The organism is Dactylosporangium siamense, from assembly GCF_016862795.1.
GTDB lineage: Bacteria > Actinomycetota > Actinomycetes > Mycobacteriales > Micromonosporaceae > Dactylosporangium > Dactylosporangium siamense.
This window is the reverse complement of record NZ_BONQ01000024.1, coordinates 172723-220318: the sequence shown is the minus strand read 5'-3', so window position 1 is coordinate 220318 and position 47596 is coordinate 172723. Positions and strand designations below refer to the sequence as shown.

Annotated in this window: 40 protein-coding genes (1 of these 40 cut by a window edge); 15 read left to right on the top strand and 25 right to left on the bottom strand. The window is 70.9% G+C overall.

The genetic code is table 11. The features are described from left to right. Positions 1-335: 335 nt before the first annotated feature. The gene (gene secA / locus Dsi01nite_RS07930; protein WP_203845368.1) at positions 336-3248 is read right to left on the bottom strand and encodes a preprotein translocase subunit SecA; all 2913 of its coding nucleotides are present in this window, start codon (positions 3246-3248) and stop codon (positions 336-338) included. Positions 3249-3419: 171 nt separating this feature from the next. On the opposite strand from secA, the gene Dsi01nite_RS07925 reads away from it, so the two are divergent. From Dsi01nite_RS07925 to Dsi01nite_RS07915, 3 genes are read left to right on the top strand one after another with little or no spacing between them, the layout of a single operon-like run. Then, complete coding sequence (locus Dsi01nite_RS07925) at positions 3420-4568, top strand: GNAT family N-acetyltransferase (RefSeq protein WP_203845367.1); 1149 nt, start codon at positions 3420-3422, stop codon at positions 4566-4568. After that, positions 4565-5614 carry a GNAT family N-acetyltransferase gene (locus Dsi01nite_RS07920; protein ID WP_203845366.1) on the top strand — a complete coding sequence of 350 codons (1050 nt, stop codon included), beginning with the start codon at positions 4565-4567 and terminating at the stop codon, positions 5612-5614. The genes Dsi01nite_RS07925 and Dsi01nite_RS07920 overlap by 4 nt, the downstream gene beginning before the upstream one ends. A 40-nt stretch (positions 5615-5654) precedes the next feature. Further along, entirely contained in the window at positions 5655-6752 is a 1098-nt protein-coding gene (locus tag Dsi01nite_RS07915) for a glycerophosphodiester phosphodiesterase (protein ID WP_203845365.1), read from the top strand. Positions 6753-6808: 56 nt separating this feature from the next. On the opposite strand, the gene hpf is transcribed toward Dsi01nite_RS07915, so the two are convergent. The 5 genes from hpf to mtrA all read right to left on the bottom strand — a co-directional run bounded on the left by hpf (position 6809) and on the right by mtrA (position 12715). Beyond that, positions 6809-7426 carry a ribosome hibernation-promoting factor, HPF/YfiA family gene (hpf, locus tag Dsi01nite_RS07910; protein WP_203845364.1) on the bottom strand — a complete coding sequence of 206 codons (618 nt, stop codon included), beginning with the start codon at positions 7424-7426 and terminating at the stop codon, positions 6809-6811. Between the two features lie 345 nt (positions 7427-7771). Beyond that, positions 7772-8440 (bottom strand): ComF family protein, encoded by a 669-nt coding sequence (locus Dsi01nite_RS07905; RefSeq protein ID WP_239135758.1) that lies wholly within the window; start codon positions 8438-8440, stop codon positions 7772-7774. Between the two features lie 8 nt (positions 8441-8448). Further along, positions 8449-10332, bottom strand: a complete 1884-nt coding sequence (locus Dsi01nite_RS07900; RefSeq protein WP_203845363.1) for an LpqB family beta-propeller domain-containing protein — start codon at positions 10330-10332, stop codon at positions 8449-8451. Continuing rightward, entirely contained in the window at positions 10329-12005 is a 1677-nt protein-coding gene (gene mtrB / locus Dsi01nite_RS07895; protein WP_373318739.1) for an MtrAB system histidine kinase MtrB, read from the bottom strand. The genes Dsi01nite_RS07900 and mtrB overlap by 4 nt, the downstream gene beginning before the upstream one ends. A gap of 20 nt (positions 12006-12025) precedes the next feature. Further along, positions 12026-12715, bottom strand: coding sequence for an MtrAB system response regulator MtrA (gene mtrA / locus Dsi01nite_RS07890; protein WP_203845362.1), 690 nt, complete (start codon positions 12713-12715; stop codon positions 12026-12028). A gap of 119 nt (positions 12716-12834) precedes the next feature. Here mtrA and Dsi01nite_RS07885 point away from each other — a divergent pair, with 119 nt between their 5' ends. From Dsi01nite_RS07885 to Dsi01nite_RS07865, 5 genes are read left to right on the top strand one after another with little or no spacing between them, the layout of a single operon-like run. Continuing rightward, positions 12835-13686: a hypothetical protein gene (locus Dsi01nite_RS07885; RefSeq protein WP_203845361.1), complete on the top strand. Its 852-nt coding sequence runs from the start codon at positions 12835-12837 to the stop codon at positions 13684-13686. Continuing rightward, positions 13683-14234, top strand: a complete 552-nt coding sequence (locus Dsi01nite_RS07880; protein ID WP_203845360.1) for a DUF4129 domain-containing protein — start codon at positions 13683-13685, stop codon at positions 14232-14234. Before Dsi01nite_RS07885 ends, Dsi01nite_RS07880 begins: the two co-directional genes overlap by 4 nt. Then, on the top strand, positions 14231-15571 hold the full coding sequence (locus tag Dsi01nite_RS07875; RefSeq protein WP_203845359.1) for a DUF4350 domain-containing protein: 1341 nt from the start codon (positions 14231-14233) through the stop codon (positions 15569-15571). The genes Dsi01nite_RS07880 and Dsi01nite_RS07875 overlap by 4 nt, the downstream gene beginning before the upstream one ends. Positions 15572-15588: 17 nt before the next feature. Then, the gene (locus tag Dsi01nite_RS07870; RefSeq protein ID WP_203845389.1) at positions 15589-16572 is read left to right on the top strand and encodes an AAA family ATPase; all 984 of its coding nucleotides are present in this window, start codon (positions 15589-15591) and stop codon (positions 16570-16572) included. Positions 16573-16597: 25 nt separating this feature from the next. After that, entirely contained in the window at positions 16598-17944 is a 1347-nt protein-coding gene (locus Dsi01nite_RS07865; protein ID WP_308442023.1) for a DUF58 domain-containing protein, read from the top strand. 13 nt (positions 17945-17957) lie between these two features. Here Dsi01nite_RS07865 and Dsi01nite_RS07860 read toward each other — a convergent pair whose 3' ends face one another. Further along, entirely contained in the window at positions 17958-18953 is a 996-nt protein-coding gene (locus Dsi01nite_RS07860) for a stage II sporulation protein M (protein ID WP_203845358.1), read from the bottom strand. 61 nt (positions 18954-19014) lie between these two features. On the opposite strand from Dsi01nite_RS07860, the gene Dsi01nite_RS07855 reads away from it, so the two are divergent. After that, on the top strand, positions 19015-19947 hold the full coding sequence (locus Dsi01nite_RS07855; protein WP_203845357.1) for an RDD family protein: 933 nt from the start codon (positions 19015-19017) through the stop codon (positions 19945-19947). A gap of 96 nt (positions 19948-20043) precedes the next feature. Here Dsi01nite_RS07855 and Dsi01nite_RS07850 read toward each other — a convergent pair whose 3' ends face one another. The 14 genes from Dsi01nite_RS07850 to Dsi01nite_RS07785 form a co-directional block, all read right to left on the bottom strand. Next, positions 20044-21084, bottom strand: coding sequence for an ABC transporter ATP-binding protein (locus tag Dsi01nite_RS07850; RefSeq protein WP_203845356.1), 1041 nt, complete (start codon positions 21082-21084; stop codon positions 20044-20046). Beyond that, positions 21081-22271 (bottom strand): ABC transporter ATP-binding protein, encoded by a 1191-nt coding sequence (locus tag Dsi01nite_RS07845; RefSeq protein ID WP_203845355.1) that lies wholly within the window; start codon positions 22269-22271, stop codon positions 21081-21083. Before Dsi01nite_RS07845 ends, Dsi01nite_RS07850 begins: the two co-directional genes overlap by 4 nt. Beyond that, positions 22268-23179: an ABC transporter permease gene (locus Dsi01nite_RS07840; RefSeq protein ID WP_203845354.1), complete on the bottom strand. Its 912-nt coding sequence runs from the start codon at positions 23177-23179 to the stop codon at positions 22268-22270. Before Dsi01nite_RS07840 ends, Dsi01nite_RS07845 begins: the two co-directional genes overlap by 4 nt. Then, positions 23172-24158 (bottom strand): ABC transporter permease, encoded by a 987-nt coding sequence (locus Dsi01nite_RS07835; protein ID WP_203845353.1) that lies wholly within the window; start codon positions 24156-24158, stop codon positions 23172-23174. The genes Dsi01nite_RS07840 and Dsi01nite_RS07835 overlap by 8 nt, the downstream gene beginning before the upstream one ends. Before the next feature lie 78 nt (positions 24159-24236). Next, entirely contained in the window at positions 24237-25994 is a 1758-nt protein-coding gene (locus Dsi01nite_RS07830) for an ABC transporter family substrate-binding protein (protein WP_203845352.1), read from the bottom strand. 285 nt (positions 25995-26279) lie between these two features. Beyond that, positions 26280-27539, bottom strand: coding sequence for an iron uptake transporter deferrochelatase/peroxidase subunit (gene efeB / locus Dsi01nite_RS07825; RefSeq protein WP_203845351.1), 1260 nt, complete (start codon positions 27537-27539; stop codon positions 26280-26282). Positions 27540-27596: 57 nt separating this feature from the next. Further along, positions 27597-28739 carry an iron uptake system protein EfeO gene (gene efeO / locus Dsi01nite_RS07820; RefSeq protein ID WP_203845350.1) on the bottom strand — a complete coding sequence of 381 codons (1143 nt, stop codon included), beginning with the start codon at positions 28737-28739 and terminating at the stop codon, positions 27597-27599. A gap of 32 nt (positions 28740-28771) precedes the next feature. Beyond that, complete coding sequence (gene efeU, locus Dsi01nite_RS07815) at positions 28772-29620, bottom strand: iron uptake transporter permease EfeU (RefSeq protein WP_203845349.1); 849 nt, start codon at positions 29618-29620, stop codon at positions 28772-28774. A gap of 136 nt (positions 29621-29756) precedes the next feature. Beyond that, entirely contained in the window at positions 29757-31247 is a 1491-nt protein-coding gene (gene ahcY, locus Dsi01nite_RS07810; RefSeq protein WP_203845348.1) for an adenosylhomocysteinase, read from the bottom strand. A gap of 310 nt (positions 31248-31557) precedes the next feature. Further along, positions 31558-32682, bottom strand: coding sequence for a mannose-6-phosphate isomerase, class I (gene manA / locus Dsi01nite_RS07805; protein WP_203845347.1), 1125 nt, complete (start codon positions 32680-32682; stop codon positions 31558-31560). A gap of 1 nt (position 32683) precedes the next feature. Further along, positions 32684-33676 (bottom strand): cation diffusion facilitator family transporter, encoded by a 993-nt coding sequence (locus tag Dsi01nite_RS07800; protein ID WP_203845346.1) that lies wholly within the window; start codon positions 33674-33676, stop codon positions 32684-32686. After that, positions 33673-34881: an SIS domain-containing protein gene (locus tag Dsi01nite_RS07795; protein ID WP_203845345.1), complete on the bottom strand. Its 1209-nt coding sequence runs from the start codon at positions 34879-34881 to the stop codon at positions 33673-33675. Before Dsi01nite_RS07795 ends, Dsi01nite_RS07800 begins: the two co-directional genes overlap by 4 nt. After that, positions 34878-35063: a Trm112 family protein gene (locus tag Dsi01nite_RS07790; protein ID WP_203845344.1), complete on the bottom strand. Its 186-nt coding sequence runs from the start codon at positions 35061-35063 to the stop codon at positions 34878-34880. The genes Dsi01nite_RS07795 and Dsi01nite_RS07790 overlap by 4 nt, the downstream gene beginning before the upstream one ends. 28 nt (positions 35064-35091) lie before the next feature. Then, positions 35092-36462 (bottom strand): phosphomannomutase/phosphoglucomutase, encoded by a 1371-nt coding sequence (locus Dsi01nite_RS07785; protein ID WP_203845343.1) that lies wholly within the window; start codon positions 36460-36462, stop codon positions 35092-35094. Between the two features lie 122 nt (positions 36463-36584). Between Dsi01nite_RS07785 and Dsi01nite_RS07780 the strand changes: the two genes are divergently transcribed. Beyond that, on the top strand, positions 36585-37547 hold the full coding sequence (locus Dsi01nite_RS07780; protein ID WP_203845342.1) for a cation diffusion facilitator family transporter: 963 nt from the start codon (positions 36585-36587) through the stop codon (positions 37545-37547). On the opposite strand, the gene Dsi01nite_RS07775 is transcribed toward Dsi01nite_RS07780, so the two are convergent. Then, positions 37544-38974, bottom strand: coding sequence for an aldehyde dehydrogenase family protein (locus Dsi01nite_RS07775; RefSeq protein ID WP_203845341.1), 1431 nt, complete (start codon positions 38972-38974; stop codon positions 37544-37546). The two genes, Dsi01nite_RS07780 and Dsi01nite_RS07775, sit on opposite strands and share 4 nt — an antisense overlap. A 100-nt stretch (positions 38975-39074) precedes the next feature. On the opposite strand from Dsi01nite_RS07775, the gene Dsi01nite_RS07770 reads away from it, so the two are divergent. From Dsi01nite_RS07770 to Dsi01nite_RS07750, 5 genes are all read left to right on the top strand, one after another. Beyond that, a complete protein-coding gene (locus tag Dsi01nite_RS07770; protein WP_203845340.1) occupies positions 39075-40505 on the top strand; it encodes a gamma-aminobutyraldehyde dehydrogenase in 1431 nt (476 codons plus the stop codon). A 10-nt stretch (positions 40506-40515) separates the two neighbouring features. Then, on the top strand, positions 40516-41796 hold the full coding sequence (gene gabT / locus Dsi01nite_RS07765) for a 4-aminobutyrate--2-oxoglutarate transaminase (RefSeq protein ID WP_203845339.1): 1281 nt from the start codon (positions 40516-40518) through the stop codon (positions 41794-41796). Positions 41797-41975: 179 nt separating this feature from the next. Next, complete coding sequence (locus Dsi01nite_RS07760; RefSeq protein WP_203845338.1) at positions 41976-43247, top strand: GAF domain-containing protein; 1272 nt, start codon at positions 41976-41978, stop codon at positions 43245-43247. A 9-nt stretch (positions 43248-43256) separates the two neighbouring features. Then, the gene (gene adh, locus Dsi01nite_RS07755; protein WP_203845337.1) at positions 43257-44780 is read left to right on the top strand and encodes an aldehyde dehydrogenase; all 1524 of its coding nucleotides are present in this window, start codon (positions 43257-43259) and stop codon (positions 44778-44780) included. 2 nt (positions 44781-44782) lie between these two features. Then, positions 44783-45151, top strand: a complete 369-nt coding sequence (locus Dsi01nite_RS07750) for a DUF779 domain-containing protein (protein WP_203845336.1) — start codon at positions 44783-44785, stop codon at positions 45149-45151. Here Dsi01nite_RS07750 and speB read toward each other — a convergent pair. The 3 genes in view from speB to Dsi01nite_RS07735 are tightly spaced (at most 1 nt apart) and all read right to left on the bottom strand, a layout consistent with a single transcriptional unit that may run on beyond the window. After that, complete coding sequence (speB, locus tag Dsi01nite_RS07745; protein WP_203845335.1) at positions 45134-46126, bottom strand: agmatinase; 993 nt, start codon at positions 46124-46126, stop codon at positions 45134-45136. The two genes, Dsi01nite_RS07750 and speB, sit on opposite strands and share 18 nt — an antisense overlap. Next, positions 46123-47319, bottom strand: coding sequence for a saccharopine dehydrogenase family protein (locus tag Dsi01nite_RS07740; RefSeq protein ID WP_203845334.1), 1197 nt, complete (start codon positions 47317-47319; stop codon positions 46123-46125). The genes speB and Dsi01nite_RS07740 overlap by 4 nt, the downstream gene beginning before the upstream one ends. A gap of 1 nt (position 47320) precedes the next feature. Further along, a protein-coding gene (locus Dsi01nite_RS07735; RefSeq protein WP_373318742.1) for an ABC transporter permease crosses the window boundary here: on the bottom strand, positions 47321-47596 show its final stretch. It continues 528 nt past the right edge of the window; only the last 276 of its 804 coding nucleotides appear in the window; the start codon falls outside the window, past its right edge; its stop codon occupies positions 47321-47323.

Genomic DNA, 47596 nt, shown 5'->3' with positions numbered 1-47596 from the left:
CTGATCAGGCCAGCACGGTGCACGGGTCGACGCCGGCCGCGCGGATGGACAGGTCAAGAGAACGACACACGTCACCGCGGTCAGATCGAAGTGGAGTCACACCCACACGACCGACATCGAACCTGACGGATCTCGAACCCCGGGCCCGATCACCACCCCCATAGAAGCGTCACGGTGGGCGCAGTGCCTGCCGCGCGTCGAGAGCGCGCACCGGGGTGGGCCTGAAGCTTGGTCGAAAGGTCGCCTGGGGGCGAGCCGGCCGGCAGGGCGGGGAAAGCCGGACGCCCAGCCGCTCGGCGGAGAGCCGAGATGCTGGGCGTCCAGAGTGGAACGGGTCACGCGCCGCCGGGGGCGCCGTGGCAGCGCTTGTACTTCTTGCCGGAGCCGCACGGGCACGGGGCGTTGCGGGACGGGCCGTTGCTCGCGACCGCCTGGCCCGGGGAGGGCTTGCGGGCGGCCGACGGGGCAGCCGGGCCCGAGCGGCGGACGCCGGTGCCCGGGGACGGCGGGGTGGCACGCGTGCCGGTGCCGGTGCCGGTGCCGAGGCCGAGGGCCGGGGCCTCGTCCTGCTGCTCGATGACGACACCGGCCTCGCCGTCGATCGTCGGAGCGGAGTACTGCAGAGCGCGGGGCATCCGGTTGCCGCCGAGGCCCTTGGCGCGGATCTCGACGTGCGGCTCGGGCAGCGGGACGCTGGCGCCGGTCTCGGCGGCGGAGGCGACGTCCAGCTGCGGCGCGGGGGCCTCCTCGACCTGGACCTCCAGGTTGAAGAGGAAGCCGACGGCCTCTTCCTTGATGCCTTCCTGCATCTGCTGGAACATGTCGAAGCCTTCGCGCTGATACTCGACCACCGGGTCGCGTTGCGCGTAGGCCCGCAGCGTGATGCCTTCCTGCAGGTAGTCCATCTCGTAAAGGTGCTCGCGCCACTTGCGGTCGATGACGTTGAGCAGGACCTGGCGCTCCAGCTCGCGGACGGCCTCGGCGCCGAGCTCCTCCTCGCGGCGGTCGTACGCGGCGTGGGCGTCGTCGATGAGCTGGTTCTTGAGGAACTCGGGGTCCAGGGAGCCGCCGGCCTCCTCTTCCAGGTCCTCGATGGTGACGCCGACCGGGTACAGCTGCTTGAGGTTGGTCCACAGCTGCTCGAGGTCCCAGTCCTCGGCGGTCTCGCCGAGGGAGGTGGCGGCCACGACGTAGTCGCCGACGGTGCCGTCGATCATGTTGCGGACCTGCTCGCTGAGGTCCTCGCCGTCCAGGACGCGCTTGCGCTCGGCGTAGATGACCTTGCGCTGCTTGTTGAGGACCTCGTCGTACTTGAGGACGTTCTTGCGGATCTCGGCGTTCTGGGCCTCGATCTGGGTCTGGGCGCTCTTGATCTGGCGGGTGACCATCTTGGACTCGATGGGCACGTCCTCCGGGATGTTGAAGCGGTCCATGACCGCCTCGACCGCGCTGGCCCGGAAGCGGCGCATCAGCTCGTCCTGCAGGGACAGGTAGAACCGGGACTCGCCCGGGTCGCCCTGACGGCCGGAGCGGCCACGCAGCTGGTTGTCGATGCGGCGGGACTCGTGCCGCTCGGTGCCCAGGACGTAGAGGCCACCGGCGTCGGTGACCTCGTCGGACTCGTCCTCGACGAGCTTCTCCCAGCGGGGCAGGGCGTCGGAGAAGGCGGACTCGTACTCGTCCGGGGTCTCCTCCTCGGTCAGGCCGCGCTGGCGCAGCTCGGCGGCGGCGAGGTATTCGGCGTTGCCGCCGAGGAGGATGTCGGTGCCACGACCGGCCATGTTGGTGGCGACGGTGACGGCGCCCTTGCGGCCGGCCTGCGCGATGATCTCGGCCTCTTTGGCGTGGAACTTCGCGTTGAGGACCGCGTGGGCGACGCCGCGCTTGCGCAGCAGCTGCGACAGCAGCTCGGACTTCTCCACCGACACGGTGCCGACGAGGATCGGCTGGCCGAGGGCGTGCCGCTCGACGATGTCGTCGACGACGGCGTTGTACTTCGCCTTCTCCGACTTGTAGATCACGTCGGGGTGGTCGACCCGGACCATGGAGCGGTGGGTCGGGATGCTGATGACGCCGACGTTGTAGACCTTGTTGAACTCGGCGGCCTCGGTCTGGGCGGTGCCCGTCATGCCCGACAGCTTGGAGTACAGGCGGAAGAAGTTCTGCAGGGTGATCGACGCGAGCGTCTGGTTCTCCTGCTTGATCTCGACGCCCTCTTTGGCCTCGATGGCCTGGTGCATGCCCTCGTTGTAGCGGCGGCCGTGCAGGATGCGGCCGGTGAACTCGTCGACGATGAGGACCTCGCCGTCGTTGACGACGTAGTCCTTGTCGCGCTTGTAGAGCTCCTTGGCCTTGATGGCGTTGTTCAGGTAGCCCACGAGCGGGGTGTTCACCGACTCGTACAGGTTGTCGATGCCCAGCTGGTCCTCGACCTTGCTGACACCGCGCTCGTTGACCGAGATGGTGCGCTTGGACTCGTCGACCTCGTAGTCGCCGTCGCCGTCCTTGCCGCGCTTCATGCGGTTGACGACGCGGGAGAACTCCTGATACCACCGCGCGGACTGCTCGGCGGGGCCGGCGATGATCAGCGGGGTGCGGGCCTCGTCGATGAGGATCGAGTCGACCTCGTCGACGATCGCGAAGTTGTGACCCCGCTGCACGAGCTCGTCGCGCGACCACGCCATGTTGTCGCGCAGGTAGTCGAAGCCGAACTCGTTGTTGGTGCCATACGTGATGTCGCAGTCATACGCGGCGCGGTGCGCCGAGGACGGCTGGTTGGGCAGCACCGTGCCGACCGTGAGGCCGAGGAACCGGTGCACGCGGCCCATCCACTCGGCGTCGCGCTGGGCGAGGTAGTCGTTGGTGGTGATGACGTGCACACCCTTGCCCGAGAGCGCATTGAGATAGGCGGGGAGCACGCAGGTGAGCGTCTTGCCCTCACCGGTCTTCATCTCGGCGATGTTGCCGTAGTGCAGGGCGGCGCCGCCCATGACCTGCACGTCGTAGTGGCGCTGTCCGAGCACCCGCGACGCGGCTTCGCGGGCGACCGCGAACGCCTCGGGCAGGATGTCGTCCAGCGTCTGCCCGTCGGCGAGCCGTTCCTTGAACTGGTTCGTCATGTCGGCCAGCTCTTCGTCGGACAGGTCGGCGTACTCCTCCTCCAGCGAGTTGACGGCTTCAGCGACAGCCTTCAACCGCCGCACCTGGCGACCTTCGCCGGCGCGGAGGATCTTCTCGAAAATCGACACGGGTCAGCGCTCCCTCAAACGTCTGCGACCCATCGTAGGCGGCTTCTCCGCCGAACTGCCGCCCCTGCCCGCCTACTCTACGGACACTGATGGCCAAATGGGTATAAATCGCCCGACGGTACCGAAGAATATCCGCCGACAGCAGACACATTTGGGGCAGGATCGGCGGTCATGGAGCCGATCGAACTGACCACCGGCGACGGGCTCGTCCTGCGCGCCTGGCAGGAGGACGACGCCGAAGACGTCTTCCGCGCCTGCCAGGATCCCCTGATCCAGCGCTGGACCATGGTCCCGGTGCCCTACCTGCGCGAGCACGCTGCCGGCTACGTGCGGGAGATGTCGCGGGCCGCGTGGGCCACCCAGACCTCCGCACCGCTGGGGGTGTTCGACGCCCGCACGGGTGAACTGCTCGCCTCCGCCGGCCTGGTCACCCTCGACCTGCCCAACAAGCAGGCCGAACTGGGCACCTGGGTGGCGCCGTGGGCCCGCGGCCGGCGGGTCGCCGAGCGGGCCGGGCGGGCCGTCGCGCACTGGGCGTTCGAGGTGCTCGGCCTCACGAAGCTGATCTGGCGCGCCGAGGTCGGCAACCACGCCTCGAAGCTCAGCGCCGAGCGGATCGGTTTCACGTTCGACGGCGTGGTGCGCGCGCTGCTGAAGGCCAAGGACGGCGGCTTCGTCGACGGCTGGCACGGGGTACTGCTACCCGGCGAGGTCTGCGACACGCCACCGCCGTGGGTCGGGCCCGGCGGTCCCGGCTCGCTGCGCGCCCACACGTTCGGCAATCCCCCGGTCCGCCTGCCCGCCGGACCCGGCACCCTGCGACTGGCCCGCGACGGCGACCTGGACGACCTGGTGGAGACGTTCCGCGACCCGGAGACCGTCCAGTGGACGTCGGTACCGCTGGACTACGGCCCCGAGCAGGCCCTCGACTTCATCCACAACCGGTATCCGAGCGGCTGGCTGCGCGGCACCGGCGTCGGCTTCGTGCTGGCGGACTCCGACGACCGGTTCGCCGGCACCATCGACCTGCGGTTCAACCCGCTCGACCCGGTGACCGCCGAGCTCGGCTTCTCCTCGGCGCCGTGGATCCGGGGCAAGGGTTTCATGACCGAGGCGGCCCGGGCGATCTGCGGTTTCGGCTTCGACCGGCTCGGGCTGGGCCGGATCGTCTGGCGCGCGCACGTGGGCAACATCGGATCGAGGCGGGTGGCGGAGAAGGTGGGGTTCGTGGTCGAAGGGATCCAGCGCGACAGCTGCGAGCAACGCGGCATACGGCTCGACGGCTGGGTCGCCACATTGCTGCGGCAGGACCTCACATGACCATCGCGCTCAGGCACTGGCGGGACGATGACGCCGACGCGGTGGCGGAGGCGTGCGGCGACCCGGTCATCGCCCATTACCTGCCGTTCCTGCCGCAGCCGTACACCAGGGACGACGCCCTGGCCTTCTTCCGGGCCAAGCCCGGGGACCTCGCGGTCGTCGACCCGCAGACCGACCGCGTCCTGGGCGCCATCGGCTCGACCCCGCGCGGCGACGGCACCGTCGAGGTCGGCTACTGGGTCGCGCCGCACGCCCGCCGCCAGGGGGTCGCCTCGGCCGCGCTGGAGCGGTTCAGCACCGTGCTGTTCGATTCCGGGCTGCGGCGGGTGTACCTGGTGACGGCGCTGACCAACGGCGCCAGCCAGCGGGTCGCGGTGGCCGGCGGGTTCCTCCGTGAGGGCATCGCGCGCGCCTCGAGCCGGACCCGGGACGGCGGCTGGCAGGACATGGTCGTGTGGGCCCGGACCGCGGATGATCCACCCGGCCCGAGCGCCAGGGTGCTGCCGGACCTGCCAGGCGGCCGGCTGACCGACGGCGTCGTCACGCTCCAGCCGATCGTCGAGGAGGACGGGCTCAACACGTACCGGATGCGCAGCCTCCCGGACGTCAGCGGCAGGTCGGTCGCCAGCGCGCCGACGGACCCGGCGATCGTCACGCGCCAGTGCGCCGAGTCGGTGTCGAGGTGGCTCGCCGGGCAGCGCGCCGAGATGACCATCCGCGACGCGACCGGCGCCTACCTCGGCGAGATCGCGCTGTTCTACTCGGAGCCGGCCCTGCGCGAGGCGATGATCGGCTACAGCCTCACCCCACCGGCGCGCGGCAAGGGGTACGCGGCCCGCGCCGCCCGACTGGTCACCGGCTGGGGCTTCGAGATCGGCATGGCGAGGATGATCGCCGGCACCGCGACGGACAACATCGCGTCGATGCGGGTCCTCGAGGCGGCCGGCTACCACCGCGAGGGTCTGCAGCTCGCCCGGCTGCCGGGGCCGGACGGCACCCGGATCGACAACGTCCAGTTCGCCAAGCTGCGCCCGGCGGCAACCTAGCCGTCATGCGGCGTTGCCGCGCGCCCGCGACAGTCGGGGCATGCGTCGACGTGCAGTGATCTCCGGCATGGGAGTGGCCGCCGGGGCCGCAGTCCTCCCACAGACCCTCGTCAGCCCGGCAGCGGCCCACACCACCAAGCCTCCGGCGCCCACGAAGGGCACCGCCCGGCCGCTCGTCATCGGGCACCGCGGCGCGAGCGGGCACCGGCCCGAGCACACCCTGGCCTCGTATCGCCTGGCGATCGCCCTGGGCGCGGACTTCATCGAGCCCGACCTCGTCCCGACGAAGGACGGCCAGCTGGTCGCCCGGCACGAGAACGAGATCTCGGGCACCACCGACGTGGCGTCGAAGCCGCAGTTCGCCGCGCGCCGGACCACGAAGACCATCGACGGGGTCAGCGTCACCGGCTGGTTCACCGAGGACTTCACCCTCGCCGAGCTCAAGACGCTGCGCGCGGTCGAGCGGCTGCCCGCCGTCCGGACGCACAACACGATCTACGACGGGCTGTTCCAGATCCCGACCCTGCAGGAGGTCATCGACCTCGCCCGGTCCGCCGGGGTCGGCATCTACCCGGAGACGAAGCACCCCACGTACTTCACGTCCATCGGGCTCGCGCTGGAGCCGCTGCTCGCCCGGATCCTCAAGCGCAACGGGCTGGCCGGCCGCAATGCGCACGTCTTCCTGCAGTCCTTCGAGCCGACCAGCATCAGGAAGCTGCGCGGCCTGGTGGACACCCCGTCGGTGGTGCTGCTCGACGCGGTCGGCTCGCCGTTCGACTTCCGCAGCAGCGGCGACCCGCGCACCTGGGCGGACCTGGCCAAGCCGGCCGGGCTGGACTGGCTCAAGACGTTCACGAACGGGGTGGGCGCGACGAAGAACCTGGTCATCGCCCGCGACGCGGCCGGCAACCTGCTCCAGCCGACCCCGCTGATCGGCGACGCCCACGCGCGCGGCCTGAAGGTGCACGCCTGGACGTTCCGCAACGAGAACCAGTTCCTGCCGCTGAACCTGCGCAAGGGCACCGACCCCAACGCGTGGGGCGACGTGATCGGCGAGGTCAGGACCTTCCTCGCGGCCGGGCTCGACGGCGTCTTCGCCGACTACCCGGACACCGCCGTCCTGGCCCGCGACCTGTAGTCCGTTGAGGGTCGCGCTTCGGCGGGCCGGTTCGCGCCGGCCCGCCGATGCGGCGCTCACATGCCGAGGCTCATGACCCCGTAGTCGTACGCCTTGCGCCGGTAGACGACGCTGGGCCGGCCCGACTCCTTGTCGTTGAACAGGTAGAAGTCGTGGCCGAGCAGCTCCATGTGGAACAGCGCGTCGTCCACGGTCATCGGCTCGCCGGGGTGTTCCTTCTCCCGGACGATGTGCCACGGCTGGTCATCCTGCTCCTCGACCAGCTCGAAGGCGTCCACCTCGGTGAGCGTGGCGACGCCGACCGGTGCCGGCTGGGTGAACGCCAGCGACGCGGTCGCCGCGGCGACGGAGACCGGCGCGTGCCGTCCCCGATGGACGCGCCGCCGATCGGCGGCCCGGCTCAACCTGCTGTCCAGCTTGGCGATCGCGGCGTCCAGTGCGCTGTAGAAGTCGGCGGCACAGGCCTCGGCCCGGATCACCGGCCCCCGGGAGACACACGTGATCTCCACCCGCTGACAGTGATCGGATTGGCGCGGATTGCGCTCGTGAAACAACTCGACGTCGACGCGGATGAGCTTGTGGTCGTATCGCTCGACCTTCTGCAGCTTGTCTGCGACGTGCTGCCGGTAATGGTCGGGCACCTCGACGTTGCGGCCCTTGACGACGATGTCCACTCCTGGCCTCCCCCACGGGTCTATCAAAGAATCGGGTTTGGGTTCGGGATTGTTGTCTGGACTGCTCGGCCGGATCGCGCCTCCCCAGAGGCTTGAGCCCACGCGGCACGCGACCGAAACGGATGGGGCAGGTTCCTCCCTTCCGAAACCGGCGCCTCGCGAACGCCGTAAACGGTCGTCGGTCGGCTCATCGGTCAGCTCGTCTCTCGACGTTAAACCGAGGACAGCCACTAGTCACCCCCGGTTCACAAGAACTCTCCATTCAACTCCTGAAACCCTCCTGCCGGATTACCCCGAGTGGCGCACGAAGTAACGTTCCGCTCAAAGTGGCAGGAAAGGCGTGTTCTACGCAGCACGCTGCGTAGCGGCCAGAACGGCGACACGGTCAACACGGACCCCGGCGGCGGAGAGGCGGGCGGCGGACGCCGCGAGGGTCGATCCGGTGGTGATGATGTCGTCGACGAGGACCACGGCGCCCCGGACCACCGGCCGCCGGTCCCGCACCGCGAACGCGTGCCGGGCCGCCAGGGCCCGGTCGGCGGCGGACAGCTCGGCCGAGTCCTCGCGCTTCGGCACCGCCCGGAGCAGGCCCGAGACGCGCGCGTCGACGCCCCGCCGCCGCAGCACCCCGGCCGCGTCCTGCGCGAGGCGGTCGATGTGGTCGCCGAAGCGCCGCCGGGCCGCGGCCGCCGTGGCGGGCACCGGGACGATGGTCACCGGGCCTCCGGGCACGGCGACGGACACCACCCTGGCCAGGAGGCCGCCGAGGACCGGGGTCAGTTCGTGCCGGTTGCGCTCCTTGTACTGGATGAGCATCCGCCGCAGCGAACCGGCGTACGTAGCGAGGGCGAAGGCCGGCGGGAGTCCCGGCGGTTCGGGCACCGGCCGGGTGCGGCCCGGGTGGACGGCGGCGAGGGCCGCGCGGCAGGGGTCGCACAGCGGTCCGGTCGCCGGCTCGTCGCAGCCCGCGCAGGTGGCGGGCAGCACCAGGTCGAGGAGGTCGGCGAGGAACACGGCACCGCTCAGTCCGCGTAGAACGGTGACAGCGCCCGCTTCGGCTGCTGACCCGCGGAGGTTGTCGGTGACGGGCCGGCGTTCGTCAGGTTGATCTCCTGGGTCTCGCTGGCATACACGACCCGCGCCGTCTGGTTCGCCTCGAACAGGACCAGCACCTGCAGCGATTCGGTCGGGTCGTTGGTCCGCGCCGAGAGCTGGGTGACGGTGTAGCCGCCGGTGACGTTCGGCTTGAGCAGCGGCAGCGGCATCTCGCCGGTGCCGTCGATGCGGGTCGAGATCAGCGAGTAGGTTCCGGCGGTGTAGGAGCCGTTGGCCAGGTTCGCCCGGCCACCGATGGCGAGCGTGGTCTCGGTCATCCACCCGATGGCCTGGTTGTCGCCGAGGGAGTTGGCCACCAGGCGCTGCTCGCCGCCGAGGCTCAGCCTGCCGTTCTCGAACCGCAGCGCCGCGACCATGGCCTTGTTGTCGACGATGAGCGCGATCCGCCGGCCGTCGGGCGCCACCGAGAACGCCGAGACGTTGGTGAGCACCGTCTCGTTGGGCCCGGGCACGACCTCGGCCTTGACCGGGTCGCCGGCCTTCGCCGGTGGCGTGACCGCCCAGAGCCGGGAGCCGTCGGCGACCAGGAACCGCGGCTCCGGACGCCTGATCCAGGCCGGCCGGCTCAGCGCGGCGGCGGCGGGGATCTCGTTCACGACGACGTACTTCGGCTCGGCCTTCGGGTCGGCGACGCTGACCCACAGCTGCTGTTTGTTGTTGGGCGCCTTGCGGACCAGCGCCGCCTTCGTGTGCTCGCGGTCGATCGTGGCCGAGACGACCGCCGTGTTGAGCGGGCCGGGGGCGAACAGTTCGGGCGGGCCGCCGGCGGGCATGTCGACCGGCCGGACCACCTCGTTCTCGATGACGAACTTCTCCTGATCGATGTCGCCGACGGCGGCGTTGTCGTCCTCGAAGCCGTCGGAGACGTTCATGGTGTCCTTGGCGTTCTCGAAGGACAGCTCCACGGGTGGATGGTCCATCAGCGACCAGCGGATCTGCCTCGACAGCTTGCGCAGTTCCTCCGGGCTCTTGCCGGCCGCCTTCGAACTGAGGTTCACCGTGACCCTCTTGTCGGGCCCCACGGTCGGGTCGGCCTTCGTCTCGATGTCGGGCGACACCGTGGTCACGGCCGTGGCCAGCCACAACGAAGGACCCGTCGTGAGCCACCGCATGACCTCGCTGACCCGCTTCGACGCCGGCAGCACCAGTGGCATGTACCGCAGGTCGGGCACCAGTTTCGGCACCTCGACGTCCTTCTCCCAGAAATAGATGGGCTGCGGCTGGTACCACTCCTTGAGCCCCGCCACGCTGAGCAGCATGTAGGGGGGCACCTTGCTGAGCCTCAGCTGGCCGTTGACCAGCTCGCCCTCGAACACCTCCGACCAGGTCTCCTTCTCGACCTGCGCCTCCCCGAGGCGGCCGAAACGGTCGAACTGGCCGACCGCGGTGAACGTGGCCGTGAGGCTGCTCTTGTCGGAGCCCGCCGCGGTCTCGACCTTGTCGTAGGCCACCTGGACCACGATCAGGGGCAGCTGCGGCCGGGGCGGCCACTGCGCGGCGGCCTGCTCGCTCATGAACGTCTTCATGCGCGTCTGGGTCTCGGAGATCGCGTTGGGATCGTCGGTGCTGGTGACGTTGCCGGCGACGGACGTCATGAGATACCGCGACACCAGGTCCGTCAGGCTGCTGGCGCCGTCCGGCCGGGGCGGGTCCTGGGCGCGGTCCTGGGCCGGCTTCGGGTCCACCGCCGGGCCGACGTACTTCGGGTCGGTGCGGTCGGGCAGCCCGCAGCCCGCCAGCAGCAGGACGGTCACGGCCAGGGCCGCGGTGAGACGGCGGAGCCGGGTCACGGCGTCTCCCCGATCAGCGCGGCCTCGTCGGCCCGGGCATCGTCGGGCACCAGGCGCAGCGGCGAGGAGACCAGGCGGTCGCCGGAGCGCACCGGCAGCGTCAGGCGGAACTGGGCGCCCTTGCCGGGCGCGCCCCACGCCTCCAGCCAGCCGCCGTGCAGCCGGGCGTCCTCCAGGCTGATCGACAGGCCGAGGCCGGTGCCGCCGGTCTGCCGGGCCCGGGACGGGTCGGCCCGCCAGAAACGGTTGAACACGAGCTTCTCCTCGCCGGTCTTCAGCCCGACCCCGTGGTCGCGCACCGTCACCGCCATGGCGGCGTCGTCAATGGCGAGGGTCATCACCACCGGCTTGCCCTCGCCGTGCTCGATGGCGTTGCCGAGCAGGTTGCGCAGCACCCGCTCCACGCGCCGCGGGTCCACCTCGGCGATCGCCCCGTCCGGCGGGGTCTCGACGCTCAACGGTACGCCGCAGCGCTCGGCGAGCGACTCGAGCCGCTCGGCGACCCGGTGCACGACCGGCGCGAGGTCGGTGGGCTCGGCGTCCAGGGCCGCGAACCCGGCGTCGAAGCGGCTGATCTCCAGCAGGTCGGTCAGCAGGTCCTCGAACCGGTCCAGCTCCGCCTGCAGCAGCTCGGCGCTGCGGGCGGCGGCCGGGTCGAAGTCGTCGCGGGAGGCGAACAACAGGTCCGCCGCCATCCGCACCGTCGTCAACGGGGTGCGCAGCTCGTGCGAGACGTCTGAGGTGAAGCGGCGCTGCAGGCGCGACATCTCCTCCAGCCGGACGATCTGCCGCTGGAGGTTGGCCGCCATCTGATTGAACGCGGCGGCGAGCCGGGCCAGGTCGTCCTCGCCCTTGACCTGCATGCGCTGGTCGAGCAGGCCGGCGGAGAGGCGCTGCGCGGTGCGGGCCGCGACCCGGACCGGTTTGACCACCAGCCGGGTCATGATCGCCGCGATCAGCGCGAGCAGCGCCACCAGCGCGACGCCGGTCGCCGTCACCACCAGGGCGACGAACTCGACCAGGTCGTTCTCGGCCTTCAAGGGCAGCAGGTAGTACAGCTCCAGCGGCTCGCCGCCGGTGAAGATCGGGGTCCCCACGACCAGGAAACGGGTCGGTCCCGCACCGACGTCGAGGGTCGCGATCTGCTGGTAGGTGCCGGGCCGGTCGCCGGCGACCAGCCCGCGGAGCTCGCGCATCGACGGCTCCTGCATCACGTTGCCCGCGCTGGTGTCCGGCGAGGCGGTCGCGAGCGACGGGCTGTGCCCCAGGAGGACCACCTCGGAGTCGGGCACGTCCATCGAGCTGGCCAGGTCCGTCGCGACGACCCGCATCTTGCCGGGCAGCCCCGGGTCGTCGGCCTGGGTGTAGCCCTCCAGCTGGCGGGCGGCCTGCCCGGCGCCGCGCTGGATGCGCTCCTTGGACGCCTTCTCCTGGGTGTTCAGCACACCCTCGCTGATCAGCGCCGCGACCGTGAAGCCGAAGGCCGACACCAGGATCGCCGAGAGCAGCAGCGTGATGCCCACGACGCGGAACTGCAGCGACCGGCGCCACTGCCGGCGGGCGGCGGCGTAGAAGCGCCGCAACCGCCGGCTGGCCGTCTGCGGGATCAGCCGCTTCGGCCGGAAGCGGCTGAAGCGGCGGACCTGCACGATGATCGGGTCGATGCGCACCACGGGAGGAACCTGTTCGGGACTCAGCCTGTGCCGGCCTTGTAGCCGACGCCACGGACGGTGAGGATGATCTCCGGCTTCTCCGGGTCCGGCTCGATCTTGGCGCGCAGCCGCTGGACGTGCACGTTGACCAGGCGGGTGTCGGCGGCGTGCCGGTAGCCCCAGACCTGCTCGAGCAGCACCTCGCGGGTGAACACCTGGCGCGGCTTGCGGGCCAGGGCCACCAGCAGGTCGAACTCGAGCGGGGTCAGCTTGACCTCCTCGCCGTCGCGCATCACGGTGTGCGCGGGCACGTCTATGGTGATCTGGTTGCCGGGCGGCCCGATGGTCAGCATCTCCGGGGCGACGTCCTCACCGCGGCGCAGCCGGGCCCGCATGCGCGCGACCAGCTCCTTCGGCTTGAACGGCTTCATGACGTAGTCGTCGGCGCCGGACTCGAGGCCGAGCACGACGTCGACCGTGTCGCTCTTGGCGGTGAGCATCACGATCGGCACGCCGGACTCGGCGCGGATGGACCGGCACACGTCGATGCCGCTCATCCCCGGCAGCATCAGGTCGAGCAGGACGATGTCGGGCCGGCTGTCCCGGAACGCACCGAGGGCACGCTCGCCGTCCGCGACGAAGGAGGGGAGGAAGCCTTCGCTGCGCAGGACGATGCCGAGCATCTCGGCAAGGGCGGGGTCGTCGTCGACCACCAGGACTCGGGCTCTCATGCGGTCCAATATTTCACCTCGACGCCCGAAGATGGGAACCCGATGCCCGATCTTGGTGACTTTCCGGCTTTGCGGTAGGGCGGACAGCCCAGTTCGCGCCTTCCGACTACGGTGTCCGCGTGGAGCAGTCCAGCCCCGTCATCCCCCTGCGTCCGCTCACGTTCGGTGAGCTGCTCGACGCGGCGGTGCAGCTGCTGCGGATCAATGCCCGATTGCTCCTGATCGTCGCGTTCGTGCTGGCACTGTGCGAGCAGGCGGTGCTGTTTCCGTTGCGCTCCGCAGCCGGGGTGGACGGCACGACCGACGTGTTCAGCAGCGACGACGGCGGGCTCTGGTGGCTGGTCTTCTGCTGCGGCCTGACCACCGAGGGTATCGTCCTGGCCCTGCTCGGCGGGCTGACCGGCGCCGCCGCCGGGCCGGCCCTCCTCGGCGCCCCGGTGCCGGCCCGTGACCTGCTGCGCCAGTGGGGACGCCGGGCGCCCGCGCTGATCGTCCTGGCGGTGGCCGTCGGCCTGATCCTGCTGCCGAGCGCGATCGTGGCGCTGCCCTGGTTCTACTTCTTCGGCGCGATCGGCCTGGCCGCGCCCGCCCTCGCGGTCGACCGGGTCGGCCCCGGCGCGGCCCTGGCCCGCTCGTTCAACCTCGCCCCGGTCGGTTTGCGCGGGGTGGCGATCCGGCTGGGCAGCTACGGCGGCTGGGCGGCGATCCGGGTGGCCATCGGCTGGGGCACCGGCGCGCTGCTGGCGACCGTGCTGCCCAGCGACGCGCTGCTCAGCCAGGTCACGACCGTGGCGGTGTGGATCCTGGCCAACACCGTCGTCTACGCCGCGCTCGCCTGCCTCGACGCGGTGCTCTACCTGGAGTGCCGGATGCGGATCGAGGGCCTGGACGTCGCCGTCGGCCGCTCCCGGCGGCTCGGCCGGCCCGTCGACCTGGCCCAGGCCGCCGTGCTCGGCGCGGTGAAGCGATGACCCGCACCTGGGCCGAGTTCCTGGAGGTGCTGTCCTCCCGGATCGGGCTGCCGCTGCTGGTGCTCGTCCTGCTGCTGGCCTCGATCCTCGTCGGCGTGCTGCACTACACCTATCCGCGCTGGATCCCGGCCCGCTTCCCCAGGCTGCGGCGCCGCCGCAAATCGGCGAAGAAGCCGGAGAAGCCGGTCGCGCCGGAGCCGGTCGAGCTCACCGAGGCGGACCTCGCCGGCGACGAGCTGCCCGACGTGCCGGCCGCGGTGTTCCTGACGCTCGCCGACCGGCTCGCCGCGGAGGGGCGCTACGCCGAGGCGGTCCGGGAACGGCTCCGGGCGATCGTGCGCGGCCTGGTCGAGCGGCGCGCGGTCGAGGTCCTGCCGGGCATGACCGTCACCGAGGTGGCGCGGGCCGCGGCGGTGGTGGCACCGGGCGTCGAGCCGCCGTTGCGCGGCGCGACCGGGATCTTCTCCGACATCTGGTACGGGCAGCTTCCCGCCACCGCCGAGCACGACACCCTGATGCGGCAGTACGCGGCGGAGGTCGACGCATGAAGAAACCGCGCTCGTGGCGGTGGCTGCGGCTCGCCGTCCCGCCCGCCACCGTCCTGCTCGTCCTGCTGACCGGCCTGGTGCTGTTCGAGCTGGAGCAGCCGGACGAGGACGACCCCGCCTACCTGTCGCCGGCGAGCACGGCCGCCATCGGCGCCAGCACCCTGGCCGACGGTGTGCGGGCGGCCGGGGTGAAGATCGCCCGGGTCGGCGGCACCGCCGACGCCTTCCTCCCCGAGAACCGCGGCGACGTCACGATCCTGCTCACCACCCCGCAGTTCGTCCACCCGGAGTACCTGCGGCGGCTGGCGCTGCTGTCGTCCGCGACCCGGGTCGTGGTTGTCGAGCCGAGCCGGGAGACCCTGCTGCGCGGCCAGGTGCCCATCGAAGGCACCGACCGGGCCCTCGCCAGCGGGGTGAGCGCGCCCGGCTGCGACTACCGGCCGGCGACGGACGCCGGCCGGGCGGGGGTGCGCCGGACCCGGTACGGGCCGGTCAACCAGGCCGGCGAGGCGCAGCTCGCCCGCTGCTACGACGACTCGCTCGTGGTGTTGAGCCGGGGCTGGACGACGATGGCGGTCGTCGGCTCCGCGGACCCGTTCCGCAACGACCGGATCGGCGAGTTCGGCAACGCGAAGCTCGCCGTCGGCCTGCTGACCGAGCGGCCGCTGCTGGTCTGGGTCGACCTGCACCACCGGGAGGCACCGCCGAAGCCGGAGGAGAACCCGTACCAGGGCGGACCGACGCGGCAGCCCACCAGCACCGCCGGGCCGACACAGACCGCCGGCCCGGACCGCCCCAGCGGCACCCCCAGCGGCGGGCGGACCACGCCGCAGCGGCCGAGCGCGCCGCCGCAGACCCCCTCGCCACAGCAGTCCGAACGCCAGAACCCGCTGTGGCATGCCTTCCCGGCATGGACCTACGTCGTCGCCGTGCTGCTCGCCGTGGCGTTCCTGCTGTACGCCCTCGCCCGGGCGCGCAGAATGGGCGGGCCGGTGGTGGAGCCGCTGCCCGTCGTGGTCCGCGCCGGCGAGACGGTCACCGGCCGCGGCCGGCTCTACCAGCGGGCCAGGGCGCGCGAGGAGTCCCTGACGACGCTGCGGTCCGCCGCGCTGAGCAGGATGGCGCGGCTGCTGCGGCTGGAGCCCGGCACCCACCGGGAGACGATCGTCACCGCGGTCGCCGCGTCGAGCGGCTGGCCCCAGCACACCGTCAGGGACACGCTCTTCGGCGCGCCGCCCGAGGACGACGGCTCGCTGGTCATCGCGGCCATCCAGCTGGAGGCCCTGGTCGAGGCCGTCACCACCGAACAACCCGACGCAGAAGGAGCCCGACGGTGACCGACACCGCTATCCCGCTGGCCAAGCAGGCGCCCGAGCCGGCCGGGGACCCGCAGCAGGCCCGCGCCGCCCTCGGCCGGCTGCGCGCCGAGGTCGGCAAGGTCGTCGTCGGCCAGGACGCCGTGGTGTCCGGCATGGTGATCGCGCTCCTGGCCCGCGGGCACGTGCTCCTGGAGGGCGTGCCGGGCGTGGCGAAGACGCTGCTCGTGCGCACCGTCGCCGCCGCGCTGGACCTGGACACGAAGCGGGTCCAGTTCACCCCGGACCTGATGCCCGGCGACGTCACCGGGTCGCTGATCTTCGACGCGCGTTCCGCCGAGTTCCAGTTCCGGGAAGGACCGGTCTTCACCAACCTGTTGCTCGCCGACGAGATCAACCGGACCCCGCCGAAGACCCAGGCGTCGCTGCTGGAGGTCATGGAGGAGCGCCAGGTCTCCGTCGAGGGCCGGGCCCGCCCGCTGCCGGACCCGTTCCTGGTCGCCGCGACGCAGAACCCGATCGAGTACGAGGGCACCTACCCGCTGCCGGAGGCGCAGCTGGACCGGTTCCTGCTGAAGCTGACCGTGCCGCTGCCGACCCGGGACGAGGAGCTCGGCGTGCTGCGCGCCCACCACCAGGGCTTCGACCCGCGCCGGCTGCGCGACGCCGGGGTGCGCGCGGTCGCGACCGCGGCCGACCTCGCCGCCGCCCGCGCCGCGGTGCAGCAGGTCTCCGTCGCCGACGGCGTCCTCGCCTACGTGGTCGACCTCTGCCGCGCGACCCGGGTGTCGCCGTCGCTGGAGCTCGGCGCCTCGCCGCGGGGCGCGACGGCGCTGCTCGCCGCGGCGAAGGCCTGGTCGTGGCTGACCGGCCGCGACTACGTCACCCCGGACGACGTGAAGGCCCTCGCCCGGCCGACGCTGCGGCACCGGGTGCGGCTGCGGGCCGAGGCGGAGCTGGAGGGCGTGACCGCCGACGCGGTCCTCGACTCCGTCCTGGCCACCGTGCCGACCCCCCGATGACCCGCCGGACCGGCGGGGTGCGCGCGTGATCACCTGGCGACCGGCGGCGATCGTCGCCGCCGGCACGGTCCTGCTCGCGCTGATCGGCATCGTCCTCGGCGACACGGTGAGCGGCGGCTGGCTGTGGCTCGGCGCGGCGATCCTGGTCACCGCGGTCGCGATCCTGTGCGCCGTGGACGTCCTCGGCGCCGCGCCGCCGCGGGCGATGACCCTCTCCCGCACCGGCCACCAGTCCCTGTGGCTGGGCGACACCGGCAGCGTCGAGCTGGTCGTCCGCAACGGCTCGGACCGGCCGTTCATCGGAAGGGTCCGCGACGCGTGGGTGCCGTCCGCCGGCGCGTACCCGACCGAGCAGGAGGTACGCGTCGACCCCGGCCGGGCGGTCCGGGTGACGACCACGCTGACCCCGACCCGGCGCGGGGACCGCCCGGCCGTCCGGGTCACGCTGCGGGCCTATGGTCCGTTGCGGCTGGCCTACCGGCAGACGACCCGCCGGGCCGCGGAGGCCATGACACCACCGTGGCGGCTGCGGGTGTACCCGGCGTTCGCCTCCCGCCGGATCCTGCCGGAGAAGGTCGCCCGCCTGCGCATCCTGGACGGTTCGGTGGTGACCCGCGGCCGCGGCCAGGGCACCGAGTTCGACACGCTGCGCGAGTACGTGATCGGCGACGACGTCCGCTCCATCGACTGGCGGGGCAGCGCCCGCCGCTCCGACGTGGTGGTGCGCACCTGGCGGCCGGAGCGCGACCGGCGGCTGGTCTGCGTCCTGGACACGGGCCGGACGTCGGCGGCCCGGATCGGCGACGAACCGCGACTCGACGCGGCCATGGACGCCGCACTGCTGCTCGCCTCCGTCGCGGCCCGCGCGGACGACCGGGTCGACCTGCTCGCCGTCGACACCACGGTCCGCGCTTCGGTGACCAACGTCGACAAGCGCACCCTGCTCTGGCGGCTCGTCACCGCGATGGCGCCGCTGGAGCCGGCCCTGGTCGAGACGGACTTCGGCCTGGTCGCCGGCGAGGTCCTGCGCCGGGAACGCAAACGCGCGCTGGTGGTGCTGTTCACCGCGCTGGAGCCGGGCGCGCTCGGCGACGGCCTGCTGCCGGTCCTGCCGCAGCTCGCCGCCAAGCACAAGATCGTCGTCGCGGCGGTGCACGATCCGGCGCTGAGCCGGCTCGCCCAGGTGCGGCCGGACGCGGGCCCGGACGAGGTCTACGCCGCCGCCTCCGCCCAGCGCACCCTCGCCGAACGCGAGCGGGTCGCCGCCGCGCTGCGCCACCACGGCGTGGAGGTGGTCGACGCCCCGGCCGACGTGTTCGCGTCCCGGGTCACCGACCACTACCTCGCCCTGAAGTCCACCGGCAGGCTCTGAACCCCTGCCGCCCTCAGGCCGTCGGCACCGCGGCTTCGGTCAGCTCCTCCGGCAGGTCGGTCGACTCGCCCTGGACCTCCGCGGCGCGGCCCAGGATCACCACGTAGGCGAGGAACGCCAGCCACACCACAGCACCGATCACGTCCTTGACCAGCATCGGCAACGCCGACGGGGTCAGGAAGCCCTCCAGGAGGCCGCTGATCAGCAGCACCACGACGAGGCCGAGCGCGACCAGCATCCCCTCCCGGGCCGCCTCCACGAGCGCCCGGCCGCGGGTCCGCAGCGGGCCGGGCGCGATCCACGCCCAGCCGATGCGCAGCCCGACACCGGCACCGACGAAGACCGCGGTCAGCTCCAGCAGGCCATGCGGGATGATCATGCCGAAGAAGACGTCGCCGCTCCCGTAGGCGATCATCACGCCGCCGGTCATCCCGACGTTGAACGCGTTGTAGAACAGCACGAACACCACCGGCAGGATGAGCACACCACCGGCCAGGCACTCGGCGGTCAGCACCGCGTTGTTGGTCCACACGCGCAGGGTCTGGTTCTGCGACGCGTACTGGCTGTAGTAGCCGACGAAGTCGCTCTGGATCATCCTGGTGATCGTCGCGTCGTCCATGAACTGGTCGGCGACGTCGGGATTCGCCACGACGTAACCCATGATGCCGAACGCGATCAGACTGAACGACATCGCCACGCCCGACCACCACGGCCAGGCCCGGTAGACCGCGAGCGGGAACCCGGCCGTGAAGAAGTGCCCCACCCGGCTCCAGGAGAACGCGGGCGCGCCCGTGATGGCGTTGCGGGCCGCGAGCACCAGCCGGGACAGGCGGGCGACCAGCGCCGGGTCGGGAGAGCGGCTGCGCACGACCGACAGATGTGTGGCGGCCCGCTGGTAGAGCGCGACCAGCTCGTCCGCCTCGGCGGCCGTCACCCGCCGACGCCGGGAAAGCTGATCCAGCCGCCGCCATTCCGCGGCGTGCTCCGCGACGTATGCGTCCAGGTCCACGACGGCAGCGTAGACGGCGCGGGCACCCGCCGGGTGCACCCTGTGTAGGACACTGTTGCCCATGAGCATCGCCACGGCCCCGGAGAGCCCAGGAGACCGCCTGGTCAGCGGCGAGGCCGTCGAGCTCGACGTGCGCGTCGCCCGGCTCGGCTCCCGGGCGCTCGCCCTCATCATCGACGCGTTCGGGCAGGCCGTCCTGTTCATCGTGCTGGTCATGCTGGCGACGATGTTCCAGATCGTGACCAGCACCGCCGGCCTCTTCGACGACGGCCTCGGTCAGGCGATCTTCACGATCATCCTGGTGATCACCGTGCTGGGCTACCCCACCTTCTTCGAGACCGTCCTGCGCGGCCGCACCCCCGGCAAGGCCGCGATGGGCCTGCGCGTGGTCCGCGACGACGGCGGCCCGGTCCGCTTCCGGCACTCCTTCACCCGCGCCCTGGTCGGCATGGCCCTGGAGTGGCCCGGCCTGCTGCTGCCGGTCGTCACGTGGGTCGCGAGCCTCGGCACGATGCTGGTCGGCCGCAGCGGCAAGCGCCTCGGCGACTGGGCCGCCGGCACGATCGTCATCCACGAGCGGACCCCGGCGAGCTGGGGCTGGGTGCCGGCGATGCCGCCGCCGCTGCGGAACTGGGCTCGGCGGCTGGACCTGACCGGTCTCGACGACAGCCTGGCCCTCGCCGTCCGGCACTTCCTGGCCCGCAACCGCGAGATCACCGAGCCGTCCCGCACCGCCCTGGGCCGGGCCCTCGCCCGCGAGGTCGCCATGTGCACGACCCCGCCACCGCCACCGGAGGCACCGGGCTGGGCGTATCTCGCGGCCGTCATCGCCGAGCGGAACCGGCGGGCAACCGTCCAGCTGGTCAAGGCACGGGCGGCGTCGGCCAGCGTGTGGCCGGGGCTGACCGCGGCGGGCGGCCCGCAGCTCGTCGGGCCGTTCGAGCAGGCGGTCCCGCGCCCCTCCGACCCGCTGCGCCCCGCGGTGCCGTACTAAGGCGCCACGAGGTCCCGGCCGGTCCGAGACGTGTCGAGGGCGGACAGGCCGCGGCCCCGGCCTGTTCGCGCAGGACCGGGGCCGGGCGGAGGACGCCTAGACCAGTTTGACGGCCTCGGCGTAGTGACAGGCGCTGCGGTGACCCTGGCCGCGGTCGGTCAGGGCCGGCACCTCGTTGATGCACAGTTCGCGTTCGGGTCCGCTGAGTTGTTCGGCGAACTTCGGGCAGCGGGTCCGGAAGCGGCAACCGCTCGGCGGGCTCACCGGGCTGGGCACGTCGCCGGTGAGCAGGATCCGTTGCCGGACTCGCTCCTTGCGCGGGTCCGGCAGTGGAATCGCCGAGATCAGCGCCTGCGTGTACGGGTGGGACGCCTTCGTGAACAGGTCCTCCACGGTTGCCGTCTCGACGATGCGGCCGAGGTACATGACCGCGACGCGGTGGGCGATGTGCCGGACCACGGACAGGTCGTGGGAGACGAAGAGGTAGGACAGGCCGAGCTCGTGTTGCAGGTCCTCGAGGAGGTTGATGACGCCGGCCTGGATGGAGACGTCCAGGGCGGACACCGGTTCGTCGAGGACCAGGACCTTCGGGCGCAGCGCGAGGGCCCGGGCGATGCCGATGCGCTGGCGCTGTCCGCCGGAGAACTCGTGCGGGTAGCGGTTGCCGTGCTCGGAGTTGAGGCCGACCGTCGACATCAGCTCGCGTACCTTCGCCGCGCCGCCACCGGAGAACAGGCCGTGGATCCGGAGCGGCTCGGCGATGATCTCGAAGACGGTCATGCGCGGGTCCAGGGACGCGAACGGGTCCTGGAACACGATCTGCAGGTCGCGGCGCAGCGGCCGCATCTGCGACCGGGACAGCTGGGCCAGGTCCTTGCCCGCGTAATGGATCTCGCCGCTGGTCGGGCGGATCAGGTTGAGCAGCAGCCGGGCCGTGGTCGACTTGCCGCAGCCGGACTCGCCGACCAGGCCGAGGGTCTCGGTGGCACCGATGTCGAAGGAGACGTCGCAGACGGCGTGCACCTCGCCGATCCGCCGGCGCAGGATGCCCCTGGAGCGGACCGGGAAGTGCTTGACCAGGTTGCGGGCGGAGATGACCGTCCCGGTCGCGGCCGGTTTCGAGGTGTCGATGGTCATGAGGCGTCCTCGGATGTGTCTGCGGCAAGGCGCGTGTCGGCGACGGGGCGCGTGTCGGCGATCAGGTCCGTGTCCGCGACCAGGTCCGTGTCCGCGACCAGGTCCGTGTCGGCCACCGCGACCTCCTCGGTGTCCACGTCGACGGAGGTCACCGCGAAGACATCGGTGGCCTGGGTGTCGACGAGCTGGGTGCTGAAGTGGCAGGCCGCGGTGTGCTGGCCGCCGGCGTCGACCGTGACCAGGTCGGGTTCGACCTCGTCGCAGATGTCCTGGGCGAGCGGGCAGCGGGGGCGGAACGGGCAGCCGGGCGGCAGGTTGAGCAGCGACGGCGGGGTGCCGACGATCGGGGTGAGCCGGGCGTCGCGGCCCTCGTCGACGCGCGGCAGGCTGCCGAGCAGGCCGAGGGCGTAGGGCATCCGCGGGCGGTAGAAGATGTCGTCGACGGTGCCCGACTCGACCAGCTTGCCGGCGTACATGACGCAGACCCGGTCGGCGTGTCCGGCGATGACGCCGAGGTCGTGCGTGATGAGCACCAGTGCGGCGCCGATCTCGGTGCGGGCCGCCTCGAGGGCCTCCAGGACCTGCGCCTGGACGGTGACGTCGAGCGCGGTGGTCGGCTCGTCGGCGATCATGACCTCGGGGTTGTTGGCCATCGCGATGGCGATGACGACCCGCTGGCGCATGCCGCCGGACATCTCGTGCGGGTAGTTGTTGACCCGCTGCTCCGGAAACGGGATGCCGACGACCTTGAGCAGGTCGACCGCCCGCTCCCAGGCGGCCCGCTTGCTGACGTCGTGGTGCACCAGGACGGCCTCGGCGATCTGCTTGCCGATGGGGTAGACCGGGTTGAGCGAGGTCAGCGGGTCCTGGAAGATCATCGCCAGGTGCTTGCCGCGGATCTTGCTCATCTCGCGGTCGTTCTTGCCCAGCAGCTCCTCGCCGCGGAAGCGGGCCGAGCCGGTGATCTTCGCGGAGCCTGGCAGCAGGCCCATGAGCGCCAGCGACGTGACCGACTTGCCGGAGCCCGACTCGCCGACGATGCCCAGCGTCTCTCCGCGCCGAAGGGTGTAGGACACCCCGCGGACCGCCTTGACCAGGCCGTCCTCGGTGGGGAACGAGACGGAGAGGTTGTCGACCTCCAGGACGGTGTCCGTCGCGGTGGATCGGGCGTTCAGTTCGATGGTCATCGGCGCACCAGTGTCTGTCGGGGGTCGAACGCGTCGCGCATGCCGTCACCGATGAAGTTGACGGTCAGCGCGATGAGGATGATGAACAGGCCCGGGAAGTAGAACAGCCACGGCTGGTCCTGCACGGAGAGCTTGGCGTCGTTGATGAGCAGGCCCAGGGAGGTGTCCGGGCGCTGCACGCCGAAGCCGATGAAGGACAGCGCGGTCTCGGCGAGGATCGTGGTCGCGATCGTCACCGTCGCCGCGACGATGATCGTGCCGAGCGCGTTGGGCAGCAGGTGCCGCACGATGATGCGCAGGTCGCTGGCGCCCATCGCCTTGGCCGCCTCGACGAACTCCTGCTCGCGCAGGGAGAGCACGACGCCGCGGACCACCCGGGAGATGCCGGCCCAGGCCAGGAACGACAGCACGAGGGCGAGGCCCCACCAGCTGGCGCCGCCCTGGAGGTTGACCGACAGGGTCACCGCGATGGCGATGCTCGGCAGGGTGAGGACCACGTCGGCGATGCGCATGAGCAGGCCGTCGGCCCAGCCGCGGTAGAAGCCGGCGATCGCGCCCCACAGCGAGCCGAACGTGGTGGCGATCAGGGCGACCAGCAGCGAGATCTTCAGTGACTGCTGGGTGCCGCGCATGCTCTGGCCGAGCAGGTCGTGGCCGGCCTGGTCGGTGCCGAGCGGATACTCCGCCGAGGGCGGGGAGAAGCTGGGGCCGTCGATGTAGGCGTAGTCGTACTTCCACAGCAGCGGACCGACGAACGCGAACAGGACGATGAGCAGGAACAGCACGAGGCTGCCGACGGCGAGGCGGTGCCGCAGGAAGCGGCGGAGCACGAGCTCCAGCTGGCTGCGTTGGCGCGTGGTGAGGACGGGGGTGGCCACGGGGGCCTTGGTGACCAGTGAGTTACTCATAACGGATCCTCGGGTCCAGCACCGCATAGAGGAGGTCGGCGACGATGTTGAAGACGATCACCACGATGCCGGAGACGAGCAGCCAGGCCAGCAATGAGTTGACGTCCCGCCGGGTGACGGATTCCAGCAGGTAGACACCCATGCCGGACCAGTTGAAGACGGTCTCGGTGATCACCGCGCCGCCGAAGATCCCGCCGATGTCGACGGCCGTGATCGTGGCGAGGGGGATCAGCGCGGTGCGCAGGGCGTGGCGGACCATCACCTGGCGGCTGCGCAGTCCCTTGGATCGGGCCAGCCGCACGTAGTCGCTGTTGAGGACCTCCAGCATCGCGCTGCGCTGATACCGGCTCCAGGCCGCGTACGTGATCAACGTCAGCGAGATGGTGGGCAGGACCATGTGGCCCGCGATATCGGTGATCTTGCCCCACGTGTCGAAGCTGTCGTGGTTGTAGTCCTGGTCGCCGAGTGTGTAGAAGACCTGGGAGCCGGTGCTCTGGTTGTACGCGACGCCGGCCTCCTTGAGCAGCAGCGCGAGCCAGAACGACGGGATCGACAGGGCGAGGAAGCCGACGAAGGTGAACCCGTAGTCGACCTTGCTGTACTGCTTGACGGCGCTCAGCACGCCGGAGATCACGGCGAGGAGGACGGCCAGCAGCATGGCCACGAAGACCAGCCGCAGCGTGACCCACAGCCGGTCGCCGATCTGGTCGCCGATGTTGAGCGTCTTCTCGGTGGACTGCCCGAAGTCGCCGTGCAGGACGAGGTCGCCCAACCAGTTGACGTACCGCTGGACGAGGGGCTTGTCGAGCCCGAGCCGGTGGGCCTCGAGCTGTCGGGTCTCGAGCGGGACCGGTGGGTTCCGCGCTTCCATGTCGTCGATCGGGTTGCCCGACAGCGAGGCGATGACGAACACGAATATCGAGGCGGCGATGAGCACCGGAATTCCGATCAGGAGCCGGCGCACCGCATAGGCGATCATGAGTTTCCTCCGCTTATTGGCAGGTGCGGGAGGACCCCGGACGCACGCGGCGTCCGGGGTCCCCGTAGATCCGGTGCGTCAGGCCGCTTTCTGGCCCCACTCCTGGATGTTGTACGTCGGGCTCCACTGCGTCGCGTTGTCCCGGACGTTGACGTAGTCCGAGTAGGTGAACGTCAGCGTGGGCTTCTGCGCGATCGGCAGGACGTAGGCTTCCTTCGACATGAGCTCGTCGCCCTGGTTGATCAGGTCGGCGGCCTTCTTCGGGTCGAGCGAGCGGGCGCCGTCGTTGGTCAGCTTGTCAACCTCGGCGTTGGAGTAGCTGCCGTAGTTGCCGCCGTTGCCGGTGACCCAGTTCTGCTCGGCCGCACCCTGGTAGAGCGGGCTGCCGACCCAGGCGAAGATGATCATGTCGTAGTCGGCGGTCGAGAGCGTCTTGCCCAGCGTCTCGGTGACCTCGATCTTGATGTCCAGACCGATGTTCTTCAGCGCCGCCTGGACCAGCTCGCCGGTGGTGGCGCGCAGCTGGTTGCCCTTGGTGTGACGGAAGCGCAGCGTCGGCACGGCCTCGCCGGTCTTCGTGATGAGCTTGCCGCCCTCGATCTTGTAGCCGGCGTCGGTCAGGATCTTCTTGGCCTTCTCGACGTCACCGGAGCCCTGGCCCGTCGGGGACACGACGTCCTTGTAGTTCGGGTCGCCCGGGAAGAAGTTGTGGCTGCCGAGCGGCTTCGCGGCCTTGTCGAACACGCCGTAGGTCTTGTCGATGACCGACTTGACGTTGATCGCGGTGAAGATCGCCTGGCGCAGCGCGACGTCGGCCAGGTACTTGTTCTTCAGGTTCAGGTCCAGGTGCTCCCACTGGTACCCGTGACCGATGCGGTAGATCACGCCGGGGGTCTCAGCCGCGCCGTTCACCAGAGCCGCGTTCGGCTGCGGCGACATGCCGGTGATCTCCTTGTTCTTCAGGGCCGGGATGACGCTGCCCTGGTCGATGATGAACTTGAAGACGACCTTGTCCAGCGACGGCTTGACCTTGCCGTACCACTTGTCGTTCTTCTTCAGCACCAGCGACTGGTCCTTGTTGAACGTGTCGATCACCAGCGGGCCACCGGACCAGGTCGGCACGGTCTCGCTGAACCAGTTGGCGGCGCTGTTGACGCCCTCCGGCTTGTTCAGGTCGAAGCCCTGCTTGGTCGCGAGGTGGGCCGGGTACAGACCGTCGGTGGAGTACAGGCCCTTCCAGTCGGCGTAGGTCTTGCCGTCCTCGAAGGTCACCGTCACCGTCTTGCCGTTGTCCGACCCGACGATGGTCTTGATCAGGTCGTAGCCGGAGGTGCTGGCCGGGGTGCACTCGGAGCAGTGCTCCTTCTTACCGGAGTTCTGCTTCCAGGCAAGAATGAAGTCGTCGGCGCTGATGGCCGTGCCGTCGTTCCACACCGCGTCCGGCTTGATCTTGTAGACCACGGTCTGCGGGTTCTGGTTCGTCAGCTCGGCCGAGGCCAGGAGGTCTGAGTTGAGCTGCAGCGTGCCGCTCGGGTCGGACTTGAAGACCTGAGGGATGACGCCCGACAGCGCCTGCGCCGCGACGAGCGTGTTGCCCTCTTCGGTGTTGATGTTCCAGCTGGTGAAGCTCTGCTCGAGGCCGAAGATGTATTCACCGCCCGGCTTGGTGTTGCCGCTGTTGCAGGTGTTCGGGCTCTTCTCGCAATCGGCGAAGCCGGCGTTGGACGTCGGCGTCTCCTTGTTGCTGTCACTCCCGCCACCGCAGGCGGTCAACGTGAGCAGCGAAGCCGCCGCGACCGCGATGAGGCCGGTAAGCCCCTTCGATCTCGTGCGCATGTCTCCTCCAGTCAGGAACGACAGCCCTGGCCACGATGGAGTCCGCGGTCGCGGGCACGACCGTGGGCCAACCGGGCTGCGTTGTGGTGCCTAAAGGAAACGACGCGAGGGGCTACCTGCATAGAGGATGTAGAGATTCGTAACTGTCCCGTTATGCGGACTGTTGCCTGACCATTTGCCCAACGAAATGGACGTTCCGAAGTCCTTTTGTTACAGATGGTGAAAGTAGATCTTGCCGACTTGCGCCCGAAATATCCGAGAAACACACGTTCAAATGTGTCGAATCTACGCGAAGAGTGCCCGACCCCAGTAGTCGTCGGCGGCACGGATGCCCGGAGGGCAGGCGAACAAACCACTTGACACATGGCGGATGTACTCGTTCAGAGTGTCCTGTCGCGAAAGCCGAGTTTGTACGGGCACGAACTGTTTCCGCGGGTCACGCTGATACGCGATGAAGAACAGCCCGGCGTCGAGGCGGCCGAGCCCGTCCGAGCCATCGACGAAGTTGTAGCCGCGGCGCAGCAGCCTGGCGCCGTCGTTGGCGTCCGGGTGCGAGAGTCGCACGTGCGCGTCCGCCGCGATGAGCGGCTCCCCGTCGGCGCCCTTCGCGTCGAACTTCGGCAGGTCGAACTCCGCCTTCCCACCGTGCGGCGCGCCCTCGCCCTTGCTCCGGCCGATGATCGCCTCCTGCTCGCCGAGCGAGGTGCGGTCCCAGGTCTCGATGAGCATACGGATCTTGCGGGTGACGACGTAGGAGCCACCCGTCATCCACTCCGCGCCGTCACCCTGCTGCACCCACAGCTGCTCCTTGAGCAACTGGGTGTCCTCGGCCTTCAGGTTGGCGGTGCCGTCCTTGAAACCGAACAGGTTCCGGGCGGTCACCTGGCCACGGGAGGTCGACGAGGTGCGCCCGAAGCCCAACTGCGTCCAGCGGACGCTGACCACCCCGAAGCCGATGCGGGCGAGGTTGCGCACCGCGTGCACGGCGACCTGCGGGTCGTGCGCGCACGCCTGGATGCAGATGTCACCGCCGGAGATCTCCGGCTTGAGCGTGTCCTTGGCGAAGCGGGGCAGGTCCGCCAGGGCGGCCGGGCGCCGGTCCGCGATGCCGAAGCGGTCCTTGCCCTCCGCGGTGCGGAACAGCGTCGCCCCGAACCCGATCGTCAGCGTCAGCCCCGACGGCGGCAGGCCGATCGCCTCACCGGTGTCGTCGGGCGCGGCCTCCTGGGTCCCGTTGACCGCGCCGATGCTGCCGGCGTCGCGGCCGGCCGTCATCCGCGCGGCCGCCATGGTCCACTTCTCCAGCAGGTCGAGCAGCTCCGCCTTCTTGTCGGTGATGACGTCGAAGGCGACGAAGTGCAGACGGTCCTGCGCCGGGGTGACGATCCCGGCCTGGTGCTCGCCGTAGAACGGGATCGCCGCACCCGCGTCCGCGGCCTGCGCCGGGTGGGTGGCGCCGTCGATCAGCGTGGCACCGGCGACGCCCGCGGCCGCGGCGCCGATGGCACCCGCGCCGGCGAGGCCGAGCATCTTGCGGCGATCCATCTCTCGTCCCTTCGTTGACGGCCCCGGCCTTTCGGTGAAAGGCCGGGACCGGGGGTGCTACTTGGACGCGACCAGCGGGGCGACCTTGCTGATCGGCTCGGCGAGGGCGTTGATCGAGTCGGCGAGGGCCTTCAGGTCGGCCTCGGACAGCTCGTTGTGGAACTTCCAGCCGTCGCCGTTGCGGTGCTTGTCGAGCTCGGCCTGGGCGGCGGCGAACTTGTCCTCGAGCGTCTTGGCCAGTGCGGCGTCCTTCTCCTCGATCACCGGGCGGAGCGCGGCGATCGCGGCGCGGGAGCCTTCGAGGTTGGCCGCGAAGTCCCACAGGTCCGTGTGCGAGAAGGTGTCCTCCTCACCGGTGATCTTGCCGGTGGCGACCTCGTCGAGCAGTTCCTTGGCACCGTTGGCCAGGTTCAGCGGGGACAGCTGCACCGTGTTGGCCTTGTCGACGATCGTCTTGACGTCGGCGAGCAGCTTGTCGGCGGTCGGGCCGGACTTGCTGACGTCCTTGGTGACCCAGAGGTCCTTCTCGATCTTGTGGAAGCCGGTCCATTCCTGGCCCGCCTCCAGATCCGCCTCGCGGGCGTCGATGGCCGGGTCGAGGTCGCCGAAGCTCTCCGCGACCGGCTCGATGCGCTCCCAGTACGTGCGGGCGATCGGGAAGAGCGTCTTGGCCTTCTCGATGTCGCCGCCCTTGACCGCGGTGACGAACTCGGTGGTCTTGTCGATCAGCGCGCCGGTCTGGCTCTTCACGTAGCGCTGGTAGTCCTGCGTCGCCTGGGCGAGCTTCGCGTCGTCGGTGAGCGGCTTGGCGTCGCCGGTGGCCTTGAACCCGCCGCGGATGCCCTTGCCGCTCATGCCGGGCTTGCAGGCCGTCTCGTAGGTGCCGGCAGGCAGCTCGACGATGAGCTCGCGGCTCAGGCCGGGTGCCACGTTCTCGACCTCGCCCATGATCCGGTCGCCGGTCGCGTAGACATAGAACTCGGTGACCTTGGCGCCCTTGTTGCTGATCGTGAACGTCACCGGGCCGGACGTGGTCTCGGTCTTCTCGACCTTGCACTCCGTGTCGGTCGCCGTGACGGCGATCTTGCTGGTGCCGGCGGCGCCCGGCGTGGTCGCGTCGTCCTTGCTGTCGCCGCAGCCGGCGAGGGTCAGCGCAGCGGCCGTGCCCGCACTCACCGCGATCAGGGCTGATGTACGCATGGTTCTCCTACGAAAAGGGGGGAAGGGTGCGTTTACGCGGAGGTAGCGGCGCCGGCCGGTTCGGCGGCCGGCTTCGGGTCCTTCTTGAGCAGGGGCAGCAGGAACAGGACCAGGACCGGGATTCCGTAACCGAGCCACGCGACGGTCTCCAGGACCGTCGGCTGCGGCGTGATGTTGAACATGCCGCGGAGCAGCTCGGCGTACCACGCGTCCGGCGGCAGCACCCCCGTCACGTCGTATGCGTGCGTGTTGATGCCCGGCAGGACGCCGCTCTCCTGCAGGTCGTGCACCCCGTACTTGAAGATCCCGGCGGCGACGAGCACGAGCAGCGCGCCGGTCCAGGTGAAGAAGCGGGTCAGGTTGATGCGGACCGCACTGGCGTAGAGCAGCCAGCCGAGCACCACCGCGGTGAGCAGGCCGAGACTGATGCCGATCAGCGGCTCCGCGGAGTCCTTCGTGCCCTGCGCTGCCGCGTAGAACAGGATCGAGGTCTCCAGGCCCTCACGGACCACGGCGAGGAAGGCCATGCCGGCGATCGCCCACGCGCCGACCTGGATCGCCTCTTCGAGCCGGCCGCGCAGCTCGGCGGCCATCCGGCGGGCCATGCGGCGCATCCAGAAGATCATCCAGGTGACGAAGATGACAGCGGCGAACGAGGCGCACGCCTCGAACAGCTCCTGCTGCTCGAAGGTCAGCGTTGCCGCGCCGGCCTCGAGGAGGGCGGCGAAGCCGACGGACAGCAGCACGGCCGCGGCGACGCCGGCCCACACGAACTTCAACAAGTGCCCGCGGTCGCTCTTGACCAGGAAGGCGACCAGGATCGAGACCACCAAGGTGATTTCGAGGCCTTCGCGGAGGCCGATCAGGTAGATGGCGGTCATCGGTCGCTCCGCAGGTTAGCCGAACCTTACTTAGGTCAGCTTTACCTTAACGGCTGGGCCAGGAGTTCTACAAGTTGTAGAAGTGCACAGCGAAAGGGCCCTGTCGCGGATGCGACAGGGCCCTTCCAACCGGATCTCAGTAGCGGTAGTGGTCCGTCTTGTAGGGACCCTCCACCGGGATGCCGAGGTACTCGGCCTGCTTCTTGGTCAGCTCGGTGAGCTTGACGCCGAGGGCGTCCAGGTGCAGCCGGGCGACCTTCTCGTCGAGGTGCTTCGCCAGCGTGTAGACGCCGACCGGGTACTCCTCGAGCTTGGTGAACAGTTCGATCTGCGCGATGACCTGGTTGCTGAAGCTGTTGGACATCACGAAGCTCGGGTGACCGGTCGCGTTGCCCAGGTTGAGCAGGCGGCCCTCCGACAGCACGATGATCGAGTGGCCGTCGTCGAACTTCCACTCGTCGACCTGCGGCTTGATGACGATCCGCTTGACGTCGGAGCGCTTGGCCAGGCCGGCCATGTCGATCTCGTTGTCGAAGTGGCCGATGTTGCCGACGATCGCCTGGTGCTTCATCTGCGCCATGTGATCCGCGGTGAGCACGTCCAGGCAGCCGGTCGCGGTGATGAAGATGTCCGCAGTGGAGACGACATCCTCGATCGTGGCGACCTGGTAGCCGTCCATGGCGGCCTGCAGCGCGCAGATCGGGTCGACCTCGGTCACGATGACCCGGGCGCCCTGGCCGCGCAGCGACTCCGCGCAGCCCTTGCCGACGTCGCCGTAGCCGAACACGACCGCGACCTTGCCGCCGATCAGCACGTCGGTGGCCCGGTTGATGCCGTCGATGAGCGAGTGGCGGCAGCCGTACTTGTTGTCGAACTTCGACTTGGTGACCGAGTCGTTGACGTTGATCGCCGGGAAGAGCAGCTTGCCCTGCTGGTGCATCTCGTAGAGACGGTGCACGCCGGTCGTGGTCTCCTCGGTGACGCCCTTGATGCCGGCGGCGACCTTGGTCCAGCGACCCTTGTCCTCGGCGAGGGAGGTGTGCAGCAGGCCGAGGATGACCGCGTACTCCTCCGAGTCGGCGGTGTCCACCGCCGGGACCGCGCCGAGGCCCTCGAACTCGGCACCCTTGTGCACGAGCAGCGTGGCGTCACCGCCGTCGTCGAGGATCATGTTGGGCGCCTCGCCGTCCGGCCACAGCAGGATCTGCTCGGTGCACCACCAGTACTCCTCCAGGGTCTCGCCCTTCCAGGCGTAGACCGGGATGCCGGACGGGTTCTCCGGCGTGCCCTCCGGGCCGACCGCGATGGCGGCGGCCGCGTGGTCCTGGGTCGAGAAGATGTTGCAGCTGGCCCAGCGCACCTGCGCGCCGAGCGCCGCGAGGGTCTCGATCAGCACCGCGGTCTGGATCGTCATGTGCAGCGAACCGGTGATCCGCGCGCCCCGCAGTGGCTGCGACGCGGCGAACTCACGGCGGATCGCCATCAGACCGGGCATCTCGTGCTCGGCGAGCTGGATCTCCTTGCGCCCGAAGGCCGCCAGGGAAAGATCGGCCACCTTGAAGTCGCCCTCGGCGACGGTCTTCGGGCGGTCCGCCTGGCTGGTCCGCGGCGGCAACGTGCTGGTCATGCAGTCTCCTGGTCTGTGGGCCGGATCTGGATGTGGGCCCGACGCGGACCGCGCTGATCGACCAGACGCGGCCAGGGCCCACAAGCGGCGCGACCTCTCACGGTACGCGGCAGCACGTGAGGGACGCTCACCGCCCTTGGACAGCGTAGAGGGCGGTGAGATTGCTCTCACCGCCCCCTACTTCCCCCCGGTTTGGTTCCCCCGCGTGGGGCCCGAACTCAATGTCGAACCCTGCGTAGTCAGAACACTACCGTGTGCAGTCGCGATGTCAAGACGAATCCGGACAAGTCCCCCGCGTTTCGGTTGCGGTTTACGGGGTCGCGGCCTGGAAGACGTCACCCTCGCCACTCACCGCGAGCTCGCCGCGCGTGGCCGGGGCGAACGCGGCCTGCCCCGCCTCGAGCGTGACCGGCACCACGCCGTCGTCGACGCGCACCGCGCCCCGCACGCAGAGCACGATCCGCGGCCCACCGCCCGGCAGCCGGACCGCCGCCGCACCCCGGGGGTCGACGACCGCCCGGTGCAGGGTGAAGTCCGGCACCGGCACCGGCCACGTGACGAGGCCTGACGCGAGGTCCACGGGCCGGGTGACCGGGTCGTCGAGCACCTCGAAGCGCAGCACCCGCAGCAGCTCGTCGACGTCCACGGGCTTCGGGGTGAGGCCGCCGCGCAGCACGTTGTCCGACGCCGCCATGATCTCCACACCGACGCCGCGCAGGTAGGCGTGCAGGTTGCCGGCGGGCATCCAGACCGCCTCGCCCGGCCGCAGGGTGATCCGGTTGAGCAGCATCGCGACGATGACCCCGGGATCGCCCGGATAGCGCTCGGCCAGCTCGGCGGCCAGGCTCGTGCCGGGGCTCGCCGCCACCACCTCGTCGACCAGCCGCGGGTCGGGCTTGCCGAGCAGGCCGCGCACCGCGTCGTGCAGCGCGGCCGCCGGGTCGGCCTGGCGCAGCGCGCCGATCGTCTCCTCGAGCCCGGGCACGCCGAGCGCGGCGAGGTCGGCGGCCGTGACGGCCGGGTCACGGAAGCCGCACAGCGCGTCGAAGTCGGTGAGCGCCACCAGCATCTCCGGCTTGTGCCACGCGTCCACGTAGGACGGGTGGCCGGCCGCGTGCGCCTCCCGGGCCTGCGCGAGGGTCGGATGCGCCTGCAGCGACAGCGGCTGGGCGGCCGCGAGGATCTTCAGCAGGAACGGCAGCCGGGGCCCGAACCGCTCGACGCCCGACCCGCCCAGCAGCCCGACCGGGTCGGCGGCGATCGCGTCGACCAGGGACGTGCCGCTGACCGCCAGCCGGGACGGGCTGGCCGGGTGCGCGCCCATCCACAGCTCCGCCTCCGGCTCGGCCGTCGGCGCCGGGCGCCCTTGCAGGGCGGCGATCGCGGTCGTCGACCCCCACGCGTACTTGCGGATCGGGCTGTCGAGCAGTTCCACGCTAGTGTGCCTCCGCGGTGTCCGGCAGCGGCCCCGTAGAGGGCTTGCCAGGCGGGGAAGCCGGCGGTTCCGCCGTCTTGCCCGCCATGAAGATGTCGGGCTCGAGGTAGATGATCGTGGCGATCGGCACCGCCGCGCGGATCCGGGACTCGGCCGCGTCGATGCCCCGGGCCACCTCCGCCGCGGTCTCGTCGTGCCGGACCGCGATCTTCGCCGCGACCAGCAGCTCGTCGGGGCCCAGGTGCACGGTGCGCATGTGGATCAGCGACTCGACCTCGGGGCCGGCGACGATGGCGGCCCTGATCTGAGCGATCTGCTCCGGGGACGCGGCCTCGCCGACCAGCAGGCCCTTCATCTCCACCGCGAGGATCGCGGCGACCACGATGAGCAGCACGCCGATCGCGGCGGTGCCGACGCCGTCCCAGATCCCGTCACCGGTGATCAGCGTGAGGCTGACACCGAACAGGGCGAGCACCAGACCGACCAGGGCGGCGAGGTCCTCGAGCAGGATGACCGGCAGCTCCGGCTGCTTCGCCCGGCGGATGAACTGCCACCAGGTGACGTTGCCCTTGATCTTCTGCGTCTCGACGATCGCGGTGCGGAAGGACAGGCTCTCCATGACGATCGCGGCGACGAGCACGACGACCGGGACCCACTGCCACTGGTCGATCGGCTCGGGGTGCCCGATCTTGTGCCAGGCCTCGTAGAGCGCGAAGATCCCGCCGACGAAGAACAGCACGACCGCGACGACGAACGCGTAGACGTAGCGCTCCCGGCCATAGCCGAACGGGTGCTCGGCGTCGGCGCGCCGCTTGGACTGGCGACCGCCGAAGAGCAGCAGGCCCTGGTTGCCGGAGTCGGCGATGGAGTGGATCGACTCGGCCAGCATCGATGACGACCCGGTGAGCAGGAACGCCACGAACTTGGTGACGGCGATGCCAAGATTCGCGAACAGTGCCGCGACGACGGCCTTCGTGCCACCCTCGGTGCTCATGGACTGACCAGCTCCTTCATCTCGGACACGGCGGGCACGGCCATCGGGTCGAAGCCGTGCGCGAGTCCAAGATAGATCGAAGCGAAGTCCGGCACCGCGACGAGAGACGCAAGTCGCTCCAGCGCCGAACCGCCCTCGGCGGTGATCAGGCTCACCCGCACGCCACGGCGCTCGGCGAGCTGCTGGACCGCCTCGGCCCGCTTCTCCTCCACCGCGGAGGGCTCGCCGTCGGCCTCTTCCTCGTCCTCGGCGAGGCCGCCGTCGCGGAGCAGGACCAGACGCAGCCTGGTCACCGACTCGTCCTCGTCGGCGGGGTCGGCGAAGATGTCCCGGCCGGCCTCGGCCAGTCCGCCGTAGACGCCGTCGAGCAGGCCGACCCGGCCACGGCCCGCCTCGCCGAGGGCGCCGGCGACCGCGGGGTAGCGGGCGTTGGCGGCCAGGACGTCGCCGAAGCGGCGCGCCGCGACGTTCGCCAGGGGCGAGGAGCCCCACACGATCGGCACCGAACGGGCCAGGTCCAGCGCGAGGCTCTTGCCCGGGTTGACGAACGACTCCAGCGTCATGCGGCACCGGTCGGCGTCGGCGTCGAGCCGGGCCGCGGTCTCCGCGAAGTCCGCCTCGTTGACCTTGACCAGCCCGAGCTGCCGGCCGGCCAGGAGCACCGGCACGGCCAGCCCCCACAGGCTGGCGCGGGCCGGGGCGCGGCGCGGCACCGGGATGAACGGCGCGCGGAAGCGGTCGGCGAGCGCGTGCAGCTGCGTGTCCGGGGCGCCGATCGCGACCAGCCGGGCGCCGCGGCGGCCGGCGGCCTCGGCGGCGGCCAGGGCCTCCGGCGAGCGACCGGACGCGGAGACGGCGATGACGACGTCGGCCGCGCCGACCCAGCCGGGGATGCCGGCGCTGCGGTGCGCGAGCACCGGCACCGGGCAGCGCGGGCCCGCCACCGTCTCCAGGATGTCGCCGGTGCGCGCGGCGGTGCCGACCCCGGCGACGACCACGGCGCGGGGCCGGCCCTCGTCGGCGAGGGCGCTCAGGTCGGTCTCGGCCGCGAGGGCCGCCGACTCGCGGACCTGGGCACCGGCGGACGCGGTGGCGCGCAGCATGCCACCCGGGTCGTTGCGCTCCAGGGCCGCGGCGTCGTCGAGCAGCGAAAGGTCGATCTCGCGGTGCCCGCGGACGCCCGCGGTGCCCTCCAGGGGGTTCATGCGGCACCGCCCTCGGGGAGCCGGGCCTCGTCGAGCAGCAGCACCGGGATGCCGTCCCGGATCTCGTAGATCCGCCCGCACTGCGTGCAGGTCAGCGTCTGCGCTTCCTCGTCGAGCGTCAGCTCGGCGTGGTGCTCGTCCGGACAACGCAAGATGGAAAGCAGGGCGGGGTCGACGGACACGTAGTTCCACTCCTTCTAGCGGCGAGCGTCAGCGGCGGATGACGTCTAGCATTTCATCGCGCAGGGCTGCCATCCGCTCAGCGGTCGGCGCCTCCACGTTAAGCCGCAACAGCGGCTCGGTGTTGGACGGGCGCACACTGACCCAGCTGCCGTCGGGGAAGTCCAGGGTGATCCCGTCGAGCCGGTCGACCGGCACCGGGTAGGCGGCCTCGATCTCGGCCATCTTCGCGACCGGGTCGGCGACCGTCGAGTTGATCTCCCCGGAGTCCGCGTAGCGCACGTAGTCCTTGGTCAGCGCCGACAGCGGGGCGGCCTGACCGCCGAGCATCGCCAGGGTGTGCATCGCGGCCAGCATGCCGGTGTCGGCGCCCCAGAAGTCGCTGAAGTAGTAGTGCGCGGAGTGCTCGCCGCCGAAGACGGCGCCGGTCGTGGCCATCTCGGCCTTGATGAACGAGTGCCCGACGCGGGTGCGCACCGGGACGCCGCCGTGCTCGCGCACGATCTCCGGCACCGCCCGGGAGGTGATGAGGTTGTGGATGATCGTGGCGCCGGGCGCCTTCGCCAGCTCCCGGACCGCCACCATCGAGGTGATCGTCGAGGGTGAGACGGCCTCGCCGCGCTCGTCGACGACGAAGCAGCGGTCGGCGTCACCGTCGAAGGCCAGGCCCAGGTCGGCGCCGGTCTCCCGGACCTTCGCCTGCAGGTCCAGCAGGTTCGCCGGCTCCAGGGGGTTGGCCTCGTGGTTGGGGAACGAGCCGTCCAGCTCGAAGTAGAGCGGGATGATCGTCAGCGGCAGGCCCTCGCCGAGCACCGCCGGCACCGTGTAACCGCCCATGCCGTTGCCGGCGTCGACCACGACGGTCAGCGGCCGGATGCCGGTGAGGTCGACCAGGCCGCGCAGGTAGGTCGCGTAGTCCGCCAGCATGCCGTGCTGCTCGACGGTGCCCTGCCGGGTCGCGGCCGCCGGCTCGCCCCGGCCCTCCAGGATCGCCTGCGCGCGCTCGCGGATCTCGGCCAGACCGGAGTCCTGCCCGACCGGCTTCGCGCCCTGCTTGCACAGTTTGATGCCGTTGTACTGGGCCGGGTTGTGACTGGCCGTGAACATGGCGCCCGGCAGGTCCAGCGTGCCGGAGGCGAAGTACAGCAGGTCCGTCGAGCCGAGGCCCGCTTCGACCACGTCGGCCCCCTCGGCCCGCACCCCGTTCGCGAACGCCGACGCGAGCGCCGGACCGGACTCGCGCATGTCGTGCGCGGTCACCACCCGCTCGGCGAACTCGCCACGGCTACGCAGCGTCTGCACGAACGCCCTGCCGAGCGCCTCGGCGACCGGCTCGTCGAGCTGGTCGGGCACCGTCCCCCGCACGTCGTAGGCCTTGACGATCCGGCTCAGGTCGATCACAGTCCGCGCTCCTGTCGTGGTCGCTGTCCTATGCCGAAGCCTAATGCGGTGACGTTCCGCGCACGTGTCAGTCCGGAGTTGCGAACGTTAGTTCCCGTCGCCGGTGTGGTATCAGCTTGAGCGTGGCCGAGGAAGGTAACTCCATCAGGGCGATCATCGCCGCGTTCGCCGCCAACCTCGGCATCGCCGTCAGCAAGTTCGTCGCGTTCCTGTTCACCGGGTCCTCGGCGCTGCTGGCCGAGGCCGTGCACTCCGTCGCCGACACCGCCAACCAGCTGCTGCTGCTCATCGGCGGCCGCCGGGCCAAGCGGGAGGCTTCGCCACTGCACCCGTTCGGCTATCAGCGCTTCCGCTACTTCTACGGCTTCCTGGTGACCCTGGTCATCTTCCTCGTCGGCGGCGTCTTCGCCCTGTTCGAGGGATGGGAGAAGCTGCACGCCCCGGAGCCGGTCGAGTCGCCGGTGTGGGCGTTCGCGGTGCTCGGCGTGTCGATCGTGCTGGAGTCCTTCTCCCTGCGCACGGCGGTGCACGAGGCGCAGCCGGAGCGGCGTGGGCTGCCGTGGCTGCGGTTCATCCGGACCACCCGGTCGCCGGAGCTGCCGGTGGTGATCGCCGAGGACTTCGGCGCGCTGACCGGCCTGTTCTTCGCCACGGTCGGCATCACCCTCGCCGTCGTCACCGGCGACGGGCGCTGGGACGCGGTCGGCACCATCGCGATCGGCGTGCTGCTGGTCATCATCTCGATCACCCTGTCGACGCGGATGCGCAGCCTCCTGATCGGCGAGTCGGCCGACCAGGAGACGCTGCGGCGGATCGAGGCCGCGATCGAGGCCGAGCCCCTGGTCCAGCGGATGATCCACCTGCGCACCATGCACCTGGGCCCCGACCAGCTGCTCATCGCGGCGAAGGTCGCCTTCGCCGCGGACGAGACGGTGGCGCACGTCACCGACGCGATCAACCGCGCCGAGGCCCGCATCCGCGGGGACCTCGACGATGAGTGCTTCGTCTTCCTGGAGCCCGACGTCTGGGACCAGCGGCTGCACGAGACGCAGGAACGGCCGCCGGGCTCGGCGAAAAAGCCCTAGATCTGCAGCCCCGTCAGGACCATGACCCGGTCCTCGGTGTAGTCGGCCATGGCGCTGGCCAGACCCTCCCGGCCGACGCCGCTGGCCTTGGCGCCGCCATAGGGCATCTGGTCGGCGCGGTAGCTCGGCACGTCGCCGACGACGACGCCGCCGACGTCAAGGACGCGGTGCGCCTCGAAGGCGCGGTCGAGGCGGCGGGTGAAGACACCCGCCTGCAGGCCGAACTCCGATGCGTTGACGGCGGCGAGGCCGGCCGCGTCGGACGGGACCCGCTCCAGGACGAGGACCGGGCCGAAGACCTCCTCGGCGACGACCTTCGCGTCGGCGGGGACGCCGGTCAGGACGGTCGGGGCGTAGGTGGCGCCGTCGCGGGTGCCACCGGTGAGCAGCTTCGCGCCGGCGGCGACGGCCTCGCCGACCCAGGACTCGACCCGCTCGGCCGCGGCCGCGCTGATCAGCGGCCCGACGTCGGTGGCGTCCTCCCACGGCGAACCGCCCACCTGCGCCTCGACGGCCGCGACCAGCTTGTCGCTGAGCGCGTCGAAGTGCCGGTCATGCACGTATACCCGCTGCACCGCGATGCAGCTCTGCCCGGCCTGGTAGTTGGAGAACGTGGCGATCCGGGTGGCGGCCCAGTCGAGGTCGTCCCAGTCCTCGCAGACCAGGACCGCGGCGTTGCCGCCGAGCTCGAGGGTGACGTGCTTGCGGGGCACGGCCTCGCGGATCCGCCAGCCGACCGGGCCGGAGCCGGTGAAGGACACCACGGGCAGGCGCGGGTCGGCGACCAGCGCCGGGGCGCGGTCGTTGGGGATCGGCAGGACCGACCACATGCCGGCGGGCAGGTCGGTCTCGGCGAGGATCTCCCCGAGCAGCAGCGCGCTGAGCGGGGTCGCCGGCGCGGGCTTGAGCACGATCGGCGCGCCGACCGCGATCGCCGGGGCGACCTTGTGTGCGACCAGGTTGAGCGGGAAGTTGAACGGCGAGATGCCGAGCACCGGTCCCTTCGGCACCCGCTTGACCAGGGCGATCCGGCCGGTGGCGGCGGGGTCGGTGTCGAGGCGTTGCACGGCGCCGGAGAAGCGGCGGGCCTCCTCGGCGGCCCACCGGAACGTGGACACCGCCCGGCCGACCTCGCCGCGGGACCACTTCAGGGGCTTGCCGTTCTCCCCGGTGATCAGCCGGGCGATCTCCTCGGCGCGCTCCTTGAGCCGGGCGCTGACGTGGTCGAGGGCGGCCGCGCGAACGCTCGCCGGGAGTGCGGCGGCCTCGTGGCGCACCGCATCGGCTGCTGCGACGGCCTCCTCGACCTGCGCGGGCGTGGCGTTGGAGGTGCTGCCGACCACGCGGCCGTCGAACGGGTGGCGGATCTCGACGACGTCATCGCTGCTCGCCGGCCGGCCGGCAATGAAGAACGGGGTCACAACCATCAGCCTACGCCGCTTCACAGCATGGAAACAGTTGCTCAAAGGGTTGTGCGCTGCGGAATCGGTGGAAGGATGTGGCTGCCGGCACTCAAAGGAGTGGACAATGACCAAGCAACTGCAGAACTTCATCGACGGCGCCCACGTGGAGCCCGCCGACGGCCGTTATTCGGACCTGATCGACCCCTCGACCGGTGAGGTGTTCGCCTCCGCGCCGGTCTCGGGCGAGGCCGACGTCGACCGCGCGGTGAAGGCGGCCAGCAAGGCGTTCGAGACGTGGCGCGACGCCACACCCGCGGAGCGGCAGCGGGCGCTGCTGAAGCTCGCCGACGCCATGGAGGACCGCGCGGCCGAGCTCATCGACGCCGAGTGCCAGAACACGGGCAAGCCCCGCGCCCTGACCACCAGCGACGAGCTGCCCCCGGCGGTCGACCAGGTCCGCTTCTTCGCCGGTGCCGCCCGGGTCCTGGAGGGCAAGTCCGCCGGGGAGTACATGAAGGGCCACACCAGCTACGTGCGCCGCGAGCCGATCGGCGTCTGCGCGCAGGTGACCCCGTGGAACTACCCGCTGATGATGGCCATCTGGAAGATCGCGCCGGCCCTCGCCGCCGGCAACACCGTCGTGCTCAAGCCGTCGGACACCACCCCGGTGTCGTCGCTGCTGTTGGCCGAGCTGGCCGCGGAGTTCCTGCCGCCGGGCGTGCTCAACGTGGTCACCGGCGACCGGGACACCGGCCGCGCCCTGGTGTCGCACCCGACGCCGCAGTTCGTGTCGATCACCGGCTCGGTGCGCGCGGGCCGCGAGGTGGCCGGCGCCGCCGCGCCCATGCTCAAGCGCACCCACCTGGAGCTCGGCGGCAAGGCACCGGTCGTGGTCTTCGACGACGCGGACCTGGCGGCGGCCGCCGAGGCGATCGCGGTCGCCGGCTACTTCAACGCGGGGCAGGACTGCACCGCGGCGACCCGCGTGCTCGCCGGCCCCGGCATCTACGACGACTTCGTGGCCGCGATCGCCGAGCAGGCCGCCGCGACGAAGACCGGCGCGCCCGACGACGAGGACGTGCTCTACGGCCCGCTCAACAACGCCAACCAGCTGGCCCGGGTCGCCGGGTTCCTGGACCGGCTGCCCGACCACGCGAAGCTCAACGCGGGCGGCGCCCGGGTCGGTGACAAGGGCTACTTCTACTCCCCCACCGTCGTGTCCGGCCTGCGCCAGGAGGACGAGATCATCCAGGACGAGGTCTTCGGACCCGTCATCACCGTGCAGCGCTTCACCGACGAGGACGAGGCGGTCCGCTGGGCCAACGGCGTGGAGTACGGGCTGTCCTCCTCGGTCTGGACGAAGGACCACGGCCGGGCGATGCGGATGACCCGCCGGCTCGACTTCGGCTGCGTGTGGGTCAACGCCCACATCCCGATCGTCGCCGAGATGCCGCACGGCGGTTTCAAGTCCTCCGGCTACGGCAAGGACCTGTCCATGTACGGGCTGGAGGACTACACCCGGATCAAGCACGTCATGCACAACATCGACCTGTGATGGGCGCCTGATGAATGCCTCTGAGGACATCCACAAGCGCCGGACCGCGGCGGTCGCCCGCGGGGTCGGCAGCATGATCACGTCGTACGTGGACCACGCGTCGGGCGGCACGCTGACCGACGTGGACGGCCGGGAGTGGATCGACCTGGCGGCCGGTATCGCCGTCACCAACGTCGGCAACGCCTCGCCTCGCGTCGTCGAGGCGGTGCGGCGGCAGGTCGAGCGCTTCACCCACACCTGCTTCATGATCGCGCCGTACGAGAGCTACGTCGCCGTGTGCGAGCAGCTCAACGCGCTCACCCCGGGCACGTTCGAGAAGCGCTCGGCGCTGTTCAACTCCGGCGCCGAGGCCGTCGAGAACGCGGTGAAGATCGCCCGGCACGCGACCGGGCGGCAGGCGGTCGTGGTGTTCGACCACGCGTACCACGGCCGCACCAACCTCACGATGGCCCTGACCGCGAAGGCGATGCCCTACAAGCACGGTTTCGGCCCGTTCGCCGGTGAGATCTACCGGGTGCCGATGTCGTATCCGTTCCGCGACGGGCTGCCCGGCGCCGACGCGGCGGCCCTCGCCATCGGCATGATCGAGAAGCAGGTCGGCGCCGATCAGGTCGCCGCGGTGCTGATCGAGCCGATCCAGGGCGAGGGCGGCTTCATCGTGCCCGCGCCCGGGTTCCTGCCGGCGATCGCCGCGTGGGCCCGCGCGTCCGGTGCGCTGTTCGTCGCCGACGAGATCCAGACCGGGTTCTGCCGCACCGGCGACTGGTTCGCCAGCACGCACGAGGGCGTCGAACCGGACCTGATCACCACCGCGAAGGGCATCGCCGGCGGCCTGCCGCTCGCCGGGGTGACCGGCCGGGCCGAGCTGATGGACGCGGTGCACGTCGGCGGCCTCGGCGGCACGTACGGGGGCAACCCGATCGCCTGCGCGGCCGCGCTCGCCTCGATCGAGACGATGCGGGAGCTCGACCTGGCCGCGGCGGCGCGACGGATCGAGTCGGTCCTGCGGCCCAGGCTGGAATCCCTCGCCGCCACGCACCCGTTCATCGGCGAGGTCCGTGGCCGGGGCGCCATGCTGGCCCTGGAGATCGTCGTGCCCGGCGCCTCCGGCGCCAGCGGTCCCACCCCGGACCCGGCGAGAACCGCGGCGATCCAGAAGGCGGCGCACCAGGCCGGGCTGCTGCTGCTCACCTGCGGCACCTACGGCAACGTGATCCGCTTCCTGCCCCCGCTGGTCATGGACGACGAGACCCTGACCCGCGCCCTCGACGCGCTGGAGTCAGTGCTCTGAAGGTGGGGTGCCCTGGCCGCGAAAGCCGGGGCACCTCGTTCAGGCCAGGTCGTGACGATGTGCTCGAGCGTCACGATCCAAGGCATGTGCGCGCCGACGGTCTCCGCACTCATGCGCTCATCGTATTGGCAGTCCCTCGGGCACTGGCGGATCATGCGTGACCGGGGTCACTATGGGGCATGCGGAATCCCTGGTTGGCGCTGCGCGCCGGTGCCGACCCCGGGGAACGGATCCGCCAGATGGGCGCCGCCCACGACGCGTTCCTGGCCGGCACGGGCACCGTCACCGACGTGCGCAGCGTCGTGGCCGAGTCGTGGCAGCGCAGCGCCGCGGCGCACCTGGACCCCGACGCCGCCGCCCCCGTGGACCTGGACTCGCTGGAGGACTACCGGGCCACCCACCCGCTGCGGCACACCCTGCCGCTGTTTCGGGACCTGCTCGGCAGCATCGCCGAGGACGGCGACCATCTCATGGCGATCTGCGACGCGCGCGGGCGGCTGCTGTGGGTCGAGGGGCACGGCAGCGTGCTGCGCCAGGCCGAGTCGATGAACTTCGTCGCCGGGGCGCACTGGGACGAGGCGCACGCCGGCACGAACGCGCCCGGGACCGCCGTCGCCGTCGACCACGCGGTGCAGATCTTCGCGACCGAGCACTTCAGCCGGCGGGCCCAGCGGTGGACGTGCTCGGCCGCGCCGATCCACGACCCGCACACCGGGCTGCTGCTCGGCGCGATCGACGTCACCGGCGGTGACCACCTGGCCAATCCGCACAGCCTGGCCCTGGTGCAGGCGACCGCCCGCGCCGCCGAGGCGCACCTGGCCACCCTCCCGGCGACGCACGCGGGCCATTTCGCCTCGCTCGGCCGGGACGAGGGCAGGCTGACCGTCCGCGGGAAGGCCCTGAAGCTCGGCCGCCGGCACAGCGAGCTGCTGGCCCTGCTGCTCCAGCACCCGGAAGGGCTCACCGGCGACCAGCTCGGGCTGGAGCTCTACGGGGACGCCGTGAACCCGGTGACCATCCGGGCCGAACTGTCCAGGCTGCGGCGGATCCTCGGGCCGCTGCTGTCGTCGCGGCCGTACCGGCTGCAGGAGCCGGTGACGGCGGACTTCCAGGACGTCACCGCACTGTTGCGGCGCGGCGACGTGCCGGCGGCGCTGCGGGCGTACAACGGCCCCCTCCTGCCCGGCTCCGACGCGCCGGGGATCGTCCGGCTGCGGCGGCTCGTCGAGGGGCAGCTGCGGGCCGCCGTGCGCGCCTCGCACGACCCGGCCCTCCTCGACGCCTGGACCCGCGCCCCCTGGGGCTCGGACGACCTGTGGATGTGGGAGGCCCTGGCGACGGCGCTGCCGGCCGGCTCGCCACGCGCCGCGATGGCCCTCGACCGGGTCCAGCAGCTGGCCGACGAGTACGCGCCGCCGGACGCAACGTGGATGCAACGTTCCCGTAATTAACGTCCGGGCATGACCCGTTACGCAGCACCCGGCCAGGACGGGGCCCTGGTGACCTTCCAGCCCCGGTACGACCACTGGATCGGCGGCGAGTACGTCAAGCCCGCCCGCGGTCAGTATTTCGAGAACCCCTCCCCCGTCACCGGCGAGACCTTCTGCGAGATCGCCCGGGGCACCGCCGAGGACGTCGAGGCCGCCCTCGACGCCGCGCACGGCGCCGCCGACGCGTGGGGCCGCACCTCCGTCGCCGACCGGGCCAACATCCTCAACAGGATCGCCGACCGGATGGAGGCCAACCTCGAGCTTCTCGCCGTCGCGGAGACGTGGGAGAACGGCAAGCCGGTCCGGGAGACCCTGGCCGCCGACATCCCCCTCGCGATCGACCACTTCCGCTACTTCGCCGGCGCGATCCGGGCCCAGGAGGGCAGCCTCGGCGAGCTCGACGACGACACCGTCGCGTATCACTTCCACGAGCCGCTCGGCGTCGTCGCCCAGATCATCCCGTGGAACTTCCCGATCCTGATGGCGACGTGGAAGCTGGCGCCCGCCCTCGCCGCCGGCAACTGCGTCGTGCTCAAGCCCGCCGAGCAGACCCCCGCCTCGATCCACGTCTGGATGGGGCTCATCGCCGACCTGCTCCCGGCCGGCGTGGTCAACATCGTCAACGGCTTCGGCGTCGAGGCCGGCAAGCCCCTGGCCAGCAGCCCGCGGGTCGCCAAGGTCGCCTTCACCGGCGAGACCACGACCGGGCGGCTGATCATGCAGTACGCCTCCGAGAACATCAAACCCGTCACCCTCGAACTCGGCGGCAAGTCGCCGAACATCTTCTTCGACGACGTGAGCACCGCCAACGACGCGTTCTTCGACAAGGCCCTCGAAGGCTTCGCGATGTTCGCGCTCAACCAGGGCGAGGTCTGCACCTGCCCGTCGCGGGCCCTCGTGCAGCAGGGGCACTACGCCGACTTCATGGCCGCCGCCGTGGACCGGGTCGACGCCATCAAGCAGGGGCATCCCCTGGACACCGACACGATGATCGGCGCGCAGGCCTCCAACGACCAGCTGGAGAAGATCCTGTCGTACCTCGACATCGGCCGGCAGGAGGGCGCGAAGGTCCTCACCGGCGGCGAGCGGGCCGACCTGGGCGGGGAGCTCGCGGGCGGCTACTACGTCCAGCCGACCGTCTTCGAGGGCGACAACGCGATGCGGATCTTCCAGGAGGAGATCTTCGGCCCGGTGGTGTCGGTGACGTCGTTCGCGGACTTCGCCGACGCGATCAAGATCGCCAACGACACCCTGTACGGGCTGGGCGCCGGCGTCTGGACCCGGGACACGAACACCGCCTACCGGGCGGGGCGCGCGATCCAGGCCGGCCGGGTGTGGACCAACTGCTACCACGCGTACCCGGCGCACGCCGCGTTCGGCGGCTACAAGCAGTCCGGCATCGGCCGGGAGAACCACAAGATGATGCTGGAGCACTACCAGCAGACCAAGAACCTCCTGGTCAGCTACTCCCCGAACAAGCTCGGGTTCTTCTAGAGATGGCCCGCGTCGACGTCACTCCCGCGGCGGCCGACCTCATCCGGTCGCTGCGGGGCGCGCACGGCCCGCTGATGTTCCACCAGTCCGGCGGCTGCTGCGACGGCAGCTCCCCGATGTGCTACCTGGAGGGCGAGTTTCGCACCGGCTCCTCCGACGTCCTGCTGGAGTCGCTGCGCGTCGACGGCGTCGCCGAGCCGGTCACGTTCTGGATGTCGAAGTCGCAGTTCGAGCTGTGGAAGCACACCCACCTCACGGTGGACGTGGTGCCGGGCCGGGGCTCCGGCTTCTCGCTGGAGGCCCCGGAGGGCGTGCGGTTCCTGATCCGCTCCCGGCTGCTGACGGCGGAGGAGCTAGCGGCCCTGCAGTAGGGGCTGGCGGGGGTCCCAGGGATCGCCGCGGCGGCGGCGCGCGATGGCCGACAGCGCTTCGAGCACGACCCGGTTGGCGAGGTACGCGGTGATCTCGGCGTGGTCGTAGGGTGGCGACACCTCGACCACGTCGACACCCACGATCGGCAGCTCGTAACAGCAGCGCCGGACGGCGTCGAGGAGCTGCCGCGAGGTGAGGCCGCCGGGCTCCGGGGTGCCGGTGCCGGGTGCCATGCCCGGGTCGACCACGTCCACGTCGACGGAGAGGAAGACGCCGTCGCACTCGTCGGTCGCGATCGTGAACGCCTCGGTCAGGCACTCGTCCAGGCCCCGGGCGACGATCTCGGTCATCTCGTAGGACCGCATCCGCTGCCCGGCCATCCAGTCGAGCGTCTCCGGGCCCGGCCAGTACCCGCGCAGGCCCAGCTGCAGGAAGCGGTCGCCGCGCACGGCGCCGGACTCGATCAGGCGGCGCATCGGCTGGCCGTGGCCGACCAGCGAGCCGAACTCAGTGTCGCCGGTGTCCGCGTGCGCGTCGAAGTGGACCATCGACACCCGGCCGTGCCCGACGTGCCTGGCCACGCCGGTGGCGTCCGGCCAGGCGATGGTGTGGTCGCCGCCGAGGATCACCGGGATCGCGCCGGTGGCCGCGATCGTGTGCACCGCCTCTTCGAGCTTGCGCACCGAGCCGGCCGCGTCGCCGGAGAACATCTCGACGTCACCGGCGTCGTGCACGCGCAGGTCCCGCAGCGGGTCGACGCGCATCGCCAGGGACGGGCGGGAGCCGTCGTGGGCGAGGTAGCAGGCCTGCCGGATGGCGCCCGGGCCGAAGCGGGTCCCCGGGCGGTGCGAGGTGCCACCGTCGAACGGCGCGCCGAGGATGACCACGTCGGCGTCAGGGAGTTCCGCCAGGTCGCAGGGTGGCACGCCGAGGAACGTGATGTCGGGGCCGTACATCGGCCCATATCGCGTCATTTTTCCTGCATACCCCAGGGCGAGCCGTATGCGGTGAGCAACTCCAGGAACGGCTTCGGCGGCAGCGCCTCCGGCCCGAGCACGCCGCGCCCCTCCCAGGCGCCGGACGCCAGGAGCTCCAGCGCGACGACCGGGTTGATCGCCGTCTGCCACACGACCGCCTGGGAGCCGTACTCGCGCATCGACCAGGCGTTGTCGACAACGTGATAAAGATATGTTTTTCGTGGTGCGCCTGACTTGTCCAGACCGGTCACCAGCGTGCCCGCGCAGGTCTTGCCGTGCATGCGGTCGCCCAGGCCGGCCGGGTCGGGCAGGCAGGCGGCGACCACGTCCCGCGGCGCGACCTCCACCCCGCCGACCCGGATCTTGCGGGTCGAGTCGAGGCCCAGCTTGTGCAGGGTCTTGAGCACGTCGATGAACTCGTCGCCGAGGCCGTACTTGAACGTGACCCGGTCGCTGCTGACCCAGCGCGGGATGAGCAGGACCTCCTCGTGCTCCACGTTGACGCACTCGACCGGGCCGATGCCCTCCGGGAAGTCGAAGACCTCCGGCTCCGAGAAGGGCTCGGTGGTGTACCAGCCGCGCTCCCGCTCCCAGATGACCGGTGGGTTCAGGCACTCCTCGATCGTCGTCCAGATGGAGAAGGACGGCGCGAAGTCGTAGCCCTCGACGACGAGGTTCGCGCCGTCGCGCACGCCGATCTCGTGCACCTCCGAGAAGAGCTCGTCGGCGGCGTACCGGGCGAAGACGTCGGACAGCCCCGGCTCGACGCCGATCCCGACGAGGGCGAGCCGGTCCGCGACCTCCCACTGCCCGGCGGCGGCGAACTGCTCGTCGCCGAGCTTCACCCCGGTCTCCGCATAAGGGCGGTCGGGATGTGGTCTGGAAAGGGACATCGCCATGTCGAGGTAGTGCGCGCCGGCGGCGAACGCACCCTCGAAGATCGGCATGACGAACCGCGGGTCGACGGCGTTGAGCACGTGGGTGATCCGCAGGGAGCGGCACAGCGTCTCGACGGCGGCCGAGGAGGAGGCATCGATCTGTGCCGCGACGAACCGGGCGTCCATGACGCCCGCCTGCGCGCGCTCCAGGGAATAGTCCGCGACGACGCAGGTCTCGAAGAACGAACGCCGGGCAAGGATGCGCACGGCGGCGGAGCCGACGCCACCGGCGCCGACGATGAGCAGGCGCATGTCAGGCCTTCCGGCGGCGCAGGTTGGGAATCTGGCCGATCAGCACGACCAGGAACGAGATCACGAACATGGCGGTGCCGATCACGTTGATCTGCGGCGGGATGCCGCGCTGCGAGGCGCCCCAGACGAACATGGGGAACGTGACGACGCTGCCGGAGTTGAAGTTGGTGACGATGAAGTCGTCGAAGGACAGCGAGAACGACAGCAGCGCCGCCGCCACGATGCCGGGCATCACCAGCGGCAGCGTGACCCGCAGGAAGGTCTGCACCTCGTTGGC

Excerpts from the sequence above, each read along its gene's own strand:
- ahcY (WP_203845348.1), bottom strand. The coding sequence starts at position 31,247 with ATGACCAGCACGTTGCCGCCGCGGACCAGCCAGGCGGACCGCCCGAAG.
- Dsi01nite_RS07845 (WP_203845355.1), bottom strand. The coding sequence starts at position 22,271 with ATGACCATCGAACTGAACGCCCGATCCACCGCGACGGACACCGTCCTG.
- efeO (WP_203845350.1), bottom strand. The coding sequence starts at position 28,739 with ATGCGTACATCAGCCCTGATCGCGGTGAGTGCGGGCACGGCCGCTGCG.
- efeU (WP_203845349.1), bottom strand. The coding sequence starts at position 29,620 with ATGACCGCCATCTACCTGATCGGCCTCCGCGAAGGCCTCGAAATCACC.
- Dsi01nite_RS07915 (WP_203845365.1), top strand. The coding sequence starts at position 5,655 with ATGCGTCGACGTGCAGTGATCTCCGGCATGGGAGTGGCCGCCGGGGCC.
- Dsi01nite_RS07925 (WP_203845367.1), top strand. The coding sequence starts at position 3,420 with ATGGAGCCGATCGAACTGACCACCGGCGACGGGCTCGTCCTGCGCGCC.
- Dsi01nite_RS07740 (WP_203845334.1), bottom strand. The coding sequence starts at position 47,319 with ATGCGCCTGCTCATCGTCGGCGCCGGTGGCGTCGGCTCCGCCGCCGTG.
- Dsi01nite_RS07840 (WP_203845354.1), bottom strand. The coding sequence starts at position 23,179 with ATGAGTAACTCACTGGTCACCAAGGCCCCCGTGGCCACCCCCGTCCTC.
- Dsi01nite_RS07855 (WP_203845357.1), top strand. The coding sequence starts at position 19,015 with ATGAGCATCGCCACGGCCCCGGAGAGCCCAGGAGACCGCCTGGTCAGC.
- Dsi01nite_RS07830 (WP_203845352.1), bottom strand. The coding sequence starts at position 25,994 with ATGCGCACGAGATCGAAGGGGCTTACCGGCCTCATCGCGGTCGCGGCG.
- mtrA (WP_203845362.1), bottom strand. The coding sequence starts at position 12,715 with ATGAGAGCCCGAGTCCTGGTGGTCGACGACGACCCCGCCCTTGCCGAG.
- Dsi01nite_RS07775 (WP_203845341.1), bottom strand. The coding sequence starts at position 38,974 with ATGGTTGTGACCCCGTTCTTCATTGCCGGCCGGCCGGCGAGCAGCGAT.
- Dsi01nite_RS07800 (WP_203845346.1), bottom strand. The coding sequence starts at position 33,676 with ATGAGCACCGAGGGTGGCACGAAGGCCGTCGTCGCGGCACTGTTCGCG.
- Dsi01nite_RS07850 (WP_203845356.1), bottom strand. The coding sequence starts at position 21,084 with ATGACCATCGACACCTCGAAACCGGCCGCGACCGGGACGGTCATCTCC.
- gabT (WP_203845339.1), top strand. The coding sequence starts at position 40,516 with ATGAATGCCTCTGAGGACATCCACAAGCGCCGGACCGCGGCGGTCGCC.
- efeB (WP_203845351.1), bottom strand. The coding sequence starts at position 27,539 with ATGGATCGCCGCAAGATGCTCGGCCTCGCCGGCGCGGGTGCCATCGGC.
- Dsi01nite_RS07760 (WP_203845338.1), top strand. The coding sequence starts at position 41,976 with ATGCGGAATCCCTGGTTGGCGCTGCGCGCCGGTGCCGACCCCGGGGAA.
- Dsi01nite_RS07750 (WP_203845336.1), top strand. The coding sequence starts at position 44,783 with ATGGCCCGCGTCGACGTCACTCCCGCGGCGGCCGACCTCATCCGGTCG.
- speB (WP_203845335.1), bottom strand. The coding sequence starts at position 46,126 with ATGACGCGATATGGGCCGATGTACGGCCCCGACATCACGTTCCTCGGC.
- Dsi01nite_RS07880 (WP_203845360.1), top strand. The coding sequence starts at position 13,683 with ATGACCCGCACCTGGGCCGAGTTCCTGGAGGTGCTGTCCTCCCGGATC.
- Dsi01nite_RS07835 (WP_203845353.1), bottom strand. The coding sequence starts at position 24,158 with ATGATCGCCTATGCGGTGCGCCGGCTCCTGATCGGAATTCCGGTGCTC.
- Dsi01nite_RS07875 (WP_203845359.1), top strand. The coding sequence starts at position 14,231 with ATGAAGAAACCGCGCTCGTGGCGGTGGCTGCGGCTCGCCGTCCCGCCC.
- Dsi01nite_RS07795 (WP_203845345.1), bottom strand. The coding sequence starts at position 34,881 with ATGAACCCCCTGGAGGGCACCGCGGGCGTCCGCGGGCACCGCGAGATC.
- adh (WP_203845337.1), top strand. The coding sequence starts at position 43,257 with ATGACCCGTTACGCAGCACCCGGCCAGGACGGGGCCCTGGTGACCTTC.
- Dsi01nite_RS07770 (WP_203845340.1), top strand. The coding sequence starts at position 39,075 with ATGACCAAGCAACTGCAGAACTTCATCGACGGCGCCCACGTGGAGCCC.
- Dsi01nite_RS07920 (WP_203845366.1), top strand. The coding sequence starts at position 4,565 with ATGACCATCGCGCTCAGGCACTGGCGGGACGATGACGCCGACGCGGTG.